The 57,671-nt window shown below is 60.1% G+C and carries 48 protein-coding genes and 2 pseudogenes (1 of these 50 running past the window's edge); 32 read left to right on the top strand and 18 right to left on the bottom strand.

Annotation, left to right across the window (positions count from 1 at the left end; genetic code table 11):
- Window positions 1-2 precede the first annotated feature (2 nt).
- From argE to PQR32_RS04725, 4 genes are read right to left on the bottom strand one after another with little or no spacing between them, the layout of a single operon-like run.
- Window positions 3-1,166 (bottom strand): acetylornithine deacetylase, encoded by a 1,164-nt coding sequence (gene argE / locus PQR32_RS04740; RefSeq protein ID WP_408222746.1) that lies wholly within the window; start codon window positions 1,164-1,166, stop codon window positions 3-5.
- On the bottom strand, window positions 1,159-1,836 hold the full coding sequence (locus PQR32_RS04735) for a DUF1028 domain-containing protein (RefSeq protein ID WP_408222744.1): 678 nt from the start codon (window positions 1,834-1,836) through the stop codon (window positions 1,159-1,161). The genes argE and PQR32_RS04735 overlap by 8 nt, the downstream gene beginning before the upstream one ends.
- 10 nt (window positions 1,837-1,846) lie before the next feature.
- Window positions 1,847-2,284 (bottom strand): RidA family protein, encoded by a 438-nt coding sequence (locus PQR32_RS04730; RefSeq protein WP_408222742.1) that lies wholly within the window; start codon window positions 2,282-2,284, stop codon window positions 1,847-1,849.
- A 54-nt stretch (window positions 2,285-2,338) separates the two neighbouring features.
- Window positions 2,339-3,706 (bottom strand): flavin-containing monooxygenase, encoded by a 1,368-nt coding sequence (locus PQR32_RS04725; protein ID WP_408222740.1) that lies wholly within the window; start codon window positions 3,704-3,706, stop codon window positions 2,339-2,341.
- Window positions 3,707-3,971: 265 nt separating this feature from the next.
- Between PQR32_RS04725 and PQR32_RS04720 the strand changes: the two genes are divergently transcribed.
- From PQR32_RS04720 to PQR32_RS04630, 19 genes and pseudogenes are all read left to right on the top strand, one after another.
- Complete coding sequence (locus PQR32_RS04720) at window positions 3,972-4,898, top strand: LysR family transcriptional regulator (protein ID WP_408222738.1); 927 nt, start codon at window positions 3,972-3,974, stop codon at window positions 4,896-4,898.
- A gap of 182 nt (window positions 4,899-5,080) precedes the next feature.
- Window positions 5,081-6,244, top strand: coding sequence for an SRPBCC family protein (locus PQR32_RS04715; protein WP_408222736.1), 1,164 nt, complete (start codon window positions 5,081-5,083; stop codon window positions 6,242-6,244).
- Between the two features lie 32 nt (window positions 6,245-6,276).
- Window positions 6,277-7,458 (top strand): ABC transporter ATP-binding protein, encoded by a 1,182-nt coding sequence (locus tag PQR32_RS04710; protein ID WP_408222734.1) that lies wholly within the window; start codon window positions 6,277-6,279, stop codon window positions 7,456-7,458.
- 1 nt (window position 7,459) lies between these two features.
- Window positions 7,460-8,515, top strand: a complete 1,056-nt coding sequence (locus PQR32_RS04705; RefSeq protein ID WP_408211390.1) for an ABC transporter substrate-binding protein — start codon at window positions 7,460-7,462, stop codon at window positions 8,513-8,515.
- Window positions 8,516-8,552: 37 nt separating this feature from the next.
- A complete protein-coding gene (locus tag PQR32_RS04700) occupies window positions 8,553-9,806 on the top strand; it encodes an ABC transporter permease (RefSeq protein ID WP_408223057.1) in 1,254 nt (417 codons plus the stop codon).
- A gap of 38 nt (window positions 9,807-9,844) precedes the next feature.
- A complete protein-coding gene (locus PQR32_RS04695; RefSeq protein WP_408222732.1) occupies window positions 9,845-10,672 on the top strand; it encodes an ABC transporter permease in 828 nt (275 codons plus the stop codon).
- An 80-nt stretch (window positions 10,673-10,752) separates the two neighbouring features.
- A pseudogene (locus PQR32_RS04690) lies at window positions 10,753-10,919 on the top strand (long-chain fatty acid--CoA ligase); the annotation flags it as partial.
- A gap of 535 nt (window positions 10,920-11,454) precedes the next feature.
- Entirely contained in the window at window positions 11,455-11,730 is a 276-nt protein-coding gene (locus PQR32_RS04685) for a GlsB/YeaQ/YmgE family stress response membrane protein (RefSeq protein WP_132382006.1), read from the top strand.
- A gap of 1,654 nt (window positions 11,731-13,384) precedes the next feature.
- On the top strand, window positions 13,385-15,757 hold the full coding sequence (locus PQR32_RS04680; protein ID WP_408222730.1) for a bifunctional salicylyl-CoA 5-hydroxylase/oxidoreductase: 2,373 nt from the start codon (window positions 13,385-13,387) through the stop codon (window positions 15,755-15,757).
- A complete protein-coding gene (locus PQR32_RS04675) occupies window positions 15,754-16,527 on the top strand; it encodes an SDR family NAD(P)-dependent oxidoreductase (RefSeq protein WP_408222728.1) in 774 nt (257 codons plus the stop codon). The genes PQR32_RS04680 and PQR32_RS04675 overlap by 4 nt, the downstream gene beginning before the upstream one ends.
- Window positions 16,524-17,084: a MarR family winged helix-turn-helix transcriptional regulator gene (locus PQR32_RS04670; protein WP_408222726.1), complete on the top strand. Its 561-nt coding sequence runs from the start codon at window positions 16,524-16,526 to the stop codon at window positions 17,082-17,084. Before PQR32_RS04675 ends, PQR32_RS04670 begins: the two co-directional genes overlap by 4 nt.
- A 27-nt stretch (window positions 17,085-17,111) precedes the next feature.
- Window positions 17,112-17,963: an enoyl-CoA hydratase family protein gene (locus tag PQR32_RS04665; protein WP_408222724.1), complete on the top strand. Its 852-nt coding sequence runs from the start codon at window positions 17,112-17,114 to the stop codon at window positions 17,961-17,963.
- Window position 17,964: 1 nt separating this feature from the next.
- Complete coding sequence (locus PQR32_RS04660) at window positions 17,965-19,170, top strand: acyl-CoA dehydrogenase family protein (protein WP_408222722.1); 1,206 nt, start codon at window positions 17,965-17,967, stop codon at window positions 19,168-19,170.
- Window positions 19,167-19,610 (top strand): acyl-CoA thioesterase, encoded by a 444-nt coding sequence (locus PQR32_RS04655; RefSeq protein ID WP_408222720.1) that lies wholly within the window; start codon window positions 19,167-19,169, stop codon window positions 19,608-19,610. Before PQR32_RS04660 ends, PQR32_RS04655 begins: the two co-directional genes overlap by 4 nt.
- Window positions 19,607-20,002, top strand: a complete 396-nt coding sequence (locus tag PQR32_RS04650; RefSeq protein ID WP_408222718.1) for a RidA family protein — start codon at window positions 19,607-19,609, stop codon at window positions 20,000-20,002. Before PQR32_RS04655 ends, PQR32_RS04650 begins: the two co-directional genes overlap by 4 nt.
- Before the next feature lie 79 nt (window positions 20,003-20,081).
- Window positions 20,082-21,722, top strand: coding sequence for an AMP-binding protein (locus tag PQR32_RS04645; protein ID WP_408222716.1), 1,641 nt, complete (start codon window positions 20,082-20,084; stop codon window positions 21,720-21,722).
- Window positions 21,723-21,764: 42 nt separating this feature from the next.
- Entirely contained in the window at window positions 21,765-22,988 is a 1,224-nt protein-coding gene (locus tag PQR32_RS04640; protein WP_408222714.1) for a dienelactone hydrolase family protein, read from the top strand.
- Between the two features lie 73 nt (window positions 22,989-23,061).
- Entirely contained in the window at window positions 23,062-23,739 is a 678-nt protein-coding gene (locus PQR32_RS04635) for a glutathione S-transferase (RefSeq protein WP_408222712.1), read from the top strand.
- A gap of 192 nt (window positions 23,740-23,931) precedes the next feature.
- Window positions 23,932-25,422, top strand: coding sequence for a DHA2 family efflux MFS transporter permease subunit (locus PQR32_RS04630; RefSeq protein ID WP_408222710.1), 1,491 nt, complete (start codon window positions 23,932-23,934; stop codon window positions 25,420-25,422).
- 69 nt (window positions 25,423-25,491) lie between these two features.
- Here the strand turns inward: PQR32_RS04630 and PQR32_RS04625 are convergent, their stop codons facing one another.
- The 3 genes from PQR32_RS04625 to PQR32_RS04615 form a co-directional block, all read right to left on the bottom strand.
- Window positions 25,492-25,767: a hypothetical protein gene (locus PQR32_RS04625; protein WP_408222708.1), complete on the bottom strand. Its 276-nt coding sequence runs from the start codon at window positions 25,765-25,767 to the stop codon at window positions 25,492-25,494.
- Window positions 25,767-26,135 (bottom strand): hypothetical protein, encoded by a 369-nt coding sequence (locus tag PQR32_RS04620; RefSeq protein ID WP_408222706.1) that lies wholly within the window; start codon window positions 26,133-26,135, stop codon window positions 25,767-25,769. Before PQR32_RS04620 ends, PQR32_RS04625 begins: the two co-directional genes overlap by 1 nt.
- Before the next feature lie 250 nt (window positions 26,136-26,385).
- Window positions 26,386-28,161 carry a DUF6531 domain-containing protein gene (locus PQR32_RS04615; RefSeq protein ID WP_408222704.1) on the bottom strand — a complete coding sequence of 592 codons (1,776 nt, stop codon included), beginning with the start codon at window positions 28,159-28,161 and terminating at the stop codon, window positions 26,386-26,388.
- A 401-nt stretch (window positions 28,162-28,562) separates the two neighbouring features.
- Between PQR32_RS04615 and PQR32_RS04610 the strand changes: the two genes are divergently transcribed.
- Both PQR32_RS04610 and PQR32_RS04605 read left to right on the top strand, forming a co-directional pair.
- Entirely contained in the window at window positions 28,563-29,396 is an 834-nt protein-coding gene (locus PQR32_RS04610; protein ID WP_408222702.1) for an AraC family transcriptional regulator, read from the top strand.
- 175 nt (window positions 29,397-29,571) lie between these two features.
- On the top strand, window positions 29,572-30,627 hold the full coding sequence (locus PQR32_RS04605) for a methyl-accepting chemotaxis protein (RefSeq protein ID WP_408223055.1): 1,056 nt from the start codon (window positions 29,572-29,574) through the stop codon (window positions 30,625-30,627).
- A gap of 917 nt (window positions 30,628-31,544) precedes the next feature.
- Here the strand turns inward: PQR32_RS04605 and PQR32_RS04600 are convergent.
- The 3 genes and pseudogenes from PQR32_RS04600 to PQR32_RS04590 form a co-directional block, all read right to left on the bottom strand.
- Window positions 31,545-32,729, bottom strand: coding sequence for a porin (locus PQR32_RS04600; protein ID WP_408222700.1), 1,185 nt, complete (start codon window positions 32,727-32,729; stop codon window positions 31,545-31,547).
- Window positions 32,730-32,834: 105 nt separating this feature from the next.
- Window positions 32,835-33,461, bottom strand: a pseudogene (locus tag PQR32_RS04595) (DDE-type integrase/transposase/recombinase).
- A 212-nt stretch (window positions 33,462-33,673) separates the two neighbouring features.
- Window positions 33,674-33,943: a hypothetical protein gene (locus PQR32_RS04590; RefSeq protein ID WP_408222698.1), complete on the bottom strand. Its 270-nt coding sequence runs from the start codon at window positions 33,941-33,943 to the stop codon at window positions 33,674-33,676.
- Between the two features lie 567 nt (window positions 33,944-34,510).
- Between PQR32_RS04590 and PQR32_RS04585 the strand changes: the two genes are divergently transcribed.
- Window positions 34,511-36,370, top strand: a complete 1,860-nt coding sequence (locus tag PQR32_RS04585) for a hybrid sensor histidine kinase/response regulator (RefSeq protein ID WP_408222696.1) — start codon at window positions 34,511-34,513, stop codon at window positions 36,368-36,370.
- Here PQR32_RS04585 and PQR32_RS04580 read toward each other — a convergent pair.
- Together PQR32_RS04580 and PQR32_RS04575 are read right to left on the bottom strand one after the other, a co-directional pair.
- Window positions 36,312-37,061 (bottom strand): response regulator, encoded by a 750-nt coding sequence (locus PQR32_RS04580; protein ID WP_408222694.1) that lies wholly within the window; start codon window positions 37,059-37,061, stop codon window positions 36,312-36,314. The two genes, PQR32_RS04585 and PQR32_RS04580, sit on opposite strands and share 59 nt — an antisense overlap.
- A gap of 2,352 nt (window positions 37,062-39,413) precedes the next feature.
- Window positions 39,414-40,541, bottom strand: coding sequence for an aminotransferase class V-fold PLP-dependent enzyme (locus tag PQR32_RS04575; protein WP_408222692.1), 1,128 nt, complete (start codon window positions 40,539-40,541; stop codon window positions 39,414-39,416).
- 232 nt (window positions 40,542-40,773) lie between these two features.
- Between PQR32_RS04575 and PQR32_RS04570 the strand changes: the two genes are divergently transcribed.
- Window positions 40,774-41,577 (top strand): hypothetical protein, encoded by an 804-nt coding sequence (locus PQR32_RS04570; RefSeq protein ID WP_408222690.1) that lies wholly within the window; start codon window positions 40,774-40,776, stop codon window positions 41,575-41,577.
- Between the two features lie 361 nt (window positions 41,578-41,938).
- Window positions 41,939-42,241, top strand: a complete 303-nt coding sequence (locus PQR32_RS04565) for a hypothetical protein (protein WP_408222688.1) — start codon at window positions 41,939-41,941, stop codon at window positions 42,239-42,241.
- A gap of 240 nt (window positions 42,242-42,481) precedes the next feature.
- On the opposite strand, the gene PQR32_RS04560 is transcribed toward PQR32_RS04565, so the two are convergent.
- The 5 genes from PQR32_RS04560 to PQR32_RS04540 form a co-directional block, all read right to left on the bottom strand.
- Window positions 42,482-43,198 (bottom strand): transposase, encoded by a 717-nt coding sequence (locus tag PQR32_RS04560; RefSeq protein WP_408222686.1) that lies wholly within the window; start codon window positions 43,196-43,198, stop codon window positions 42,482-42,484.
- 608 nt (window positions 43,199-43,806) lie between these two features.
- Window positions 43,807-45,120, bottom strand: coding sequence for a family 16 glycosylhydrolase (locus tag PQR32_RS04555; RefSeq protein WP_408222684.1), 1,314 nt, complete (start codon window positions 45,118-45,120; stop codon window positions 43,807-43,809).
- A 505-nt stretch (window positions 45,121-45,625) separates the two neighbouring features.
- Window positions 45,626-45,940: a helicase gene (locus PQR32_RS04550; protein WP_408222682.1), complete on the bottom strand. Its 315-nt coding sequence runs from the start codon at window positions 45,938-45,940 to the stop codon at window positions 45,626-45,628.
- Window positions 45,941-46,048: 108 nt separating this feature from the next.
- On the bottom strand, window positions 46,049-48,301 hold the full coding sequence (locus PQR32_RS04545) for a xanthine dehydrogenase family protein molybdopterin-binding subunit (protein WP_408222680.1): 2,253 nt from the start codon (window positions 48,299-48,301) through the stop codon (window positions 46,049-46,051).
- Window positions 48,302-48,829, bottom strand: coding sequence for a (2Fe-2S)-binding protein (locus PQR32_RS04540; RefSeq protein WP_408222678.1), 528 nt, complete (start codon window positions 48,827-48,829; stop codon window positions 48,302-48,304). It lies immediately after the preceding gene.
- Between the two features lie 148 nt (window positions 48,830-48,977).
- Here PQR32_RS04540 and PQR32_RS04535 point away from each other — a divergent pair, with 148 nt between their 5' ends.
- The gene (locus PQR32_RS04535) at window positions 48,978-49,874 is read left to right on the top strand and encodes a LysR substrate-binding domain-containing protein (RefSeq protein WP_408222676.1); all 897 of its coding nucleotides are present in this window, start codon (window positions 48,978-48,980) and stop codon (window positions 49,872-49,874) included.
- Here PQR32_RS04535 and PQR32_RS04530 read toward each other — a convergent pair.
- On the bottom strand, window positions 49,871-50,758 hold the full coding sequence (locus PQR32_RS04530; RefSeq protein ID WP_408222674.1) for a LysR substrate-binding domain-containing protein: 888 nt from the start codon (window positions 50,756-50,758) through the stop codon (window positions 49,871-49,873). The genes PQR32_RS04535 and PQR32_RS04530 overlap by 4 nt on opposite strands.
- Before the next feature lie 241 nt (window positions 50,759-50,999).
- Here PQR32_RS04530 and PQR32_RS04525 point away from each other — a divergent pair, with 241 nt between their 5' ends.
- The 7 genes from PQR32_RS04525 to PQR32_RS04495 form a co-directional block, all read left to right on the top strand.
- Complete coding sequence (locus tag PQR32_RS04525) at window positions 51,000-51,956, top strand: amidohydrolase family protein (protein WP_012428925.1); 957 nt, start codon at window positions 51,000-51,002, stop codon at window positions 51,954-51,956.
- On the top strand, window positions 51,956-52,882 hold the full coding sequence (locus tag PQR32_RS04520; RefSeq protein ID WP_012428924.1) for an amidohydrolase family protein: 927 nt from the start codon (window positions 51,956-51,958) through the stop codon (window positions 52,880-52,882). The genes PQR32_RS04525 and PQR32_RS04520 overlap by 1 nt, the downstream gene beginning before the upstream one ends.
- Before the next feature lie 104 nt (window positions 52,883-52,986).
- On the top strand, window positions 52,987-54,381 hold the full coding sequence (locus PQR32_RS04515; protein WP_408222672.1) for a UbiD family decarboxylase: 1,395 nt from the start codon (window positions 52,987-52,989) through the stop codon (window positions 54,379-54,381).
- Window positions 54,378-54,968, top strand: coding sequence for a UbiX family flavin prenyltransferase (locus PQR32_RS04510; RefSeq protein WP_408222670.1), 591 nt, complete (start codon window positions 54,378-54,380; stop codon window positions 54,966-54,968). The genes PQR32_RS04515 and PQR32_RS04510 overlap by 4 nt, the downstream gene beginning before the upstream one ends.
- 40 nt (window positions 54,969-55,008) lie before the next feature.
- A complete protein-coding gene (locus PQR32_RS04505) occupies window positions 55,009-56,103 on the top strand; it encodes a CobW family GTP-binding protein (protein ID WP_408222668.1) in 1,095 nt (364 codons plus the stop codon).
- Between the two features lie 89 nt (window positions 56,104-56,192).
- Window positions 56,193-57,533 (top strand): nucleobase:cation symporter-2 family protein, encoded by a 1,341-nt coding sequence (locus tag PQR32_RS04500; RefSeq protein ID WP_408222666.1) that lies wholly within the window; start codon window positions 56,193-56,195, stop codon window positions 57,531-57,533.
- Window positions 57,534-57,619: 86 nt separating this feature from the next.
- Window positions 57,620-57,671 carry the 5' end (the start) of an isoxanthopterin deaminase gene (locus PQR32_RS04495; protein ID WP_408223053.1) on the top strand. 1,328 nt of this gene lie beyond the right edge of the window, so only the first 52 of its 1,380 coding nucleotides appear in the window; it begins with the start codon at window positions 57,620-57,622; the stop codon falls past the right edge of the window.

The following is a 57,671-nucleotide window of genomic DNA, read 5'->3' as shown; positions in this document are numbered from 1 at the left end:
TCTCAGGACGTAGCCGAAACATAGTCCGCCAGGCGAGCCAGCATCGCATCGCAATTGCGCAATTGCTCGACGGTGACGAATTCGTCCGGCTTATGCCCTTGGTCCATGCTGCCGGGTCCGCAGACCACTGTTGGAATGCCTGCCTGATCGAAAAGGCCGCCCTCGGTGCCGAATGCGACCGTGCCGAACTCAACGGAGCCGCTGAGCAGCGCCAAAACACGCGCCGCTTCGCTGTCGGGAGATGTGGCCAATCCCGGATAGGTGGAGAGCGGCTGAAAGCGGATGTCGGTGTCGGACTTCACGGCGCGCATCTTCGGCAATAGCTCGGCCTCGGCGTAGGTCTGCAACTCGTCGGCTACCTGGTTTGCGTCGAAGCCAGGCAGCGCGCGCACTTCGAAGTCGAATTCGCATTCGGCCGGCACGATGTTTAGCGCACGGCCGCCTTTGATCACGCCCGTCTGCACGGTCGAGAACGGCGGATCGAATCGCTCGTCGTGATGCTCGGGCTGTGCCAGTTGCTCGCCGATCTCTTCCAGACGGCCGATCATCCGCGCCGCGTATTGAATGGCGTTGACTCCATATGGCGCATAAGCCGAATGGCAAGGCGCGCCTTTCACCTGACAGCGCATCGCCAGCTTGCCCTTGTGGCCCAGCACTGGCTTAAGCTCGGTCGGCTCGCCGATCAGGCACAGGGCCGGCTTGTGCGCACGCCGCTCCAATTCCGCCAGCATCGGCCGCACCCCGAGGCATCCGACTTCCTCGTCGTACGAAAAAGCGAGGTGCACCGGCAGCTTCAACTCTCGCTCGAGAAATCCGGGCACCGCCGCCAGCACCGAAGCAATGAAACCCTTCATATCGGCCGTGCCGCGGCCATACAGCCGGCCGTCGCGCTCGGTGAGACGGAATGGATCGACGGTCCACGCCTGGCCATCGACGGGCACCACGTCGGTATGGCCGGACAGCACGATGCCGCCGCGCTCGCGCGGACCGATGGTCGCGAACAGATTCGCCTTGGTGCGCTCGGCGTTGTAGAACAGCTCGCTCTCGACATCGAGTTCCTGCAGGTAAAGCCGAATGAACTCGATCATGGCCAGATTGGAGTCCCGGCTGACCGTGGCGAAGCCGATCAGCCGTTCGAGCAGCGCACGGCTGGATCTGTCATTCATTGCCGGGCACTCCGTAGCTGGGCGCGGCGGTCGGATTCAACGCCCGGGTCAAGTAGTCCTGCATCTGCGGCCGATACGCCTGCCACAGACCGTCGAGCTGGCCGATGGGGTCGTCATCCGCCCAATCGACCCGCAAATCGACGATCGGCCAACTCACGTCGCCCACGATCTTGAGCGCCGCCGAATGCACGGGCCCCGCTTCTCCGCCGGCAGCTATCGCAGCATGCATGGCCGCGAGCAGGCGATCGGCCAGCGTGCCGGATGCCTGCTCGAACGCCGGAAGCATGGCCTCGATCACTTCGACACCAGCGAGCATGTTGCCTGCGGCTACGCACTGCTTGCCGGCGACAGCGTGATACGTGCCGAGCGCTTCCTTGCCGCTGAAGAACGCCGTTCGACCCTGGCCATCGATCACCGTCACCTGGCGGTACTCGCTCCACTCGCTCGCGCCGAGCACGCGGTCCAATGCTGCGGCGGGATCGAGTTGCCTGTTCTCCAGAAGATCGAGAATCTGCGGCCCTAGCGCGGGCAGCGTGACGTTTTGCGACGCCACCGCGCCCACGCCTGCGCGCACCCATGGGCATCGAGCGCCCACTGCGATGCTGGACGAACTGATCGCGATTCCAAGCTGCCCGGATTCCGGACAACGTCCGACGATAGAGAATGTCATGTCCCGCTCCTTAGGCTTTCAGCGGCGTCCATCCATCTGGAATGACCGCGATAACGTCGATCTCCATCAACCACTGCGGCTGACCCAGCGCGACCACCACCAAGCCCGTCGAAATAGGAAACACGCCCTTCAACCACTTTCCGACTTCCTGATAGACCGGCTCGCGGTAGCGGATGTCGGTCAGGAACGTCGTCGTCTTGACGATGTGCGACAGGTCGCTGCCCGCTTCTTCCAGTAACTGCTTGACGTTCTTCATCGCTTGCTCGGCCTGGGCGCGCGGATCGCCGATGCCGACCATGCGGCCTGCGAAATCCGTGCCCACCTGACCGCGCACATAGACCGTGTTGCCGGCGCGCACGGCCTGACAAAGATCGTTGTCGAGCGTCTGGTTCGGATACGTATCCTTCGTATTGAACATACGGATACGGGTATGCGTGGGTTGGCTCATCAATGCACCTTAATGTTAGGAAGAAATGGATCGCGGATTAGAGAGGCGTACGCATCAATTCACGCCCATCTCGCTGACTTTGTGGACGCGTGAATGGGGGGATGTGTTTTCAACGCCCTGAACGCTTTCAACGCTTTCGTCGCCGTGGCTCTGTGCCTGGCGTTGCGCATCATCGTAATAAGCCAGGTATTTACGCTGCGTGACGATGTGATCGGCGATGTGCTTCGCGTCGTGCCACACGCCCCAGATGAATGCGGAGCCACGGCGCGATAGCCAGGGCAGACCGAGGAAATAGATGCCTGGCTCCTTCGATACGCCGCGCTGATGTTTCGGCTTACCCTTTTCATCGAAGGCGTTGACGTTCAACCAGCTGAAATCGACGGCATACCCGGTCGCCCAGACAATCGACGTCACGCCCGCCTTCGCCAGATCGAGATCGTGCAACGGGTGCGTCACGCATTCCGGATCCGCGGGAATGACGCGGGCTTCGGACTCTTCGGGAAGATCGAGACCATTGCGCTCGGCGTAGGCGTCGGCCGCGTCCAGCAGCGACAGATAGTTCTCGTCGCCGCGCGCGATGTTCGCCGCGAGATCCGCTTCGAAGGTCACCACGCCGTCATCGAACGATTTCGTCAGACCCACGAGCGTGATGCCCTGATTCGCGAGACGCCGGAAGTCCACCGTATGGCCGCCACGCGAACCGCTCACCGCAATCGTGACGTGCTCCCTGCCGGGCTTCATGACCTCGGCATCCCATTCGCCCAGCACGCCGAGCCACCAGCAGAAGTCGCGACCGCGATAGGCGCGCGGCGGACGATCGTGCGCTCCGACCGACAGGTAGACACGTTTGCCCGCACGTTGCAACTCGTCCGCGATTTGCACGCCCGACGATCCCGCGCCCACCACCAGCACGCCCCCTTCGGGCAATTGAGCGGGATTGCGATAGTCGGCGGAGTGAATCTGCGTAAGACCCGAATCTTGCGGCGCGATTGGCGGAATGACGGGGCGCTGGAACGGCCCGGTTGCGACCACCACGCGATTGGCCTCGATCGTGCCCTCCGATGTTTCGATGGTGAAGCCCTGCCGCCCCGCATTGCGCACGACCTTCTTCACTTCCACGCCGGTGCGGATCGGCGCTTCAAACTTATTCGCATACGCGACGAAATAGTCCGCGACTTGCTCCTTCGAAGCGAAAGCGTCGGGGTCGAAGTCCGCGAACTCGAGATTGGGGAAACGATCGTGCCACGCGGGGCCATTGGCAACCAGCGAATCCCAGCGTCCCGTGCGCCAGCGCTCGGCGATACGGGCGCGTTCCAGCACGAGATGCGGCACGCCAAGCTTGCTCAGATGTTCGCTCATGGCGACGCCGGCCTGACCGGCGCCGACTACGAGCGTGTCGATTGACGTTGTATCCACTGTCATGGCTGTGTCCTTCTGAAAAGGCGGAATGTTTCGATTCGATCGCGGCGTCGCGGCCTTTAAGCGCTCGCGATCGTTGCGGACCCGGTAGCGTTTTCCGACAGCGCGTCGCCGTCTGGTCCGTTTGTCTCTCGTGAAAATCTACGCCCCCCTTCAGAATTTGAAAAATATATTTAAAAAATGCATCGCATCGGATTTGCCTATGCAAGGCTTTTTGACCGCTTCACAATGCCGCGCATTACAGACCTGAAAACACGGAGCGTCGTCGATGGAGAGTCAACCGTTGCGCTACTCGCTGCGCCAGTTGCGCTATTTCGTGGTCACCGCGGAAGTACTGTCTTTCACCGCCGCCGCGAAACGCCTGCACATTTCACAGCCATCGATCTCGACAGCGCTCGCGGATCTCGAAGTGTCGTTTGGCGTGCAACTCTTCATCCGGCATCACGCGAGCGGTCTCTCACTCACGCAAGCCGGTCGCGATCTGCTCGGGCAAGCGCGCAATCTTCTGAAGTTCGCGGAGGAATTGCAGACCACCGCGAAGGAAATGGACGGCGGAATGACCGGCGCCATCACGCTCGGCTGCCTGGTCTCACTCGCGCCGCCGCTCATGCCGCGGCTGATTAGCCGATTCATCGACGAGCACGCGGGCATCTCGTTCCGCACGGTCGAGGCGCATCAGGATGGTCTCTTGCGCGGCCTGCATGACGGCTCGCTCGACATTGCCCTCACCTACAGCCTCGACTTGACTGAAGAAATCGCCTTCACGCCGCTGCTCTCGCTACCCCCTTATGCGATCCTGCCGAGGACGCATCGTCTGGCACGCGCGCGCAAGATATCGCTCGCCGACCTCCTGCCCGAGCCGTATGTGATGCTTGACCTGCCGCACAGCCGCGAGTATTTCGCCGCACTCTTCGATGCGGTGGGCAGTCGTCCCGTGCCCGCGTTCCGTTCGTCGCAGCCGGAGGTCGTGCGCGGCATGGTGGCCAACGGTCTCGGCTATAGCCTCCTGAACTTTCCGCTCAAATCGAATCGCACCGTGGATGGCGAAGAGTTCGTCATTAAGCGTTTCAAAGACAACGTCAACGCAACGATGCTCGGCATCGCGCAATCGCGCACAATGAAGCCGCGCCAGGTGGTGCATCGCTTCGCGTCGTTCTGCGAGACCTATATCCAGAGGCTGCATTTCGACGCATGATGGGGAATGCGTGATTGTCTGCTTCAAGCCCGCGCACGGTGCATAGGCAAAAGCTTTGCTTTGTATCTGAAAACAATATTTTGGCTTGCAATTTGGCTTGATAGATTGGTGTCCATGTTGAGCGCTACGCCGTAAAGCCTCGCGTTGACGCGCTCTCACCGTGACGAATCAAGGGGGACACCATGGCCAACCCGGCGAGGACGATCGCAGTGCAAGCACTTGTCGACGAACTGCAGACGGGTTGCGAACGGCCATTCGGCGATGCGCATGCGATGCCACCCGGTGTCTATACGTCGCCCGAATTCCTCACGCTGGAAGAGCGCGCTATCTTCGAGCGTGAATGGCAATGCGTCGGCCGCGCCAGTACGCTCAAAGTGTCCGGCGATTACATGACGGCGCGGATTGGAGCGCAACCGATCGTCGTATTGCGCGACGAACAGATGCAGCTCAGGGCGATGTCGAACGTGTGCCTGCATCGCATGTCGGTGCTGCTCGAAGGACGCGGCAACGTGCGTCGCATCGTCTGCCCCTATCACGCGTGGAACTATTCGCTGGATGGCGCGCTGCAAGGCGCGCCGCTCATGGATCGGCAAGAGGGCTTCTGCAAGGAAAGCTACAAGCTGCCCGCCGTGCGCTGCGAAGAATGGCAAGGCTGGATCTACGTGACACTCGACGAAAGCGCGCCGCCCGTTCACGCGCAGCTCGCCGAACTGAGCGAGCTCGTCGGCGCATACGGCATGTCGGACTACATCGAAACTTTCTATGAAGAGCACGTGTGGGACACGAACTGGAAGATCCTCGCGGAAAACTTCATGGAAAGCTACCACCTGCCCATGCTGCATCGCGCGACAGTAGGACCGCATTCACGGCTCGAGGAAATGGAATGCCCGCCCGGCTATCCAGCCTTCAACTATCACTGGATCACGAAGGAAGCGTCCTTGCCCATCGGCAACGCGCATCCGGACAACACGCGCCTCACGGGACATTGGCGCAAGACCACGGCGCTGCTCGCGATCTACCCGACGCATCTCGTCACGCTTACGCCGGGTTACTTCTGGTATCTCGTGCTGCAGCCTCAAGGCGTGGAGCGCGTGCATATCCGCTTCGGTGGCGGGCTTGCGCCGGAGTTCATCGCCGATCCCGAGGCCAACGCGCATATGACGACGTTGAAGAAGCTGCTCGACGAAGTCAACGCGGAAGACAAACGCGGCGTGGAAGCCGTCTTTCGCGGCGTGCACGCGCCGCTCGCGAAGCCCGGTCACTTGAGCCCTCTCGAACGCCCCAATTATGACTTCGCGCGCTATGTCGCTAGCAAGATCGCCGCGACGCAGCTCGGCGCGCATTGATTACGACGCACCATCGACAGGACGCGATCACGATGTCAAACCCTTCCTTCATTTCGTTCTCGGGCGTGAGCAAATCGTACGACGGCGCCCAATACGTCGTCGATGACTTGAACCTCGACGTGCGCAAGGGAGAATTCCTGTCGCTGCTGGGTCCGTCCGGTTCGGGCAAGACGACGACGCTCATGATGCTCGCGGGATTCGAATCGCCCACGCGCGGCGAGATACGTCTCGACGGACGGCGGCTCGACGACAAGCCGCCGCATCAGCGCGACATCGGCATGGTGTTTCAGAACTACGCGCTCTTTCCGCATCTGACGGTTGCGGAGAACGTCGCGTTTCCGCTCTCCGTGCGGCGCGTGAGCCGCGCTGAGCAGAAAACGCGCGTGAAGCGTGCGCTCGAGATGATCGAACTGCCGCATCTGGCGAACCGGCGTCCCGCGCAGCTCTCCGGCGGACAGCAGCAGCGCGTGGCGCTCGCGCGCGCGCTCGTGTTCGAGCCGAGCGTCGTGCTGATGGACGAGCCGCTCGGCGCGCTCGACAAGCGCCTGCGCGAAACCATGCAATACGAAATCATGCGCCTGCATCGCGAGTTGTCGCTCACGATCGTCTACGTGACGCACGATCAGGCCGAAGCGCTGACCATGTCGGACCGCGTCGCCGTGTTCTCCGACGGCCGGATTCAGCAAGCCGCCACGCCCAGCGAACTCTACGAGAACGCGCAGAACGCGTTCGTCGCGAACTTCGTCGGCGAGAACAACGGGCTGACCGGGCGCGTCGTCACTGCGGACGAGGACTGGGCGACGCTCGCGCTATCGGATGGCAGCGTCATTCGTGGCCGTTGCGAACCCGGCCTGCGCGTGGGCGACGAAGCAATGCTCGCGCTGCGCCCCGAACGCGCGCATATCCCGAGCGCCGAAGGCGCGCAGGTGGACGAACACAGTAACGTGGTGCGCGCACACGTCCAGGAACTGGTGTATTGCGGCGATCATCATCGCGTGCACCTTGCGCTCGGTTCGCGCGATTCCTTCGTCGTGAAAGTGCCCAATACGCAGCGCCATGCGCTGCCTTCGCCCGGCAGCGCGATCGAGATCGCATGGCGCCACGACGACTGCAAGATTCTCGCGATGAGCGCGCCGCGCAGCGCGCCCGTGATCCCCGCATCCACCCCGCTCTCACCCTCCATCATCACGACCGCACCTGCAGGAGCCAACTAAAATGCGCACTCTCATCAAAACACAAAACGTCGCACTCGCAGTACTCGCCGCAGCCGCTTTTACCACCGTGACCACCCAGGCAGCGGAGACGCTTTCCGTCGTGACCTTCGGCGGGGCATACGAAGCGGCGGCCAAGAAGGCCTATTTCGAACCGTTCACCCAGGCCACCGGCATCGGCTTCTCGACCGAATCGTATGACGGCGGCCTCGCGAAGCTCTCCGCGATGGAGCAGGCGAAGAACACCACGTGGGACCTGATCGACCTCGAAACGAACGATGCAATCACCGCCTGCGACGAAGGCCTGCTGCAGAAGTTCGACAAGAAGACGCTCGGCAAGACGAGCGACTTCATCCCCGGCACGATCAGCGATTGTGCGGTTGCGAGCATGGTCTGGTCCACGGTTTACGCGTACGACACGAGCAAGCTGAAGACCGCTCCGACCACCGTCAACGACTTCTTCGATCTGCAGAAATTCCCCGGTAAGCGCGGCCTGCGCAAGTCGCCGAAGGTCACGATGGAATGGGCGTTGATTGCGGACGGCGTCGATCCGAAAGATGTCTACAAGGTGCTCGCAACGCCCGCCGGCGTGGATCGCGCGTTCAAAAAGCTCGACACGATCAAGCAGAACATCGTGTGGTGGGAGTCAGGTGCCCAGGCGCCGCAGTTGCTCGCGGACGGCGCGGTCGTAATGACGCAGGCCTACAACGGCCGCATTTCCGACGCCGCCAAGAAGGACAACAAGCCATTCAAGACCGTCTGGGACGCGCAAGTTTACGACTTTGACTGGTGGGCCGTTCCGACGGGCGCGAAGCACGCCGACGCCGCCGCGAAATTCATCGTCTCCGCTTCGCAGCCGAAGGCGTATGCGGATTTGTCGAAGTACATCGCCTACGCGCCGCCGCGCAAGGACGCAATCGCGCTTATCGACAAGCAACGCCTCGCCGATCTGCCGACCGCACCCGAGAACTTCAAGCGCGCCTTGCAGATCAACGCGAACTTCTGGGCCGACAACGCGGACCAGATCAACAAGCGCTTCCAGGTGTGGCTGACGCAGTAACACAACCGTCCGACGAGAGCCCGACTTGACTACCCACATGCCCGCTTCGGCCCGCGCCACGGCCCCGGGCTCTCCGACGAGAGCCGACGGCCGCGCGTCGTTTCAAAAGGCGCGCCGCCGCGCATCGGTGCAGGCGCTTTTGCTCGCGCTGCCGCTGATCGTGTTTCTGCTTTCGACGTTCATCGCGCCGATCGCGCTCCTGCTCGCGCGCAGCGTGGAGAACCACGAAGTGCCGGACAGCATGCCCGCGCTCACGCGCGCGCTCGATGCATGGGACGGGCGCGGCGTGCCGGACGAGCGCATGTTCGCCCTGCTCGCCGCTGGGCTCAGGGAGGCGCAACAAAGCGGGCAGCTCGGCACCGTCGCGCGGCGGCTGAACTTCGACCAGGCCGAGTTCCGTAGCCTGTTGATGCGCACCGCGCGCCAGTTGCCCGCCGATGCGCCGCCCGCGTGGAAACCGGCGCTCGTTGAACTCGACGAACGCTGGAATTCGCCCGAGACCTGGCGCTTGCTCAAGCGCGCCGCCATGTCGCCGACGCCGGACTATCTGCTCGCGGCCGTCGATGCGCACGTGACACCGCAAGGCTCGGTCGCGTTCGTGCCGGACAACGCTTCGGTCTACCGGCAGGCGTTCGTGCGCACGATCTCGATCAGCGCCACGGTCACGCTGCTGTGCCTTGTGCTCGGCTATCCGGTCGCATGGCTGCTTGCGAACCTGCCCGCGAAAAGCAGCAACCGCCTGATGCTCTTTGTGATCGTACCGTTCTGGACCTCGGTGCTCGTGCGCACGACCGCGTGGTACGTTTTGCTGCAACCGGGCGGTGTCATCAACAGCCTGCTGATGGGGCTCGGTCTCACCGCCCATCCACTGCCGCTCATCTTCAACCGCGCGGGCGTGCTCATCGGCATGACGCATGTGCTCCTGCCCTACATGATTCTCGCGATCTACTCGGTGATGAAGAGCGTATCGCCCGTGTACGTGCGGGCCGCGCAATCGCTTGGGGCACACCCGTTCACCGCGTTCGTGCGGATCTACATGCCGCAGACGCTGCCGGGCGTGGGGGCGGGCTGCTTCCTCGTGTTCGTGCTCGCGCTCGGCTACTACATCACGCCCGCGTTGCTCGGCGGCGCAGGCGACGAGATGATCAGCCAGCTCATCGCGATACAGACCAACACGCAACTCAACTGGGGCCTCGCCGGTGCCCTCTCAGCCTATCTCGTGATCTTCACGGCGATCTTCTATTTCCTGTTCAACCGCATCGTCGGCATCGACCGCTTGCGCTTCGGTTGAAACTCGGTTGAAACACGCGGACACGACGAAGGAACGACATGCAAGATCAACGCAACAAGGTGCTGACGGAACGCATCGCCTCGCGATGGGTGCGGCTGCATACAGCGCTTGTGCTGTTCTTCCTGATTGCGCCGATTCTCGCGATCATCCCGCTCTCGTTCAATTCGGGCTCGTACTTCTCCTACCCGTTGCAGGGCTTTTCGCTACGCTGGTATGAGCAGGCGCTCACGAGCGCGAACTGGCAGCGCTCGCTCCTGAACAGCATCGGCATCGGCGCGGCGTCGACACTGATCGCCACGTGCCTCGGCACGCTCGCCGCGCTGGGCATTTCGCGCGCGCAGTTTCCGCTGCGCTCGCTGATCATGCCGATCATCATCTCGCCGATGATCGTGCCGATCGTCGTCGTCGCCGCGGGCTTCTATCTGATCTTCGCGCCGCTCGGCCTTGTGAATTCGTATCCCGGCGTGGTGCTGGCGCATGCGGCGCTCGGCACGCCATTCGTCGTGATCACCGTGACGGCATCACTGCTTTCGTTCGATCAGAGTCTGTTGCGTGCCGCTTCCGGGCTCGGCGCGACGCCTTGGGTCACATTCAGGCGCGTGACCTTGCCGCTCATCACGCCGGCGGTCGCGACCGGCAGCGTCTTCGCTTTCGCGACCTCGTTCGACGAGGTAATCGTCATTCTGTTCATCGGCGGCCCGGATCAAACTACCGTGCCCCGGCAGATGTGGAGCGGGATTCGCGACTCGATCGACCCGTCGATCCTTGCCGTGGCGACGATGCTGATCGTGTTCGCCGTGCTGCTCTTCGCGAGCATCAACTGGCTGCGTGGCCGCACGGCCGCCGCCAGCAAAGCTCTCGTCTGATGCATCGGGGCCGCCCGGGGGCCGAGCTGATCGCCGCAGGCCACCGCCGACGTGCTGGACCCGGACAGGCGGCTCGCGCCACCGGCGACATCGGCACGGTCGATGCTGACGGCGCGCTGTCTATCGTCGGACGCTCGAAGAATCTGATCATCCGTTCGGGTTCAACGTCTACCCGGCGGAAGTGGAAACGGTGACCAATCCCTACGACGGGGTCAAGCAATCCGCCGTGGTCGGCAGACGAATGGGCGCTTGTCTTCCGGCCGCGCCCGACCCGACTTCAAAGCTATCTGGGACCCGAAGAACCGGATGAATTCACGGAAAGCTCAGACCCAACTGGCCTTGTCGGCCAACACGTCCTCAGACAAGCGGCCTACTTCCTTGCTTTGGTATCAGCGTTCGCATGGGCCGCATACTCAATACTCGGGAAGCGTTACAGCACCGTCTCTAGCCTTTCGGTTGGTGCATTTTCACTACCCGCGGGATTGGCGTGTCTCGCATTGCATTTTGCGACGAGTGAAATGCCGAGCTTGACGGCAGGATTGGCTGGTTCTGGTCTACATGGGCGTAGGCCCCATGGGCCTTGCGTTTTACCTTTGGTGCTTTGGAATGAAGAAAGGAAACACGAGCACGACGACTGCGTCGAGCCGTCAGCCAACGGTCCCGGGCTCGGCTTGGATTGAGGGCGCACGAGCCATCGCAGGAACGTCGCTTGCTTGGGTGTCCGTCACAGCGCACTTGCTGGCAATAACCGCTAGAGCGGTTGAACCCAAGGAGTATTGAATATGGACCCGGTTTCGCACGGCATTATTTTTTGGCTGATTATTGGCGGTATCGCCGGTGCTCTGGCAGGCCGGATTGTCGACGGTGGCGGCTTCGGCATTCTTGTCGATATCATCGTGGGGATTGTCGGCGCATTTATCGGAGGATGGCTTGGTGGCGTTCTCGGGCTGCACTTGGGAAGCGGCATCATAGGCTCACTGATTACCGCCCTGATTGGAGCTGTCATCCTGCTTGCCATCCTGCGGCTGTTCAGCGGAGGTCGCGCGCGCTCACTTTGATTCGACAGTCGGTTGGTTCTGGCGGCTGGTCCGCCAAAACCAACTTCCAAAGCTAAGGTGGTGACAAGTCAGTTATCCTCGAAACGCGGTCGAACAGTGCTCATTCATCCCCCGACGGCGGAGGCGCTTTTCACTTTGGAATCACAGTCGGAGGCTGTAGAGCCGTACTAGTGTTCTCCGAACGCTCTCTCGCCAAGAACGATTTTATGCACATTCGAGGGATAGACCCACTGAAGCGCTTGGCATTCGATAAGCTTCATGAACGAAGGCGGTCCGCTGCAGATTACATGAGAGTTCGCGTGGGTGGGACTCACGGCGTGAGCCGCGGCGCTCGCAATCTGCTCCTCGCTTAGACCGATTCGGTGATTGACGTGAGCATGGTCGCGAAGTTCGTCCAAATCCGTCCGAAAGACAGCTCGCTCGGGTGTTCGAGCGAAATTGTGAATTTCCAGGCAGCATCCCGCCACCGATGCGATATGCCTTGCGACACCTGCGATAGCTTTGACTCCAACGCCAGCTGAGAACAGGACATAGCGCGCGCTTCGGTCTACGACAACAGCAGTGTCTCGCGGAACTCCTACGTAAATTTCGTCTCCCCTGTTCCACGCAAATCCTGAATCTGCTCGTGCTGTGTCCCTATCGTCCTCTTGCCGGATTCCCAGTAAAAACGCGTCACGTCGTGAAGGAGCGTGCCATAGCGGGTGCGACCGCACGGCGCGACTTCCATTGCCTCGAACCAGGTCTACTATCGCTCCATCTTCGAACGGCGGTAGTTCCAGCCGGTGCTTTGTCTGCAACTCGACTGCGTGATAACCCTGGGCGAGTGGCCATTTCCGCATCACGGTTGCTGCAATCATCTTCTCGTCCATGTTTTCTCCACTACGGGCCTGCAAAAAGGATGGGAAGTCGCTCGGCGTGACAACGCAGAATCGCGGCCGACACGAAGCGCTATGTTCGATAGCCGGATTCAGAGTAGGACGCGTCAATGTTGACCGCAAGATGCGATAGCCGAATGCCGTTCATATGGCATCCTCGATAATCATACGTGTGCTGGCTGCCGTGCAAGGAGAGGGTACGTAGTGTCCTTCGGATAAGTCGACTAGGCTTTTCAAGTCGCTTTTCTCTACGTCGCAGTTATCCGTATGCAGCAGCACTTGAGCATCAGGCTGGGCGCTCGATGCGTCCCGCGCGCTCAGTACGATGTTGAGCACTGCCATTTCCAATTGCCCAACGTCCACCAGGCAATCCCGCAGGTCGTTCGCGAACGCGGTTCGGACTGAAACTGTGGCTCCGAGCGTCTGCCGCGCAAGTTCGAGCAAGTCCTCGCAAACCCCGTTTAGGTTCACTGTGCGACCAACGAGCACCTGCTTGTGCGCGAAAAGCAGCAACTGTCACAGACTTCGACAGACTCCGCAGATTCTCACCATCCCGGCAATCTGGCCGAAACCGGGCTGATTTCTTATTGGAAACACCGCTGTGAAGGGATGGTTCCGATCTGCGTCGCGTAACGGACTTTATTCTCGCGTGACGGACGTTATTCTTCCCGATCATCAGCGCGCAGCCGCGGCCAGCCGCCCTCTCGAAGTTACTTGACATCTAAACTATCTACGCCTAAATTATCTCCATCAGCAGCGTTCACATATGGGGAACAAGCATGCGCATCGTTTGCATTGGTGGCGGCCCGGCCGGTCTGTACTTCGGCCTTTTGATGAAGAGCCGGAACCCGGCCTACGATGTCACGGTCGTCGAGCGCAACCGCCCGTACGACACCTTCGGCTGGGGCGTCGTCTTCTCCGACCAGACGCTCGGCAATCTGCGTGCCGCCGACGCCCCCAGCGCCGACGCGATTCTCGACGCCTTCAATCACTGGGACGACATCGAAATCAATTTCCGCGGCCGGCAAATCCGTTCGTCGGGTCACGGTTTCTGCGGCATAGGTCGCAAACGTCTCCTGAATATCCTGCAAGCGCGCTGCGAAGAACTCGGCGTCAAGCTGGTTTTCGAAACCCAGGTCACTGACGACAGCATCTACGAAGCCGATCTGATCATCGCCTGCGACGGCGCCAACAGCGCGGTCCGCCAAAAGTACGCGGCCACCTATCGGCCCACCGTCGACATGCGCGATTGCCGCTTCGTCTGGCTAGGCACCAAAAAACTCTTCGACGCCTTCACCTTCGCTTTCGAAGAAACCGAGTTCGGCTGGTTCCAGGCGCACGCCTATCGTTTCGACGACCAAACCTCCACGTTCATCGTCGAAACGCCGGAGCGCGTGTGGCGCGCCGCCGGCCTCGACGAAATGAGCAAGGAAGACAGCATCGCCTTCTGCGAAAAGCTGTTCGCGAAGTATCTGGACGGCAACACGTTGTTGTCGAACGCGGCGCATTTGCGCGGCTCGTCGCAATGGATTCGCTTCCCGCGTGTCGTCAACGATGAATGGGTGCATTGGCGCAGCAACGCGGACGGCACGCAAACGCCGGTCGTCCTCATGGGCGACGCCGCGCATACCGCTCACTTCTCGATCGGTTCCGGCACCAAGCTCGCGCTCGAAGATTCGATCGAACTCGCCAACAGCATGGGCGCGCATCCGGGCGATCTGGCGGCCGCGCTGAAGCATTACACCGACGTGCGCAGCATCGACGTACTGCGCATTCAAAACGCCGCACGCAATTCGACGGAATGGTTCGAGCATGTCGACCGCTACACGTCGTTCGAGCCGGAGCAGTTCGCTTATTCGTTGCTCACGCGCTCGCAGCGCATTTCTCATGAAAATTTGCGTGAACGTGACGCGCAGTATCTGTCCGGCTTCGAAGACTGGCTTGCCCAGCGCTCCGGTGTGAATCGCGCGGCGGAGAAGCACTCCGTCCCGCCGATGTTCACGCCCTTCACGTTGCGCGGCGTCACGCTGAAAAACCGCGTGGTGGTGTCGCCAATGGCGCAATACTCGGCCATCGACGGCATTGCGGGCGACTATCACCTGATGCATCTCGGCGCCCGCGCCATGGGCGGCGCAGGGCTGGTCATGACGGAAATGACCTGCGTCTCGCCCGAAGCGCGCATTACGCCTGCGTGTCCGGGCATGTATGCGCCCGAGCATGTCACGGCATGGAAACGCATCGTCGACCTCGTGCATCGTCAGTCGGACGCGAAGATTGGCATCCAGCTCGGCCATTCCGGCGCGAAAGGTTCGACACGTGTCTCGTGGGAAGGCATCGATCAGCCGCTCGCGGAAGGCAACTGGCCGCTCATCTCGGCATCGCCGCAACAATATCTGCGTGGCGTCAGCCAGCATTCGCGCGAAGCCACGCAAGACGAGTTGCGAGAAATCGAGGCGCAGTTCGTCCGCGCCGCGCAAATGTCGAACGAAGCGGGTTTCGACTGGCTCGAATTGCATTGCGCGCACGGCTATTTCCTGTCGAGTTTTCTGTCGCCGCTGACCAATCAGCGCACTGACGAATACGGCGGCTCGCTGGAAAATCGTCTGCGCTATCCGTTGCAGGTTTTCAAGGCGATCCGCGCGGTGTGGCCGCAAGACAAGCCTATTTCTGTGCGCATTTCCGCGAACGATTGGGTCGAAGGCGGCACGACACCTGATGACGCCGTCAAGATCGCCCAAGCGTTTAAAGCGGCCGGCGCCGACATGATCGACGTGTCATCGGGCCAGGTCAGCAAGGAAGAAAAACCTGTATTCGGCCGCATGTTCCAGACGCCGTTCGCCGACCGCGTGCGCAACGAAGCGGGCATCGCGACCATCGCAGTCGGTGCGATCTCCGAAGCGGACCACGTGAACAGCATCATCGCGGCGGGCCGTGCGGATCTGTGCGCGATTGCGCGGCCGCACCTGGCGAATCCTTCGTGGACGTTGAACGAAGCGGCCAAGATCGGCTATTTCGATGTGATGTGGCCGAAGCCCTACACGGCGGCGAAGTCTCAACTCGAACGCAACCTCGAACGCGAGCGCGCTCAAGCCGCCGCGAACGCCGGTCTGTCGCCGCAAGAACGCGCGCAACGCGCCGAAGGAACCGTGTGAACACGCTCAATTCCACACTCGCGGGACAACACGCAGTGGTCACCGGCGGCGGCAGCGGCATCGGCGCTGCGGTAGCAGAAAGCTTGCTACGCGCCGGCGCGCGCGTCACCATGATGGGCCGCAACGCGGAACGCCTCGACATGCAGCGCGAGAAATGCCGGACGCTGGGCGACGTGACGTGCATCAGTGTCGACGTCACGCAGGAAGACTCGGTCACGAACGCGTTTCATGAGGCCGGTGCAGTCGACATCCTCGTCAACAACGCGGGCCAGGCGCAAGCCGCGCCGTTCACGCACACCGATATGGCGCTCTGGCAGCGCATGCTGGACGTGAATCTCACCGGCGTCTTTCTCGGCACGCGCGCGGTATTGCCCGGCATGCTCGAGCGCGGTCATGGACGCATCGTCAATGTGGCCAGCACAGCAGGACAAATCGGCTACGCATACGTCGCCGCCTATTGCGCCGCGAAACATGGCGTGATCGGTCTCACGCGTTCGCTCGCGTTGGAAGTGGCGACGAAAGGCGTCACCGTCAATGCCGTTTGTCCCGGTTATACGGAAACGGAACTGCTGCACGCATCGCTTGAACAGATCACCAGCAAGACCTCGCGCACCGAACAACAGGCGCGCGAAACCTTGCTTCGCTCGAATCCACAACATCGCTTCGTGAGTCCGGAACAGGTTGCCAATGCCGTCCTCTGGCTCTGCCAACCCGGCTCGGACGCCGTCACGGGGCAATCCATTTCCATCTCCGGTGGAGAAGTGATGTGACCAAGTCACCGAACATCAAGAAGCCCGCGACGGCGGCTGATACGAAACCACCGCGCAAGGGCGTGCCCAAACCTGCGGAGAACGTCGTGGACCTCGAAATGAGCACCGGCGCGGATAGTCACATGGGCTTGCGTCTGTGGCTGCGCATGCTGACCACGACCAACCTCGTGCAAGCGGAATTGCGTAAGCGTCTGCGCAACGAATTCGACACCACGTTGCCGCGTTTCGATCTGATGGCGCAACTCGAGCGTCATCCCGAAGGCCTGAAGATGACCGAGCTGTCGCGTCGTTTGATGGTGACGGGTGGCAACATCACCGGCATTACGGATCAGCTTGAAAAAGAAGGGCTGGTCACGCGTGACAACGATCCGAACGATCGCCGCTCGATCAGCGTGTGCCTGACGCCGGCGGGTCGCAAGGCTTTTGACAAGATGGCAGTCGCGCACGAGCAATGGGTGGTCGAACTCTTCGGCGGTTTGAGCCTCGATGAAAAATCGCGCACCCATCAGCGCCTCGGCAAACTCAAGCAACATCTGCTCGACAGTCTGAAAGACTGATCGGCATCGAACCGCGGAGAGAGACTCATGACACGATCCAACGCCGACGCCCTGCTGGCCGGCAACCGCCTCACGCTAGCCGGCTACGAAGCGCGGCACTTCGGCTGGTCGGTCGCCGACAAGGTCGCGACGATCACGCTGAACCGCCCGGAGCGAAAGAATCCGCTGACCTTCGAGTCGTATGCGGAGTTGCGCGATCTGTTCCGGCAATTGACCTATGCAACCGACGTCAAGGCGGTGGTGATTCATGGCGCAGGTGAAAACTTCTGCTCCGGCGGCGACGTGCACGACATCATCGCGCCGCTGATCGATCTGCCGATGCCGGAACTGCTGCTCTTCACACGCATGACCGGCGATCTCGTCAAAGCCATGCGTCACTGCCCGCAACCGGTGATCGCGGCCGTCGACGGCGTCTGCGCCGGTGCCGGTGCGATTCTCGCAATGGCATCCGACATGCGGCTCGGCACCGCACGCAGCAAGCTCGCTTTTCTATTCTCGCGCGTCGGTCTCGCGGGCTGCGATATGGGCGCTTGCGCGATTCTGCCGCGCATCATCGGCCAGGGACGCGCCGCCGAACTGCTCTTCACCGGACGCTCCGCAAGCGGCGACGAAGGCCACGCATGGGGCTTCTACAACCGCCTGTGCGAACCGGCGACGCTACTTGAAGAAGCGCACAAGCTCGCCGCCGATCTCGTCGCCGGTCCGACTTTCGCGCACGGCATCACCAAGAAGATGCTGCATCAGGAATGGAGCATGAGCATCGACGAAGCGATCGAATCGGAAGCGCAAGCCCAGGCGATCTGCATGAGCACACGCGATTTCGAGCGCGCCTACAGCGCGTTTGCCGCGAAGTCGCGCCCGGTGTTCGAGGGAGATTGAGTTGAGCGCAAACACCGAACTGGATCTGCATAGCGCGCTGGCGTGGCCGTTCTTCGAACCACGTCATCGCGAACTGGCCGCGGGCATCGAAGCGTGGTGCCGCGAGAAGCTGAAGCACGAAGACCACAAAGACGTCGATGCAACCTGTCGTCATCTGGTGCGTGAACTCGGCGAGGCTGGTTGGTTGAAATATGGCGTGGGCGGCGTCGCCTACGGCGGCCACGGCGACACGATCGACACGCGCGCCGTCTGCCTGCTGCGCGAAACGCTGGCCAAACACTCGGGACTCGCGGACTTCGCATTGGCGATGCAGGGACTCGGTTCGGGCGCCATCTCGCTCGGCGGCACGCACGAACAGAAGACGCGTTATCTGCCGCGCGTTGCCAACGGCACGGCCATCGCGGCATTTGCGCTGTCCGAGCCTGAGGCCGGCTCAGACGTCGCTGCCATGGCGCTCTCCGCCCGCGAGGACGGCGACGCCTACGTGCTCGACGGCGACAAGACGTGGATCTCCAACGGCGGCATCGCCGATTTCTACGTGGTGTTCGCGAGAACCGGCGAAGCACCGGGAGCGCGCGGCATCAGCGCATTCATTGTCGATGCGGGTACGCCGGGCCTGGAGATCGCCGAACGCATTGACGTGATCGCGCCGCATCCGCTCGCGCGTCTGCACTTTGCTGGCGCGCGCGTGCCGCGCAGCCAGATGCTCGGCGCGCCCGGCGAAGGTTTCAAGCTCGCCATGCGCACGCTGGATATTTTCCGCACGTCGGTCGCGGCTGCGTCGCTCGGCTTCGCGCGTCACGCGATGGCCGAAGGGCTCACGCGTGCCGCGTCGCGCAAGATGTTCGGGCAGACGCTCGGCGATTTCCAACTGACGCAAGCCAAACTCGCGCAAATGGCCTTGACCATCGACAGCAGCGCGTTGCTGGTCTATCGCGCCGCGTGGCTGCGCGATCAAGGCGAAAGCGTCACGCGTGAAGCTGCAATGGCCAAGTGGCACGCGAGCGAAGGCGCGCAACAGGTGATCGACGCCGCGGTGCAACTCTACGGCGGCATGGGCGTGCAAAGCGGTACGGCCGTCGAGATGCTGTATCGCGAGATCCGCGCGCTGCGCATTTACGAAGGCGCGACCGAAGTGCAGCAACTGATTGTCGGACGCGATCTGTTGAAAGCGCATGCTGCCGCTGTCGGAGACAACGCGAAATGAGCGCGCCTTTCGAACGGCCCGTGCGCATCCGCTTCTCGCACTGCGATCCGGCGGGCATCGTGTTCTTCCCGCAATATCTGGTGATGACCAACGCGCTGGTCGAAGACTGGTTCAACGAAGGCCTGCATATCGACTACGCCCACATGATCGCGCAACGCCGCCTCGGCTTGCCGATCGTCAAACTCGACTGCGAGTTTTCGCGGCCGAGCCAGATGGGCGAAACGATCACGCTGACACTTAATGTTGTGGCGATCGGGCGGCGCTCGATCAGCATCGAAATCGTCGGCCATTGCAACGGCGAAACCCGTTTCTGCGCGAAACAGGTGCTCGTCACGACGTCGCTTGAACGCGGCACATCCATCGACATTCCCGCCGACATCGCGAGCGCGCTCGCGACGTTCGCCCCACAGTCCGACTCCACCGAGGCGCATCGCTCATGAAAAAAGCTCTTCTTCCTGCCGGCTGGGTCAAGCCGCGTGGCTACGCGAACGGTGTCGCGGCAACCGGCACGCAAGTGTTCATTGCCGGTCAGATCGGCTGGGACGAACAGGCGCGTTTCCAAACGACCGATTTCGCCGCGCAAGCCATTCAGGCGCTCAAGAATGTGCTCGCCGTTTTGCACGAAGCGGGCGGCAAGCCCGAGCACCTGGTGCGTTTGACATGGTACGTCACCGATAAACGCGAATACCTCGCTGCGTTGAAAGACATCGGCCGCGCGTTTCGCGAGCTGATCGGCGACTACGACATCGCGATGAGCGCGGTACAAGTGGTCGCGTTGATCGAAGACGAAGCAAAAGTCGAAATCGAGGCGACCGCCGTGGTCCCTCAGTAACAGAACAACGAAGCACACGAAAAGAACCCACCAAGCCAACCGAAGCGCATTTAGCCGGCTCAACGCCCGGGAGACCATGATGGAAACGTCAGCACACGTCGATACCTTCGCGCGCGACAATCTTCCGCCGCAAGATCAATGGCCCGTCTTTCTGCTCGACAACCCGGACGTCGCCTATCCGGCGCGCCTGAACTGCGCGACGGAGTTGCTCGACAGAACCATCGATGCGGGCCACCGCGATCATCCCGCGATCTGGTCCGATGTGGACGGCACGCCACTCGCCACCACTTACGGTGAACTGCTGGCGCTCGTGAATCGCAGCGCGCATGTGCTGGTCGACGAAATGGGACTGCAACCCGGCAACCGCGTTTTACTGCGCGGCCCGAACACGCTGCATATGGCCGTGACCGCACTCGCGGCGCTGAAGGTGGGGCTCGTCGTGGTGCCGACCATGCCGCTGCTGCGAGCCAAGGAACTGAAGCAGATCATCGAGAAAGCGCAGGTCGGCGCGGCATTGTGCGACGCTCGCTTGACTGCCGAGTTGGCGCGCTGTACCGATCCGGAAGACGAGTTCTACTGCGCGGGCTTGAAGCAAACGCGCCTCTTCCACGACGACGCCGCTGATTCCCTCGACACGCTCGCCATCAACAAGCCCGACCACTTCACCGCTTGCGACACCGCCGCCGACGACGTCTGCCTGATCGCCTTCACGAGCGGCACGACCGGCGCGCCGAAAGGCTGCATGCACTTTCATCGCGATGTCGTGGCCATGTGCGATCTGTTTCCGCGTCACGTGCTCAAGCCCACGTCGAACGACATTTTTTGCGGCACGCCGCCGCTCGCGTTCACGTTCGGACTCGGCGGCTTGTTGTGTTTTCCGTTGCGCGTGGGCGCGTCTACGGTGCTGATCGAGAAGCTCACGCCCGAGACTTTACTGCAGACGGTCGAGCGTTTTCATGCGACCGTCATGTTCACCGCGCCGACTTTCTATCGGCAGATGGCGCCGCTCGTTGCGCACCACGACATCTCTTCGTTGAAGAAAACCGTGTCGGCGGGTGAGGCGTTGCCGGATTCGACGCGGCGTCTGTGGCGCGAGGCGACCGGCATCGAGATGATCGACGGCATTGGCGGCACCGAGCTGATCCACATTTTCATTTCGGCGCAAGGCGACGAGATTCGTCCGAACGCGATCGGCCGCGCGGTGCCGGGTTACGTCGTGCAGGCCGTGGATGACGACATGCAACCGGTCGCGCCCGGCACCATCGGCAAACTCGCGGTGCGCGGCCCGACCGGCTGCCGCTATCTCGCCGACGAACGGCAGAAGAAGTTCGTGCGCGACGGCTGGAATCTGCCCGGCGATTCCGTCTATCTCGACGAAGATGGCTACGTGTTCTACCAGGCACGCGCCGACGACATGATCGTCTCCGCCGGCTACAACATCTCCGGCCCCGAAGTGGAGAGCGTCCTGCTGCAACACGACGCGGTATCCGAATGCGGCGTAATCGGCGTGCCGGACGAAACCCGCGGGCAGATCGTCAAGGCGTTCGTCGTGGTCAATCCCGGTTTCGAACAGGATGACAAACTGGTCGCGCAATTGCAGGATTTCGTGAAAAATAGCGTGGCGCCCTATAAATATCCACGTGTCATCGTGTTCGTCGATTCACTGCCGCGCACCGAAACCGGCAAGCTCAAACGCTTCGAGTTGCGTACGATGGCCTAGCCCACCTTCCCTGAGCAACCAGGTTGCATGGAGACACACCGCATGGCCGCCTCTTTCATCGAAGTCGTCGCCCACGATGGCGGCCGTTTCAATGCGTACGTCGCGCGTCCGGCGCAAGGGTCGGGTCCGGGACTCGTACTGCTGCAGGAGATTTTCGGCATCAACGACACCATGAAGGCGATGGCCGACCGCTTCGCTGAAGAAGGTTATGTGGTGCTGGTGCCCGATCTGTTCTGGCGCATCAAACCGGGCATCGTGCTCGGTTATGGCGAAACCGACATGAAACAGGCGCTCGACTATCTCGGCCAGTTCGACACGGACCTCGCAATCGACGATATCGCGGCCACAGTCGCCGCATTGCGCGCCCTGCCCGAACAGGCCGGCAAAGTCGGCACGGTGGGTTACTGCCTCGGCGGCAAGCTCGCGTTTCTGAGCGCCGCGCGAACCGATGTCGATTGCGCGGTCAGCTACTACGGCGTGGGCCTCGAAGCGTATCTGGATGAAGTGCCGGCGATCCGCTGCCCGATGGTGTTTCACTTCCCCGAAAATGACTCGCACTGTCCGCCGGAAACGCGCGAACGGATCAGCGCCGCGTTGCGCACGCGGCCGCAAATCGAGCAATACGTGTATCCGGGTTGCGATCACGCGTTTGCGGCGCCGTCGCGCCCGCAATACGACAAGCCCGCCGCGATGATGGCGTATTCGCGCACGCTCGCGCTGCTGCGCAAAGTGCTGGGTCCGGTCTACGATCTCAACGCACTGTGGGAAGCGCATTGCTATTACGAGTTCGCCACGCGTGACGTGGACGCCGTCATGCCGACCATGGTCGCTCAGCCTTACGTCAATCACGTTCCGACGATGACCGGCGGGGTCGGTCATGACAACCTAAAACGTTTCTATACGCATCACTTCGTCAACTCGAATCCGGTCGATACCAAGTTGATTCCGATTTCGCGTACTATCGGCGCGGATCGCATCGTCGATGAATTCATTTTTAGCTGTACGCATAGCTGCGAGATCGACTGGCTGCTGCCCGGCGTCGCGCCGACCGGTAAGTATTTCGAGGTGCCGATGCTGGCTGTCGTTTGTTTTCGGGGCGACAAGCTCTATAACGAGCACATCTATTGGGATCAGGCTTCCGTGCTGGTGCAGGTGGGCTTGCTGAACCCCGAGGGACTGCCGGTCGCAGGCATTGAAAGTGCGCGCAAACTGCTCGACGAAACGCTGCCGTCGAATCAGTTGATGGGCAGCAAATCGCGCGTGTGAGATGCGACTAGAGGCCTGCCTCTGCACAACATCCTTATGATGTGACACTCCACTGGCCACCGTCCCTCGACTCATGCTGATCGTCCATCATCTGAACAACTCCCGCTCGCAACGTGTGCTGTGGCTGCTCGAAGAACTCGGCGTTCCGTACGAGATCAAGCGTTACCAGCGCGACCCGAAAACGATGCTGGCGCCGCCCGAGCTGCGCGCGGTGCATCCGCTCGGCAAGTCGCCGGTGATTACCGACGATGGCCAGACCATCGCCGAGTCGGGCGCGATCATCGAGTATCTGATCGGCAAATACGGGCAAGGACGTTTTGCGCCCGCGACGGGCACGCCGGAGCGGCTGCGTTACACGTACTGGCTCCACTACGCGGAAGGTTCGGCGATGCCGCCGCTGCTACTCAAGCTCGTGGCGCTGCGCATTGCCAGTGCGCCAATGCCGTTCTTCGCGAAGCCGATCGCGCGCAAGATCGCCGCCACGCTGCAATCGAGTTTCATCGATCCGCAGTTGAAGCTGCACCTCGGTTATATCAATCAGGAGCTGAGCAAGACCGGTTGGTTCGTCGGTGACGATTTCACGGCAGCGGATGTGCAGATGAGTTTCCCGCTCGAAGCCGCCACGGCGCGCGGCGGCATGGAAGGCCAGATTCCGGCGGTGGTCGATTTCCTCAAGCGCATTCATGCGAGACCGGCGTATCAGCGGGCGCTGGAGCGTGGCGGCAAGTACGAATTGCTTGGCGGCGATTGAGGTCCGCGCCGACCTGGAACTCGTAGTTGTGGGTCGAAATTCGCGGGTGCTAGACTGACAAATTCCATTGTCGTCAACGAGTTGCCAACCGGTTGATCGGTATTGCGCCGGGTTGTGGTTCTTTCGGTGCGGTACCTGGTTCAGCGGCGGCGCGTCCGGCATTCAATCGACCATGCCTAAGGAGCCGCCAGCATGACCCATTCCATCCACGGCGACAAACGCTGGCTCGCGCTGATCGTGCTGTGCCTCGGCGTGCTCATGATCGTGCTCGATACGACGATCGTGAACGTTGCGCTGCCGTCCATTGCGGCGGATCTCGGCTTTACCGAGACGTCGCTCGTGTGGGTAGTCAATGCGTACATGCTGACGTTCGGCGGTTGTCTGCTGCTGGGTGGACGGCTCGGCGATCTGTATGGGCATCGCAAGCTGTTTCTTATCGGCATCACGTTGTTTACGCTGGCGTCGCTTGCTTGTGGGATTTCGAATTCGCAAGTGCTGCTGGTGTGTGCGCGCGCCGTTCAGGGCGTGGCGGGCGCCATCGTCTCCGCTGTCTCGCTGTCGCTCATCATGAATCTGTTCACCGAACCCGGCGAGCGTGCGAAAGCCATGGGCGTGTATGGTTTCGTGTGCGCGGGCGGTGGCAGCATCGGTGTGTTGCTTGGTGGGCTGCTGACCAATCTGCTGAGCTGGCATTGGATTTTTCTCGTCAATCTGCCGATCGGTATTGCTGTGTACGCGCTCTGTGTTGCGTTGTTGCCGTCCGCACGCGGTCATGCGCATGGAGAGCGCCTCGATGTGGCCGGCGCGGTGTCCGTCACCGTTTCGCTGATGCTGGCTGTCTATGCTGTTGTGAATGGCAATGAAGCTGGCTGGACTTCGGCGCAGACGCTCGGTTTGCTGTTTGCCTCGGTGGCTCTGCTCATTGTGTTTCTCGTGATTGAATCGCGTGTGCAGCATCCGTTGATGCCGCTCGGTCTGTTTCGCTTGCGCAATGTAGCGACGGCGAATGTAGTCGGCGTGTTGTGGGCTGCTGCGATGTTCGCGTGGTTCTTCATCTCCGCGCTGTATTTGCAGCGCGTGCTGGGGTATCGGCCGTTGCAGGTTGGGCTCGCGTTTCTGCCGGCTAATCTGATCATGGGATTCTTTTCGCTCGGGCTGTCGGCGAAGGTGGTGATGCGGTTTGGGCTGCGTTTGCCGCTCGCTGTGGGGCTGCTGGTCGCGGCGGCTGGGCTTGCGTTGTTTGCTCGTGCGCCGGTTGGTGGGAGCTTTGTGGTCGATGTCATGCCGGGAATGATTCTGCTCGGCTTCGGCGCGGGTATTGCATTTAATCCGATGCTGCTCGCCGCTATGAGCGATGTCGATCCGAGTGATTCGGGACTCGCGTCGGGTATCGTCAATACGTCGTTCATGATGGGTGGGGCGCTTGGGCTCGCGGTGTTGGCTAGTCTTGCTGCTGCGCGTAGTGAGGCGATGCAGGCGTCTGGCGATGCGGTCGCTGCGCTGAACAGTGGGTATCACGTGGCGTTTTTGTTTGGGGCGATTTTTGCGGCGGTGGCGGGGGTTTTGGGTGGGTTACTGTTGCGGCCGGGGCAAGCAGGCGGTGCCGGGGCGCAGGAAGGAGGTGACGATCAGCACGTACCGGCCGAGGATGAGCGGACAGGGGCCGCCGGGAATACGTTCTGATCGTACAGCGCTAAGTCCTCAGTGCCATGACCGGCGGCGGATCGGTCACGGCACCCAACATCAGGTTTGTTACTCTTCTGGGGGTTTGTCGATTGGATGCTGTGTAACGGATAGGTATTGCTTCAAACTAGGTCGTCCCGCTGCAATCACATTGAGCACCACGACTCCAAGCTGTCTCGCCAGTTCGTCGTCAAACCTGAATTCGTCGTTGTCTAAAAAAAATGGCACTTCCATTACATCGGCCACGAGTGGAGCCAGCTTCGCTGAGTCTACAGCCTGCATGATCAACTGCTGAGACTCTTCGCTGTAGGTCAAAACCACGGAATACGGCGGATGATTAGTCATCAATATCCCCTGCATTGTTGATATCTGTCAAACGCATTCGCGAGACAGATCTTGTAGTTTGCCATGCCCCTTGGTTTGGCCATTAGTCTGCATGCATCCATATCGTTTTCATACTTCGCGTAGCAATCGGCGTCGTGGTGATCTCCGCCGCCGCACTTAACCATTCCCCCGTCCCCGCTTCCGGCTCCAAAGAGCACGCCGTAAAGCGTCGACCTCTTCGCGGAGCTGGTCAGATCCGGCACGAGAGCGGGATAAGGAACCTGTGACTGATCAGTCAGCATCAGTTCCGTCGCCTCACGCCATTTCGGAAGCTCTTCACTCAGTTCACTACCAAATAACTTCCCCGTCAACTTGGCTTTCCACACCATGTAGCATTCGACGCAAAGTTTTGGAACGAATGTATCGGTGCCAGACTGGATGCCTGTGAGGTTAGCGGGTGGCGACACTGGGTCATTACCCAACACCCAGTTGGTGAGTCATACATCTAGTTCAGCGTCGCTGACCGGCTGCCACCATGCGCCGTTAGTTGAGACTTTCGCTGACCGTGACGCTACCGTTCCATTTGCGGCGTACCCGTAGTCGACTGCCAGTACCCGGGATAGTCCGCCGTTTGCCGAACTAGCCGGCTCCGCTGTATTGGAAGGACTTCACGCGCCCGCGCACGTCGTAGGTAATGCTCGCCTGACCGCTATTGCCCGCTATTTGTGTTGCACGATTGGCGGCGTTTCGAGCGAGCGTTCGCATCGACCAGCCCGAAACGGCATCCTGGGCCGTCTCGATGTTGCCTCTCATGCCGTACGTGTAAGTCCAGTCTTCAAACTTCGAGCCATTCCGCACAATGGTGGCAGACAGAAGGCGGTTGGCCGAATCGTAGCGTGCGCCGACCGTCCATTGGTTTCCCGTGCCGACCGCTTGCATCCCCTGCTCGCCTGTCAGGTCTGTCGTTTCCCGCTCCGCATAACCTGTGACATTGCCGGCCGCGTCGTAGACGAACGCGCGGATCTTGCCCGGTGTGGCGACCAGATGCGGACGCAACGAGCTGGCATCGTTGTACTCGATTGTCGTTACCGTCTTCTTCCCAGCGACAGTCGCAATTGCTTTTGTCGGCCGATTAGCGCTGTCCCACGTGTATTGCGTGTTTCCGTCGGGAGTCTGTTTCTGCTGCAGGTTCCCTGCTGCATCCCATGTGCGCGATACAGTGCCAGCAAGCGTGGTGATCGACCGTGGACGCAGCGTGTCCAGGACATCAAACGAGTACGCGCTCTTGCCAGACACGTCACTGAGCGTCGTCGTGCCGCGACCATAGCTCAATGATGTATTGCGACGTGTGTCGGGATGCGTAACCGAAACTGCGCGTCCACCGACATCGTAAGCCCACGTTGCAGTCCGGGACCCGGATTCGTCCTTTACCCCGGTCAATGCGTTTGGAAAGCGGAGGTCTTCGTACAGATACTGACGAACGTAACCATCCGGCTCGGTTAGCGAAACAAGATTGCCTTTCGAATCGTACGCATAGTGCACGGAATCGCCCGAAGGGGTTACCACGCTCAAAACGCGACCGTTGTTGTCGTATGTGAGGCTGATCGACATTCGTGACGCCGTCTGCCCTTTGCGGTCGATCGGCCACTGGCCGATCGCCACAACCCGATGCCCGTCGTACACCACCTCGCGATACATGCCCGTACGGGTTGTCTCGGAAGAGAACAGACCGGTGGTATCCGAATACGCTTCAGTCGTACCGAGCAGTTCGTCCTTCAGATAAAAGTATCCGTCGCCGGCTTTGGTTAGAGAGAGCCAGCGGTTTCCGGGAACGATCCACGCTGTACCGCTCAAGCTAAACATCAAAGGTTGCTGATCGCCCCGATAGGCAACAATGTGCGGCACGCTTGAGTTAGCGCCGGATAGATCAATCCTGCGCTGCCAGTTGTTGACCCAATTGCGGCCCATCACCGTTTGCGCGGTGTCATAGGGCTTCGAGAGATATGTGCGCTTAAAGACAAGCGGAGAAACGTCGCCGCTCGCAAAATCAGCCTCTGAAAGCATGACGATGCCCTTCGCCGGCAATATCGGGTCCGCTACCGGACAGGAGTCGTCAGGCTGAGGCGGAACCGGTACGCCGCCGCAATAGTCGCGTATCCAGTTCGACGCATGGGGACAGTTGTAGTAATTCACCGAGTTGTACGGATCGTCGTTACCCGTCGTCATGGGTGAAGTCCCTGCGACCTGGATAGCACAGGTGGGAGTGCCCGGAATCCCGAGGGACTTCTGATAGGTCTGCATGCATTGCATGTAGGTGGCAGCATCGGCGCAAACGCCAGACATCACCAAACCGGACGCGACGATGAGGCGGGCAAATCTGCTCGCCCACCTGCTGTTTGACTTCCACACTTTCATGCTTCTCCTTTAATTATTTGGTATTCGAAATAGGCTCGCGACCCATTCCATGGAAAAATGAAAGGCGTGAAAATCCGACAAATCCTAAAAAATTACGGAATCCTTTTGTTCTGACACGCGAGGCCAGTCAATACAGATGTGGACCGTAGGAAAACGACCATGCAGATGTAGGACAATGCCGCATTGCGACGATGAAAACTGGAATGACAAAACCGTGGATCGCCGAAAATGGCCGGGCGGAAAACGACCTCTTAGGTCATATATGATGTGTAGTTGCATGCGGTCTCGCCATGTCGCGCGGATATCGAGCTGTTGCAGCCGCCTCCGCAAAACCGCAATCCCGATCAAACACCCCGGATTGGCGCTCGCTATGCTGGTTCCATGCTGACATGAGAGCCCATATGAACCCGGTTGGAAAAGCGCTCTGGTTTATCGAAAGCCACTATGCCGGCGAGTTGGCGCTCGACGACATCGCCAGCTGCGGATGCGTGTCGCGCTTTCACCTGGCGCGCGCCTTCGAAGCGGCCACGGGGTTTTCGGTGATGCGCTATGTGCGCGGGCGTCGCTTGAGCGAAGCGGCGCGGCGGCTCGCTAGCGGCGCACCGGACATCCTCGCGGTCGCCATCGACGCCGGCTACGGTTCTCACGAGGCATTCACGCGCGCGTTTCGCGAGCAATTCGGGCTCACGCCCGACGCGCTTCGCACGCGTGGCCATCTCGACAACCTCGCCCTCGTGGAGCCGATCAAAATGGACGAAACCCTTCTGACCCATCTCGAACCGCCGCGCTTTGAAGACGGCAAAGCGTTCCTCGTCGCGGGCCTGAGCGAGCGCTACACCTGCGAAACCTCCGCTGCGATTCCTTCGCAGTGGCAGCGCTTTGGCGACTACTTCGGCAAAGTGCCTGGCCAGGTCGGCAACGTGGCGTATGGCGTTTGCTATAACGCTGACGACAGCGGCAACATCGACTATCTGTGCGCCGTCGAAGTCAGCGACTTCTCGGCTTTGCCTGCCGAACTGAGCCGCTTGCGCATTTCGCCGCAGCGGTATGCGGTGTTTAGTCATCGCGAGCATATTTCGACGATCCGGCGCACCTGGAACACGATCTGGAATCAGTGGCTGCCGGCATCGGGACACGTTCCCGCGGATGCGCCGAACTTCGAGCGGTACGACGAGAAGTTCGATCCCGTCAGTGGCATGGGCGGCCTTGAGATCTGGTTGCCGTTGAAGACCTGAAGAACCCGCACGCCGGTCGCGGCGATGCACGCGCCCGGTGCGTTGCCGGTGACATCGCGTAATCACTTGCACCAGCGCGTGAAGCGCCAAACGTTTGCTGCGTGCAGGCTGGCGCGAGAGTGCCCCGTAGATCAACCCGGCCCGATGTTTGCTCTTATGTAGTCACAACATTGCAATCAACCGGGACCAGGTCATGTCGAATCCGCTTGAAATTGTCGAGCTGACGCATCACGTCAAGAAGCTCGCGACGGGGAAAATTTCCGATATCAACGACATCAATCGCGAGACCACCTTTCTCGCGCTGAACGCCTTGATCGAAGCGGCGCGCGCCGGCAATGCGGGCCGCGGCTTCGCGGTGGTGGCGAATCAGGTCAAGCAGGTGTCGGCGCGCATCGGCGAAATCACGACCGTGCTCAATCGGGAGCTCGCGGGTTCGCTGAACAAACTGACCGATCTCGGCGACAACATGATCGAACGCTTGCGCTCGCACGAAGGCCAGCGCTGCGCCGACCTCGCGCTGAACATGATCGACGTGATCGACCGCAATCTGTACGAGCGCACGTGCGATGTACGCTGGTGGGCGACCGACTCCGCCGTGGTCGACTGTCTGGCCAACGCGAACGACGACACGCGGGCGCATGCGTCGCGCCGTCTTTCGGTGATTCTCGACAGCTATACGGTGTACCTCGATTTGTGGATCGTCGATGCGTCCGGCAAGGTGGTCGCGAATGGCCGGCCCGATCGCTATGCGGTGCAGGAGCGCAATGTCGGTGATGCGAGCTGGTTTCGCAACGCGATGAAGACGCCATCGGGCGCGGACTTCGTTGCAGGGGATATCGAGGCGCTGCCGCTTTTGAGGCACGCGCAGGTCGCGACTTATGCGACGGCGATCCGCGAGAACGGCGCGGTGGACGGCAAGCCGATTGGTGCGCTGGCGATCTTTTTCGATTGGGCGCCGCAGGCGTCGGCGGTTGTTAAAGGTGTGCGGCTTAGTGATGAGGAGTGGACTCGGACGCGGTGCTTGATTGTTAATGCGGCGCATCGGGTGATTGCGAGTTCGGATGATAAAGGCGTGCTTGAGGAACAGTTTCGGCTTAAGACCGATGGTGAGGCTGCTGGGTTTTATCGGTTGACGGATGGGCGCACGGTGTCGTTTGCTGCTACGCCGGGGTATGAGAGTTATCGGGGGTTGGGGTGGTATGGGGTGGTTGTGCAGGGGGTGGCGGGTTGAGCGTCTTTTGATGTGAAGGGTGGCGTACGGTTGCGCCACCTTCTTTTAATCGTTCAGTCTATCGCCCATGCCGATTGCTGAAGTTTTGCGATCGCTTAGTGTGGTGCGGTGGTTGGTTGCTGGGTCGCGTCGGGCCTTAACGTCGCTGCACTTTTGGATGATGCGCTTTTGTGCTGTGGCGCGTCGGCGGTGGCGTCGGATGCTTTCGCTCTCTGCGATGCCTCGGCCAGCTGCCTGCATGGCGTGCGGTGATGCGGCTATGCGGGAAGCCCTTTGCCTGCGGCTTCCTGCTGTGGATCCTGCTTGCTCGCTGTGATCGATAGCTGCTATGAAAGATCGAGCCCAGCATCATTTTTCACGTCGGTTATCTGCGACTCGCAGGTGCGAGTGTCCGCCAGAGGAGATACTCAGGACCTCGCTGGTAAATATTCCCTATCCGTTTGGCAGCGAGTCGGCGTGTCGTGCGATATGGCATTGGGCTTGCAAACGCGTGCTCGCCAGATCAATCGCGTTGGTGTTGCCGGAGGTAAGCGCGAAACAGACGCGTCGCGGCCTTTCTCCAAACTGAATCAGGTCGTCCGCTGCCGCCACCCCTTCCCTCTCGCAGTTGCGTGACCCGAATGACCAGAGAACCAATCGAATATCGATAGGCGGCGTCAATTGGGTGTCGCTGTCACTCCGACATCACACATTGGCCACTCAAACTGACGAAACACGACGGTGTCAGTTTCGTCCTGATCGACGGTGGTCCCGACGCCGATGATGACTTTCATCACTCACCTCGGCAGGAAGGAAACGCTTCAATACTAGACGCGCATCGGCTTTTTAACACTCATCCGCTCCGATCAGGAATCTGGATTCTCGAATGGTGTGAAACGCCAGCGCGAGCGCCCAAATTCACAACGTGCTGGAACTCGTCAGAACTTCACACGCAAGCCGCCTAGCACGGCGACCTGCCGATTGGTCGACGATGGGGTTCCCACATCGGCAATCGCGGCGATTTTCTGGTAGCCGGAACCGACACGCGTCGATGCATCGCCCGCGGCGAGTTGATAGACGCCGGAAAGATAAAGATCGGTGCGCGCGCTCAACGCATAGTCCAGCCCCAGCGTGAACTGATGCCAGCGCGGTTTCAGCTGTTTCCCGCTCAGTCCGGTCAAGCCATCCGCGCGGCCGTCGGTGAACGTATACACGCCGATCAGCGTCACTGCAGGTTTGAGCAGATACTGAAGATTCGCATCGTAGTTGTTAAATTTGCGCGACGAGCCATCGTTATAGTCAAGTCGTGTTTGGCTGAACGCAAAGCCTACCGTTGTGGGTCCGAATACGTAATTGCCGCCCGCCGCTGCAATCTGCTGACGCTCGACACCGCCGTCCAGGCCATAGAAGAGCACGCCACCGTAGTCGTCGCTGGCGATCGTGCCACCCACGGCGCCACTCGTGTTCGACTTCGCGTCCGGACGATCGAGCACGACATAGCCGCCGCCAATCGAGAATGGACCGTTTACGTAGTTCGCCGCCGTTCCCCATGCTCGATTGTTGCCGAACCCTTGACCGTTTCCACTATTTGCCTGGTTGCTGAATCCGTAGAGCGCGTCGACTGTAAAACCTCCAATCGCGTCACTGCGAAACTTGGCCGCGTTGTTGATCCGGAACGTTTGATTCAGGTTGTCGTTGTCGCCAATGTGCGTTGCCGGCGACCAGAGTCCCGGACCCGCAAAACGCGCCACAAGATCGGCAATCGGTTCATATTGATGCCCGAGCGTCAACCTGCCAATTCCGGTCTTTGCGATTCCAACAAACGCTTGCCGACCAAATTCGCGGGACGCCTGACCAAACGTGCCGTCGTTCGGACGGAATCCGTTTTCCAGCGTGAATACCGCCTTCAACCCGTCGCCCAGTTCTTCGATACCGCGCAGACCCCAGCGACTGCCGCCCACTCTGCTGCCCGTCTGTTGCACGTTACTCGAGCCCTTCTGATTGTTGGTGTATGTGATGCTTTCGTCGACGACTCCATACAACCTGACGGAACTCTGTGCTTGTGCAACTACAGTCGCGACGACAAGAACGCCAGCGGCACAGGCGAGAGTGGCTCGTTTCACGGCTTCCTCTTTTCGGTTGGTGAGCACAGCTCTGTCATATTGGATTGCTCGTGGTGCAAGAGCGCACACGAGGCGAGTTTGCCTACAAAGAGGGGGGTTTTAGGACTAGCCGGGTAAAGCAGGCCACGCAGCAAAGCGTTCGCCGGGTGGTCGCGATCGGGCGAAGCGCGCAGGAAATGTCGCGTAAGCGCGAAGTGCTGCCGGAAGAGGCCAAAGCTTGACAGAAAAGCCTGCGAGCGAGTGATGCGGCGCCTGCATTCACGAGTAGTTCGATGGCTGTTTTCGGCCCGCTTGTTCATCCGGGCACAGGTCTTGACGAAGACGTGTTCGACGGGGGCGACTTCCGGTATTTCGGCCTTCGCCGCCGGGTAGCTGAACAACTGGTTGGTCACGATCCTCATTAGCGCTTCGGAATACGACCCCAGTATGCATCTATGAAAACCCTTGGCCGCAGGCTTGTCGCGATGCTTCTGCAGCAGAACGTCGAGTTCGGCGCAGCGCTGATCGTTGGCGCCCAACAGTAGATACGGTTCGCCAACCTCGCACCAGCACCGTATCGTCTGCGACAGAGACTTCCATCGCAGTTGACAGTCATGCTGCGCTCAAACGGTATTCCTCCAATGTAGCCCAGACTTAACTGGAACCTGGAAAATACCAGCGCCCCGCACAACCAGTGACCGCGCCCGAAACCCGATGCCAGTGACAGAGCGCCGGCGATTTCCTTTTCGACACGCCCTACCAGCAAATCCGGTTACCGTAAGAATGCCTTAAACGGGCATCGTTCTGGTGATATTCGACAAACAAACAGTTTCCATTTCAGATCAGCTCATCATGATCTTTCTGATCATCAATGAAGCAACATTGGCGAGATTCGAAACTGACGAACCGGAATACGCCATGCTGTTTCGATTGTCCCAAACGCCGCTCTGGCCCGCGACGGCTCGTTAGCCGCCGCCCTGGTAAAGGTCACGCAACTTCGCTGCCTGACCACTGTTCTGAAAATCCTCCAGCTCGCGCATCACCTGCTCGCGTGTTTTGCCAGGGGAAACAGAAGGCGCAGGCGTGATAGTCGGAGCCCCGACCGCTGGATCCTGAGGGGCGTTCCGCTCCACTATGGAATCCTTCTGGTTGGTCGCTGATTGCGCGAAGCATCCGTCTGCTGAGATTCCAGTCATCAGGGCAGGACAGACGGTGACCGATTTGTAAAGTTTCATGAGAAATCTCCTGCGGAGTTTAAGAGATCGGCGTGTGCCTCTTTCGTCGCCCGACAGCAGTCCTCGCTTGAACCGGGCAAGTCAGGCTCATTGCAACGATCAACCAATCTGGAGGCATTCGACGAATGCCTTCTCAGCGTTGCTGTCGTCCTCATTCTTGGTCAGACGAAACGCCGTCACAACGCACATGAGTAGGCGGTGGACAAGCAACACCGTCGAAAGATGTATGCATTCCCGTTGTCCGATTCGGGTGAAGTATCGGACAGCCGGCCTCCATGACGGCGCTTCTTGCTGAACCCATGCAGGTGTGGAGAATGCGGCACGACGCCGTTGATACATTTGTGGCTGATGGTAGTGATGGCGACCTGTTATTCTGTTTTTATCGTATGGTGGCTACGCACGAAAGTGCTGTGCACCCGTGACCACCGTCGCCGCTTTCGCTGGAATGTGCCGTCTTACTCCGTTAGCCACGTTCGGTGGGGACCTGTCTAACCTGTGGTGCGCCGATAAAGCCTCGTTGATATTGCGCACTATCCGCTCACGGTGGCTTTTCCGATCAAGCAACCTATGAGATCGTCACGCTTCCTGGTGCGCAAGTTTGGCTCGGCGACTCTGGAGCGTGCGTTCCGTTTGGACTATGCGCGTCGCTACGCGGGGCAACGCAGACTGGCTAGCACCCTCTTCACGCTCACATGGATAGGGTTTTCCGTCCGTGATTATCTGTGGAGGATGGACGTTCTTGATCCGAGCCGCATCCATCACATCGGCTACGTGCGACTCGCGGGTGCCTTGGGTATGGGTGTGGCGGTATGTTTGATGTGGGGAGCGCGCGCCTTTGACGAACGCTGGGCCGTCGGATTACTAAGTTTATGGACGCTGAGCTGCTGGTTCGCCCTATTGAGGATGTTGGTCATTTATCCAAGGGCCTTGGCCGTCCCGGAAATTTTCCCCGTCCTATATCTCACCGTTTTCATGATATTCACGGCGTTCCGGCTTCGCGCAATTACGGCGGCGTGGTTAGTCGGAATATGCTTTGTTACGTTCCACCTGACGCTTTACCTCCAGCCACTGGATAACGCCGAACCGCAGTGGTTTTTCTGGCTTACGCGCGGGTCGATCGTGCTCATGATGTCTATCGTTGGCATCATCGTAAGCATTCAAATTGAACGCTCGGCCCGGCGCGAATTCGTATTCCGGCGCACGTTGCGTGCAGCCAAGGCGCGCGTTGAAACGACGTCCCGCGTGGTCAAGCAACAAAATGAACGTATGAAAGAACTCATCAAAGAGAAGGAGCGGTTCTTTTCATCTGCATACCACGACATCCAGCAGCCTCTCGCCGCGATCAACCTCTTTATCCGTAGCGCCCGGATAAAACTCGAAGATGAACACGCCGCAAGCCATGATCTCGACGTCATCGAGGAAACGGCACGCGACATCCTCGACATGTTCAAGGATATTCAGGACTATAGCGAATTAGGCTCATACATCCCGCATCTGGTGCCAGTCGATACGCAGGCCGTGCTGACGGAAGTCTTCGAGCAATACCTTGAACCGGCAAGATCGCGAGGCATCGAATTCAGAATCAGCGTGCGTCGGCGCCGCCCGCCGCCCATTGAAAGTGACCGCTCCCTGTTCAAGCGGGCATTGTCTAATCTTGTATCGAACGCGATCAAGAACACCTCCGTGGGTGGTGTCGTCGTCGGCTGCGTGGAGATCGGGGAACGGCTTCGCATCGACGTATGGGATACGGGCGTCGGTATCTCTGCCGTGCATCGGGACGCGATTTTTGCCGAGTACTATCAGGTCGACAACCCGGGCCGCGACCGCTCGAAAGGCCTGGGGCTTGGACTGTCTATCGTCCACCGGGTGATCGGGATTCTGCCGAAGCACAGCATGAGTTTCTGTTCCGTCGAAGGACGTGGGTCGCGCTTTTCCCTGTACGCTCCGATTTCTAAAATGGTACCCGTCATCGGCACGGACGATCAAAAAAGCGACGAATCCACCTCCGTCCTCAAGGGCAGATACGTCCTGCTGTGCGACGACGAGCCGATCGTTCTCGAAGGGCTGCGGCGTTTGTTCTCGAGTGCTGGCGCACTGGTGGATACCGCCGGGTCGATGGCGGGATTCGAAGCGATTCTGGCCGATGACGGCCGCGCACCCGACATCATTGTCACCGACATCCGGCTGCGCGACGGACCGACCGGCATCGAGGTTGCCGAACAGATCAGGCAGCATTTCGCCTGGGCGGGCGTGCTTCCCGTCGCGTTCATCACGGGTGAGCTGATCTCGCCTCGCGCGCTTCGCGATTTTGCCCAGCCGTTCGTGTTGCTGAGGAAGTCTTCCGCACCGGAAAGCACGCTAGCTGACGTCAGTCGGTTCGTTGCCACCCAACAGACGACAGGCGGCGGTCATGAGAGGGATCTGTGACTGGAGGGACGCCGAGTTTGATGCCTCGATCGGCCAGCATGACGATGAGTTCTGTGCGGCGCCGCAGGTTGAAATGCGCGAGCAGATGACTGATGTATTTCCTCACCGTAATGTCCTCGAGCCCCATTTTAAAGGCAATCGCCTTCGAGGGAAGTCCGCGAACCAGCCACGCCAGTGTTTCAAATTCTCTCGGAGTCAGTCCCAGGTCGGACGCGGCGCTCACTCCAGAAATCGCAGTGGACGGCGCGTCCCCGGGTCCATCTGATAGGGCCTCCGCCGTGCCCATGTCACGCCGGAGCATCGCGATGCTGGCGGCGGGCAGGAACACGCCCCCGGCCAGCACCGCACCTATAGCTGCGTTAAGCGCTGCAGGAGATGAAGATTTGGGCACGTATCCCATGGCTCGAAGTTCGATACATCGGCCGATGGTTTCCACGCGCTCGTCGGCCGATATCACAATCACGGGCAGGGACGGTCGCGATTCCTTCAATTCGGCGAGCGCGTTGCAGCCGTCACCATCGGGAAGGTCGAGATCGAGAAAAACGATGTTCAGGAGTTCGCACGACGCATGATTGACGCCTTGTGACAAGGTACTTGCGTGGAGCAAGTCGATACCCGGAAAGAGTTCTCTCAGCAGAAGCGCCAATCCGGCTCTGAAGAGCTCATGATCGTCGACGATCAGTGCGCGCATTCCGTCGTCTCCCAAAACAGCTCTCGGAGCGAACTGCAATGACTTTGCCGATGATGCTACGTCTGTAGCAATCACCTGCTTTTTTGTTGTTCCGATCAAATAATACGCGCAATGCACTTACGCCACGGACATTGGCGGCTGCTCCATATCGCTTTGTCTCAAGAGTGGCGGGATTCGCCTGTGGCTCGACAGTTCGAGCGCAGGGGAATGACCGCCGCGCCGGGAAAATGGCGATGACTGTGGCGACTTGATCTGGCGAGTGGATCACGGCCTGGTAAAGTGATCGGCACCAGCAATTTGCGGGCCATTTCTGACTGTTGGTGGAAGAATCTGGCGGACAAGATCCCGGAAAAATCAACACCTGTCTGTCAGGAATGCAAAAAATTCCAACCTTTACCACAGTTGAAGAGGCAATATCGGCGCGCGCCACAGATTCGACGGGCCCCGACAGGTCCCACCGAACGTGACTTGCGCTCGCCGCGCACCTGGACAGTTCAGGAAGGAGCGCGGTCGGGAGGCGAGTATCCGACATGTCACCGGAATCGGACGACGACAGTGCATACATCTTTCGCCCACGATTGCTGTCCGCCACCTACACATGTGCGTTGCGACGGCGTTTCGCCTGACCAAGAATGAATATGACAGCAACGCTGAGGGGCATTTGTCGAGTGTACCCGGAGCGGTCGGTCGTCGTGATGAGCTGAACCGGCATTGGCTCGTGCGAAGACTGCTGTAGGTCGGCATGAAGTGAACAGGCCCATTGCTTTAACTCCAAACGAGCTCTCTCACGAAACCTTATCAATCGATCACCATCTGTATTGCGGCTCGTGCGCGACACGCTCGATGCGCGTGGATTTCGAGCTCAGGGCTCGCGAATAACGAATCGCATGAATGGAAAACGCAACGTAGATAAAGGAACCAACATGAAATCACCATTGATAGTCGCATCCGCTGTCGTGCTGTTTGTCATGGCCGGTGTTGCGCATTCGCAAGGCACACCGCAAGCCTCTCAAGCCGCCCCGCAAGAAAACGCCGCAACACAAGCCTCTGACCCGAGTGCGGGGATGGAAGCATACGGCGGCACGCCCGACACACGGGTACAAAGCGGTGCAAAACATGCCAGACCGTGCCGGATAGATCCACAATGCAACGTTTTTTTTGGAGGGAGCTAACAAAGATCTGACGGCGCGCGAGCCATGACTGGAAAGTACCCGATGCCAGTATCGCGAAGGGGACGAAATCCTTGTCCGGCTTACCGAGTTCGCTGTCACTTTTTCAGGTGGCGCCTCCTGATAGGGGAGGTGCCTCGACACGCGAGAGGCGCGACGGCTTCGAGAGCAAGCGGAATGGGCGTCACAACGAGTATTTGGGCGGTCGCGAAGCTTGAGTTCGAAATGTTCGAAATAACTGCGCCAGTTGCAACTGGCAGGACGTCAACGTTGGTGCGGGCCAAGGCCAACTCTTCGTCGCGTCAATTACAGTAAGCCTTCGCGGGACCGCTCACTTAAAACGACGTCTCGGCCGCGCGTTGTGCGAATTCTTTCCCCGGCCGCAAGTTCGGCGTCGCTAACGCAACCCGTTGATGACGAAAAGGTGAAGAAATGAAAGTGCAGCCCTCAGCTGTAACCATCGTGCTATTCCTGCTCACCGCGGCCGGCGCTGCCGACTCTCAGGAAATGCAACCGTCAGACGTCGCTGGCCACTCATCCAGTCAGCAGCCGATAAATTCATCGCAGCGGATGATGCCGATGGACGGCGACAGTATGTGGGACTACGGAGCCCAACCGGGCGGACGAAATGGTTACGGCAAAACCCGAGACGGCCAACCGTGCGTGGTGGGCCTGTCGTGCGATATCTATCAGGGTAGTTAACCTGGGTGGCTGTGTCGCGATAAGCCAACTCGCTATCTGAAACGACCGATACGATCGATAAAACAGATGCTGAATGGGGTCGAGAGTGTGAGGGCACTGATCGAGGAAGCTGCCGTCCGACTGCTCGACACCGCCATTGGCAGCAATATCTTTCGCATAGCTGACGTAGAACCGAGCCCGCTCCAACGTCAGCTATGGCCGATCCAGCAACGTTCACCATCTTGAATTGAATGGCCGCTTCCTGGGTGGAAACGACGTCTGAATGTCCCAGTGACGGTGCGGGCGAATGACGCTTCATGGCCGACTGCTGTCCCCACGCGGAACAACCTGAAAACCGACGTTCTTCGCGATCACCGTTAAACGAGGAAAGACCGGTTTGGCCGGATAGTACGCATAGCCTCTCCGCTAGGTTTTGGGTTCCTCCCCGAGCCGTTCACGATGACGAGCAACACGTACATCTTCCGCAAAAATAAAACCCACCCTAAAGAATACTGTCGACCGCCTTCTCAAACCTCCCCACCGCCCCCTCAACATCATGCAGCTTGTCCAACCCAAACAACCCAATCCGAAAGGTCTTAAAATCCTCCGGCTCATCACACTGAAGCGGAACCCCAGCCGCAATCTGCAACCCCGCATCAGCGAACTTCTTGCCGGACCGAATCCCATCATCGTCCGTATAACTAACAACAACACCCGGCGCCTCAAACCCCTCAGCCGCCACGCTTCTAAACCCCTTATCCGCAAGAACTGACCGAACCCGCTTCCCAAGCTCAAGCTGCTCCGCTTTCACCTTATCGAAGCCGTAAGCCTCAGTCTCCTTCATAACGTCACGCAACGTCTTGAGACCATCGGTAGGCATCGTTGCGTGGTAGGCAAATCCACCGTTCTCGTAGGCTTCCATGATCTGCAGCCATTTCCGAAGATCACAAGCGAAGCTAGTGCTGGTCGTCCCTTCGATTCTTTCACGAGCAAGCTCGCTAAGCATAACCAGCCCGCAGCAAGGCGACGCGCTCCATCCCTTTTGCGGCGCGCTGAGCAGGACGTCAACGCCGCTCGCCTTCATATCGACCCACACCGTGCCGGAGGCAATGCAATCCAGTACAAACATGCCGTCGACGGCATGCACAGCGTCGGCCACCGCGCGCAAATAAGCGTCCGGCAGCATGATCCCGGATGCGGTTTCGACATGCGGCGCAAAGACCAGATCCGGCTTGTTTTCCCTGATCGCAGCGACCACCTCTTCGATCGGTGGCGGTGCATAGGCAGCCTGTCTCCCTTGTTCGACCGGGCGCGCCTTCAGCACGATCGATTTAGACGGAATGCCGCCCATGTCGAAAATCTGCGTCCAGCGATAACTGAACCAGCCATTGCGGATGACAAGACACTTCCTGTTCGTTGCGAACTGCCGGGCAACGGCTTCCATGCCGAAAGTCCCGCTGCCCGGGACGACAACGGCCGACTTCGCGTTGTAGACCTTCTTCAGAGAATCGGAAATATCGCGCATGACTCCTTGAAAGAGCTGCGACATATGATTGAGTGATCGGTCGGTGTAAACGACTGAATATTCGAGGAGCCCCTCGCGGTCGACATCGGGAAGTAAGCCTGGCACGTTTGTCTCCGGTTATGGACGAATATAAGTTTCAACAGCAGATTCTAACGAAAGCCGCCTGTGGCTGAGGCAAAAAGCGTGTGATGTCGGCCCTTCGCGCCGGTCGCCACTAAACCAGCGGAAAATCCGCCTGACGTGATGGAAAGAGCCAAGCCGTCGGTTTGAACCATCGCCATGCCCTCCGCAAACCAACCTCCAACTTGGAACTATACTGGGACACCTGGAGGATCCAATGGCCGATCACGAAAAACTGCATCCACTACGCCCGCTCCTGAAAAACTGGGTTTGGGAGCATGGACGAATCGGCACTCGTTATCTGGACTGCGTCGATGGCGAGATCAAGTTTGACGAAGGCAAGAAATCGTATTTCGCAGCCGAGAAATACACCTACGTGCCCCTTGGTAAGAACGCTCAAGACGATGCATCCAAGGATGGTCCTGCGATCCAGGAAGCGGGACTCGCCAGATTTCTGCGAGCCGCGCAGTTGGGAACGCCAGCGGAAGCCGGTTCCGTAGCGGAGGTTCAACGCGCCGTGCAGGACTGCATCGAACTCGGCCTGTTCAGCGCCTATCAACATGCGGCTCGGGAAGCATTGGCCCGCTACGCGGAAGAACCCATGTTCGAGGACGAGATCCGCGCGGCCGTTGTCGACGATATCCGGCGCATCTACGCCGGCATGCCGGAACAACTGGCGCTGTACGATTTCAGCGTGCTTTACGGCTTGCCCACACCGCTGCTAATAAGCGAGTCCCCCTTCATCGACTGGCGCGTGCGAATCAGTCCTGCACTCCCGTTTGTATCGCTTCCGCTGGGGCCTTACTGCCTGCTCGTAGGCGCGCCGTCGGGCAGGCAGAGCCGCGTCGGCTCGGTGGTCTGGAAGGCCGCCTCCGCGATGGGCCCGTTGAAGGACCACAACCGCCAGATCGCGGAGCACGCACGTCTGTGGCTGGTGGCGACTACTGATGATCAACTCGTCGCTGCACACAGCCGCATTGCTGCGGCCACGGGCTCCAAGCAAGAGGATGCGAAGCGCTAAGCGCCGCGCAAAAGAACGTCGGCGGCGAGTGACTACCGGTCATAAATATCGCGGGATCGCTGACGTCCGTGTTTGGCCGTAAATCGATACGGCAATGTCTCCGCAGCCACGTCCGGCCGTTCGGTGCGAGCAGCCAATTTGCTGACAAGCAACGCATTTTTGATTGGGATGCGCGCCGAGGTGATGGCGTGGCGAACGCAACCTGCTGCGCGCGCGACGGTCGCCTCTAAGGGTTTGTACTTATTTCCACAACATTGTTTTGTTTTGCAGATACTTAATTGCGAGCAGACCCCGGCCTAGACTGCAATCACTGAAACGCAAACGGGCGTTTGCGGACAAACGAAGTCTAGAGGTAAGCATCATGAAACTCGTTCAATCGCTCATCGTCGCAGCTGCTCTTGCAATTCCCGCTGTCTCAGCTTTTGCTCAATCGAACGAAGCGGTCGCTCCGACCAATGTTCAGGCCGCACAAACTAGCGTGAATCCAGGAAGTGGCGCTGCGACCGATCTTGGCGGCGTCGCTGACGGTACTTCAGCGTCAGGCAGCCATCATGAACTGCGTTCGTTCGGCACCGCTGTCTCCCACCTGGGACATAAAATTCAAGGCTCTATTCGCCCGGACCCGAATGATGGAATGAAGCCCGTATTTTTCGGCGGGGCGTAAATTGACCGGATTGATTGCACAGCCTTGCGTCGCCGATTGAGTGGTGTGCAGACGTCCTTGGTCTGTTGAGGGAATAACGTTATGACGCGCAGATTTATCTGCGCGTTTTCGCTTTCAGGAATCTGCCGCTGGAGTTGTTTGGCCGAGTGACGGGTTTCGAGCGGATCGATTGACAGCAACGGGTCGATCCACGCCCGGCGATTATCGGTGCGGATCGAGTTTCCTTCCTTGCCTTTTTGATTAGCCCACGTGTGCGACAACGCCTGTCGAGCGAACCTTGGGTGGCCGCTCACGCAGCAGCAGGGGCATCAAACGCCGGTTAGCCGTCTGCGCCGCCCACTCGCAATACTCGGCGCTGCCGAGCACCCAGCCCTCGAGCGTCGACTGCATCAGATCGTTGACCTCGCGTTCGTCAAGGGGCTGTGCGCTCAAATCGCGGTAAGCCTGGTGGCGCTCGTACGGTGTATTGCCGAGCGCCCGGTAGAGTGAATGGTCCTTGATGAAGCTATCGACACGCAGCCCGATATGGTGCGTGTAACTCGACCACCGGTAGTTTCCCGGCTCGGCTACAAGGCGGTTGCGCACCGGCGCATGATCGATGACCTGGCTCGCGAGCAGGAAATAGCGGTCGGGCTCGATGACTGTTGCCCGGTAGTCGCCACGCCACACCGTACCGCGGCGTCCATGACGCCGGTTGAAGGTCTCGACATAGCGACGGCCGATCGCCTGCATCGCCATGGCCACGCTCGACTCGTATGAAGGCGTCACGAGAAACTGCACCGCGTCCGGCATGAGTACCCACGCATGGACTGCCAGATCGGCGACGCGGGCTGCGTCTGCCAGACAGGCGAGGAAATACAGGTAGTCTCCTTCGTCCAGGAAAGCGGGCCCTGTGAGCCCCTGCAAGATAACGTGCTGCGGTTGGTCTGGGACGTAGTGCCGTGCAAGCCGTGTCATGCTGAATTAACCGGGAATCCGATGTGAGAAAACGATCCGACAGGTATCGCGCCATGACGGCGCGTAACCTGCGTATTGGACGAAATTCTATCGGTCATGCGTCGGAGTCTGAGTCACGAACAGGCCTTTTTTGTGGCCTCTTTTCGTTGATTTGCCAATCGCAACACATCTTTCTTATGCCGCCGCTGAATAGCAGCGCCGCGCTATACACCTCCAGACGCTGTGCCTGCGCGCCATCTGACACCAATACATCAGACAACACGACGGTACGGCGATCGAAGGGCCCAGGTCTCCCATTCGCATCCCACCTGCACGGGCAAAGCTCAGCATATGGAGTTGGTGAACTTGATCAGTAGGTATCCGAACAATAACGATAGCCTCCAATCCGAGGCCTTGGGCGGTGGCCAGCGTGACCGGTTCTCTCGGCATTGGCCGCCCGCAGATCCAGTCTTCGGGCGACTCTCAGACAGAGTCGATCCCTTGGAGAAACTGCCAACCAGTTGGTGGTGATTCGATGATCGCAGAGGCGTGAACGATCGCTGGTGGCGAAGTACGAGCCATTGCAACCGGTCTTTCGGGAGGCCGCTTCCGCGGCCTCCTGAAGATCGTTAGTTAACCCGAACGAACTTAACGTTTTCAGCGCGGGCGCAGCCCGATCCGCTCGAAGTCATGCTCACAGTCGTGCCGGTGCCGGCCGGTACGGCGATCGGCGCAGCGGTCACCTTGACCCAGCCCGTCGTGCCGGTGGTGCCATTGACCATGGTGGTCTGTCCCGCGACAGCGAGCGCCATGTTGGAATCGCTGTTGGCGTTCACGATGTTGTAGTAGTAGACGTCGTAGTTGCCGGCGTTCTGGATCTTCGGGGTCCAGGTGGCGACGTTGCCGCCTACGTTACAGGTTGCGTAGCGCGTCTTGTAGTCCTTCGTCCAGCCCGCGAGGCTGGAGGTGTACCACGTGCCAACGGGTTCCGCATAACCCGAGCCGGCGTCGTTGTAGTCGACGTAGTAGTCCTTCTGCCAGTAGCGAACATAGTCGAAGTAGATCTGGTCGGCCGACGCCGTGGGCAAGGTCGAGCCGGATGCAACGTCGGTCAGCCAGATCGAGACCGGATCATGCGTGTCGGCGCTTGGCGGATAAGCGATCGGGGCCGGAGACTTCGTCACTGCCACGCCGTCGATGTAGAAGGTAATCGAGTTTTCTTCCCAGTCGACGCCGTACGTATGGTAGGCAGTTGAGAAGTTTTGGCCGGTAGCGAAGCCTGAATAGACGTAGGGATTGGTGGTCAGTTCTCCGGCACCGCTCCCCGTAAACGGGGGATACCACTTGAAAAGGTTGTGCTGGATTTTTGTCAGGCTGGCGGAGTTGATCTCGAAGACGTCGATCTCGGTTCGCCTATCGGTCGTGAACGTATTCGACCCATCGCCCTCTTGCAGCCAGAAGGAACTGTGCCAGCCCGGAGTGGAATTGATCTTGATGGACGTCTCGTAGTAGCCATAGCGGAACCGCTGCTTGCTGATAAGCCCGCCACCGGTGTAATGCTGGGTGATGATCGTGCCATTGGGCCCCACGACGTTGGGCGTGTCCTGCTTCAGGAGGCTCACGATCATGTTGCCATTGGCCACGCTCACGTTCGCGGGCGTCTGCACACTGTTCAACTGCGACTTATATTGATCCGTGCGGTAGTTCCACTTCGTGGTGTCAACGCCCGTGCCGTCCGGTTGCGTACCGTTGAAGTCGTCGTTGAACGCGGGATTGGCGATCACGTCCGCAGTCCACCCATTGCCGCTGACTACGGGCGGGTTCGCATGAGCGGCCGGAGCAAGCAGGCTCAGAAGGCCAGCGGTCGCAACGAATGCGCCGGCGGCGTGAATAGACCGAATCGCGATCAATGGTGCGCGCGGGCGCGAGACCGATGGTTTCATAACTCCCCTCAATGTTGGAAATCAATGGTAAGTTCCAGTGAACGGAACAAACAGAGACTACTTGGCAATGAGCGGTGCGAAAATAAGGGTAAGCGCCAGGAATTTATCCCATACAACGGAACGTAAACCTGCTATGTTCCATTCATTGGGTTTATTGGGTGGGCTCACGAATCGCGTCCGTGCCGTCGCGGCGACCGGGCATGTATGGACGGTTGGAAAAGAGGTGAAGCGCGATGCCGCCCGTGAACTCGCTCACGCAATGCTCGGCGAACGAGATGTGCCAGAGTCGGCGAAGTGTGAAGTCGTGTTTGTTGTTGGCTCCGCAGACGGCAAATCGAGCCTGCGGGTTCCAACCGGGCGTAGGACAGCTCCTGCCGAGCACACGTGCAGTGTCGGCTGCCTTCTTAGCCGAAAGAGAATGGATGAAAAACGGCTTCGCAACATGGCGCGCCGCCGGCCGCGCAGTTTGCCCTCGGGTTAGGGCTGCTTCAATCGTCTCTTCTTTCTACGCGTCTTTCAGCCAAGGCATTTCCACAGGCGACACCACCAGTTGTCGACCCTCACGCTTGAGTTCAAAGATGAATCCGACCAGGATCATAGAGTCGGCATAGGGGATCGGAAACACGTGAGGATTTTCCGCCGCGCGCAGCGGGTGCGCGGGCGTGTCCGCCGTTGCCGCGGCGTTCGCGCGGACGCTTTCCAGTTCGTCAGCCATAGCCTGCCCACTGACTTTCACGACGCGGCTGCGCAGGTCGCTGAACGGTTCGATACGCGCCCCGTCTTCGTTGTATTCGGGCACTTCATAGATGAACCAAGACATTTGCAGCTCCCAGGAAAAGGGCAGCCATTCTAACAGTGGCGTAATCGGTCGCGGATTCAACCGGTCGATCCAATCGCTTGATGAAATCGCGCAACCGCAGGCTCAAGGCTATGCTTTCCTGCCTACTTTCTCCAACTCAAACGGCGTATCGCGCAACCTCTTCCCGGTCAGCTTAAACACCGCATTAGCCACCGCCGGCGCCACCGAGGGACTGGACAATTCGCCAACACCACCAGGCTTCGACGTATCCCCCTGCACAATCAAAACATCAACCTCCGGCATATCACTCATCCGCATAACCCGATAAGTATCGAAGTTCTTCTGCTCCACCTGCCCATGCCGAATATCAATGCGATCAGCGGTTGCATGCCCTAAGCCCCACATCAACCCACCATAAAGCTGTTCCTCGACCCCACCAGGCGAAACAGCCAACCCACAATCCGCGACACAAGTCAGCTTCTCAATCACAACCCGATCACCTTTGCGAGCCACCCGCGCAACCACAGCAACATAACTGCTATAAGCCTGATTAGTCGCCACGCCCAAAGCAGTCCCAGCAGGCAACGCCTTCCCCCACCCAGCCCGCTCCGCAGCCTCTCGCAAAACAGCCTGATGCCGCGGATCCTTCATATGCGCAAGCCGAAACTCAACCGGATCCCGATGCCCCGCATGCGCCGCCTCATCCATAAACGACTCAACCGCGAACACATTCGGTATATAACTCACCGCCCGATACCACCCAGTCGGCACCCCGGTCTCATGCCGCACCCAACCAATATCCACATGCGGCGCCCCGTAAGCGAACTCATACTTGCTGATCGCTTCAGTAGTGCTGTAATCCATCCGATCCGGCCGATCGAAGTACCCAGGCTCCCACTGTTCCGGCGAAGCAGGCATCACCGCCCGCAATTGCAGCGTCGCCAAATTCCCGCGCTTATCGAGCACAGCCTTCGCCCGGTGATAACTCGCCGAATGATAGTAAAGCGCACGCATTTCATCTTCCCGGCTATTCATCAACTTAACCGGCTTGCCAACCTTCAACGCAAGCCACGTCACTTCAAAAAGCCAGTACTTCGACTCACGCGATCCAAAGCTCCCACCTGACACAAGCTCATGCAGCACCACACGATTCGCCGGAACACCGCCGATCACGTCAGCCGCCTCCTGCACCGTCGAAGGCACTTGCAATCCACCCCAATACTCGATTCCACCGTCCTTCTTGGCCCAAGCAGTAACGTTAATCGGCTCAAGCGGGTTCGCTGCCTTATAAGGCATCGAATAAGAAGCCTCGATCACCCGAGCCCCACGCGGCCAGGCAGTCTTCACATCTCCACTCTGAACAGTCGGCACCACGCGCGCCGTCGGATCATCGAGCCACGCCGCCTGACGCGCAGCAAGCGTGCTGCTATCGAAAGTCTCAAGCGGACTATCTTCCCACTCCACATGCAACGCAGCCTGTCCCTTATGCGCCGACCAGTAGTCATCGGCCAACACAGCCACACCTGCCTGATTGCCACCGAGAATATCGGGCCGCCCAGGAATCTGCAAAACCTGCCGCACACCGGGCACGGCCAACGCGGCTTTGGCATCCACGCTGCGCACGCGTGCGTCGATTACCGGCGCGCGCGTGACGACCGCGACGAGCATGCCCGGCAACGACACGTCGATGCTGTACGGAAACGCGCCCCTCGCCTTCTCCGCAGCGCCGCGTTTCTTCTGCAATTTGCCGATGTATTTGAACTGCGACGGGTCTTTCAACGCGACGTCTTTCGGCGCGGGCAATCGCGCCGCGACCTGCGCAAGCGAGCCATAGTTCGCACGCTTGCCACTAGCCTTGTCGATCACGAAACCGTTCTCCGTCGAGCACGCCGACGGCGCCACATTCCATTGTTTCGCCGCAGCGGTGATCAACATCGCGCGCGCCGTCGCGCCTGCACGTCGCAAGCGATCGTATTCCAGCGACACGCTCGTACTGCCGCCCGTCGAAAACACCTTCCACAACGGATGAATGTAGTCGCCGTAAAACGGATTCTCCGGCGTGATCACATCGACGCGAAACAGATCGACGTCCAGTTCATCCGCGACCATCGCAGCGAGAGCGGTACGCGTGCCCGTGCCGGAGTCGTGTTTATGGACGACGAGCTTGATCGTATCGTCGGGTAGCACGCGCACCCACGCATTCGGTTCGAATTCACCGGCCTGCGGTTTGGGGTCGCCGCTTTTGTTGTCGCCCTTGGCGAACGCTTCGGGCAACTGGAAGCCGATCGCGAGACCCGAGGCCAACAGTGCCGAACTCTGTTTGATGAAGCGACGGCGCGCAGCGCCGCGAGCGCTGGTCAGCGCTTCTTTGTCGTTGCGCATTCAAGCCTCCTCGTTCGTGACGTGAGACGAGCAGGCGGACGCGCAAGCAGGCATCTCTACAGCCGCCAGCGCCGGATCACCCGACGCCGCCCGCTTGATCGCCTTACGAATCCGCGAGTACGTGCCGCATCGACAGATGTTGCCGGACATCGCCCTCGTGATCGTTTCATCGTTGACGGTCGGCTTGTCCTTGAGAAACGCGGCCGCCTGCATCAACTGACCGGACTGGCAGTAGCCGCATTGCGGCACATCCTCGGCGACCCACGCGAGTTGCAGCGGATGCCGGCCGTCCTTCGACAATCCTTCGATCGTCGTGATACGTTTGCCGGCCACGGCGACAGCGGGCAGCAAACAGGAGCGCACCGCCTCGCCTTCCAGATGCACAGTGCACGCGCCGCAAAACCCCCCGCCGCAGCCGAATTTCGTGCCGGTCAATTTGAGCCGGTCGCGCAACACCCACAACAGGGGCATGTCTTCCGGTACATTGTCGAGCGAGTGCCGCGTGTCGTTGACCACGATCTCGATCATGCGCTGTCTCCTGAATGTCGTTGTGCAGCGCGGCGCATTGCGTGAGTGGATGCGTGACAAGGGCCGCGTGCTTGCGGCCATTATTGAAAGCCGTTAAGCGCAACGCCAGCGACCATTTCTTCCATCACCCGTAAGTCCGGCTAACACCATGTTGAAGCGCTATCCGTCCATTCAATCGATGCAAGCCTTCCTGCAGGCCGCGCGCGTCGGCAGCTTTTCGAGCGCCGCGCGGCAGTTGTCGCTCACGCATAGCGCGATCAGCCAGCAGATCCGCACGCTCGAAGAGTTCGTCGGCCAGCCACTCTTCGTGCGCGAAAGCGGCCGCGTGGTGCTGACGGATGCCGGCGTGCTGTTCGCGAATCAGTTGGCGGATGGCTTCGAACAGATCGATCGCGCGTTGTCGTCGGTGAAAGAGCGCACGGTTAAGCAATCGATCACGCTCGACGTCGATCCCGAACTCGCGCAGAGCTGGCTGGTGGCGCGTCTGCCGGCGTTGCTCGGCGCGTTGAGCGGCACGTCGCTTACCGTGCTGTCCACGCCACGTCATGACCGCAGCGCGTTCGAGCGCGTGGATATTGCGTTGCGGTATGGGTATGGAGAATGGGACGGCTTCGAAAACGCGCTGATTTGTGGCGATCGTTTGACGGCGGTGGGTTCGCCTTCGTTATTGCAAGCGCGCGGACTCAGCGTGCCGCTCACACCTGAGCAGCTACTGGATTTGCCGTTGCTCGGTTATACAAAGCGTTCGTGGATTCCCTGGCTCGCCGCTGCGGGCCTGCCTGAGGTCGAGCCTGACGCGGTAGCGGTTTTCGACAACGCCGCGGGTTTGATCGCCGCGGCCAGCGCAGGCGTGGGCGCGGGCTTGGCGCGTGGCCTCCTCGCCGCCGACGCCCAACGCAACGGCACGCTAGTCGAACTCACGCAAGTGGAGATTCCCACGCACTACAACCTCTACGCCGTGTGGCCGCGCGAGAAAGCGGAGCGCGTGGCGCCATTAATCGCCGTGATCCGCGAGTTGGTCGCACGAACTAACAGCGCGGGTTAGGTCGCGCTGGCAGCCACTTCCCGCACGGTATCGAGAAACAGCGACAATACCGGCGAAGGCGCCTCAGCACGATAACGCGCGTGCAGCGACACTTCGGGACGCGGCGCAGCCACCGGCACAAACGCGACACCGCCCGTCGACAATTGCCGTGCAGAAGAAGGCAGCAACGCCACGCCCAACCCTTCGCGCACGAGACACAGCAGCGTATGCACCTCGACCACTTCCTGTTCGATCCGCGGTGTAAACCCTGCCTCTACGCAACAGTCCTGTAGAAAGCGCGCCAGTTGCGACTGCCGCAAACCGAACGACACGAAGCGCTCGGCCTCCAACTCACGCAACGCAATCTCATCACGCGACGCCAGCGCATGCCCCAACGGCAACGCGACCACCGCCGACTCACGCATCACCACTTCGCTGCGAATCTCCGGGTCTTCATGCGAGACCCGGAAAAAACACACATCGAGTCGCCGCTCTTTCAACGCGAGAATCTGCGCGGCCGGCGTCATCTCATGCAGCGTCCACCGCACTTGCGGATGCTTCTCCGCGAATACCCGTAGCGCGCGAGGAATCGGCTCGACCATCGCCGAACTGATGATGCCGATCTCAAGACTCCCCACTTCGCCACGTCCTGCGCAACGCGTCAGATCGATCGCGCGTTCGAACTGCGCGAAGATCAACGGCACCTGTTCTTTAAGTGTTTTCCCTGCATCGGTGAGTTCGACACGATGCTGCGAGCGCATGAACAACGCGGTGCCCATCTCCTCTTCGAGGATGCGAATCTGCTGACTCAGCGGCGGCTGGGAAATGTGCAGGCGCGCGGCTGCCCGGCCGAAATGCAGTTCGTCGGCAAGCACCGCGAAGTAACGCAACAGCCGGATGTCCATATCGCAAACGTATCAAGATCGTGGTTAAAAAATATTGTACAGAGCGTTTTTATCTTGTGAGACTGCATCGCAAGCAGCAGTGCACATCAGTGTGACACTCGATGCCGGCGAGGGGAAGGCGCACAAACACTGCGTCTTGCAAAGGGCCGCATGGGCAAGCCCAACGGGCTGAGTTCCATCGATGCGCCTGCCCGCGATCCGGCAACTGGATACACCAGTTCCTCTCAAGGAGATCGAGTACATGATCATCGACACTAGCTGTTATCCGACCAACCTGGTCGACCTCGCGTGGCGCCATGACGGCGAGCCATTTTCCGGCGAGCGTCTGATCGAGGTGATGGACGGCCCTTACATCATCAACGGCAAGCCTCGCCGTATCGACAAGGCCTTCATTCAGCCGCCGCAAGGCAACACCATCTATACGTGGACCGACGGCGAACGCTCGGGCCGCGAGTCGATCGACGACTACATGGCGTACACCGTGGAATGCGTTCAGAAGTACCCGGACCGTCTGCTCGGCTGTTTCGTCTACAACCCGCGTTGCGGTCCGGAGAACGGCGCTGAAGCGATCGAGTTCTATGCGAAGGAACACGGCTTCAAGATGGTTCAGTTGCAGGCCAACATGCATGCATACCGTCCCGACCGCGCACTCGACTGGCTGCGCCCCGCGTTGCGCAAATGCGCGGACCTCGGCCTGCTCGTGAAGTTGCATACCGGCGACGGTCCGTACAGCATTCCGAGCGAGTGGTATCCACTAATCCGCGAATTCCCGTCGGTGAATTTCATCATGGCGCACTTCGGTGTGCAGACGGGTGGCGTGTATTGCTTCGAGCCGTATCAAATGGCGCTCGATACACCGAACGTGTATTGCGAATCGAGCTGGTGCCTGCAATCGCGGATCGTGGAATTCGCGAAGGTGCTGCCCACGCACAAGATTCTCTACGGTTCCGATACGCCGCCGAACGAGCCGGGCATGTGGCTGCGTTTGCTCGAAGTGTTGTGTCACGAACCGCCGCAAGGCCTGAATCTCGACGAAGACACGCTCGAGGATTATCTCGGCAACAACCTCGCCCGCATGATCGGCATCGAGCCGAGCGCGCCGCCGAGGAGCGTGGAAGAAGCGCAAGCCTATCTGAAACACCATGCCGGCGCCGCGAAGAAACACGCGGGCCAGGCTGACTACGCAGGAGCCCGCTGATGATCATCGATACCCATCTGCACCCCACGAATCTCGTCGACGAAGCGTGGCGCCATACCGGCGAGCCGTTTACCGGCGAACGTCTGCTGAAGATGATGGACGGTCCGTACATCATCAACGGCAAGCCGCGCCGAATCGACATGGGCTTCATTCAGCCGCCGCCGGGCAACACGGGCTATCGCGACGGCAATCGACGCGGACGTGAAGGCATTCGCGATTACATGTCGTATATCGCCGAATTGACGCAGAAGTACCCGGATCGATTTATCGGCAACTTCACGTACAACCCGCGCTGGGGTCCGGAAAACGGCGCGGCCGAACTCGAATTCCACGTGAAGGAGTACGGCTTCAAGATGCTCAAGCTGCACGCGAATATGCACGGCTACCGGCCAGATCGCGCGCTCGACTGGTTGCGTCCCGCGATGAAGAAGTGCGCTGAGCTAGGTGTGGTCGTGCTGATTCACACCGGTGACGGACCGTACACGATTCCGACGCAGTTCTATCCGATCATCCGCGAATTCCCGATGGTGAATTTCATCATCGGTCACTTCGGAATTCAGACGGGCGGCAACTACTCGTTCGAAGCGTTCTGGATGGCGATGGACACGCCGAACGTGTACTGCGAGTCGGGCTGGTGCTATCAGTCGCGCATCGTCGAGTTCGCTCGCGAACTGCCGCGCAACAAAATCGTGTTCGGCACGGATTCGCCGCCGAACGAGCCGGGCATGTGGCTGCGCGAACTGGAAATGCTGTGCGGTCCCGCGCCACAAGGCATGAATCTCGATGAGGATGGTCTCGAAGACTATATGGGCAACAACATTGCCCGTCTCGTCGGGATCGAGCCGACCAAGCCGCCGAAGGATCTCGCTGAGGCGGAGAAACGGTTGAAGGCGACTTATGTGAATGACGTCACGCAGCCCGCTTAACGCTGACTGACTGATGTTTTAAAGCAGGCGCGGTCAGCGCCGCGCCTGCCTCGGTTGCTTCACCCAGCGGCCCACTTCAGTTGTCGCTTTCGACGGAGTTCACTATGGCGGATAACCTCTTCCGCGCCACACAGGATTTTCATCGCTTCGCGCAAGCATATCGCGAGCACTATCCCGACGATGTATTGACGCTTTCCCAACCACTGTCCGCCGATCAGGACGTCACGGCGGTCGTTGCAGAACTCGCCGCGCGCGGACAGCATCCCATGCTGATTTGCGAAAAGGTCGATGGGATCGCAACGCCTCTCGTCACCAATTTCTTCGCTTCACGTTCACGCATTGGGCGCTTATTCGACGTCGACGCGTCCGGCTTGTTCGAAGCGTATCAACAACGCGCCAATGCACCCATCGCGCCGGTGTTCGTGGCGAACGGTCCCGTGCTGGACCAGGTGATCGAAGGCGACGCCGTCGATCTCGCGCAACTGCCGATGATTCGCCACTTCGATACCGATCGCGGCCCGTACATCACCAATGCGGTGATCGTCGCCGAAGATCCGGTCACGGGCGTGGCAAACCTCAGCTATCACCGCTCCATGCGGCACGCGAAAAACGCTTTGGCCACCAGCCTGCATTCTCGCGGCCACCTCTGGCGCATGCTGCAAACCGCACAGGCACGCGGCGACACGTTGAAAGTCGCGATGGTGATCGGCGCGCATCCGCTATTCATGTTGGCAGCCGCCGCGCGCGTACCGTTCGGCACCGACGAACGCGCAATTGCGGGCGGCCTGTTCGGCGCGCCGCTGGAACTGGTGCGCACGCCGCGCTACGGCATCGGCGTGCCCGCTTCCGCCGAGTTCGTGCTGGAAGGCACGATCAATCCTTCAGCGCACGCCGAGGAAGGCCCGTTCGGCGAGTTCACCGGTTATTCATCGGACCGCTCGACTAACAACGTGCTGCGCGTCGACACGATGATGCGCCGTAACGATGCGTGGCTCGTCGATGTGGTCGGCGGTCCTTACGCAGAACATTTGACTTTAGCCCGCTTGCCGCGTGAAGCGGAGATGAGTGAGAAGCTGAAGGCGCGCTTCCCGTCCGTCACCGCGTTGCACTACCCCAACTCCGGCACGCATTTTCACTGCTACGTCGCGCTGAATCAAACGCGCGACGGTGAGGCCCGTCAGATCATGCTCGCGCTGCTCGGCTGGGATCCGTATCTGAAGAACGTTGTGGCGGTGGATAGCGACATCGACATCACCAACGACTCGCAAGTGCTGTGGGCCATCGCCACGCATTTTCAGCCGCACCGGGACGTGTTTATCGTCGATGGTTTGCCGGGCAGTCCGCTCGACCCTTCGTCGTCCGCGGCGGGCACCACGTCGCGTATGGGCATCGACGCAACACGCGGCTCGCATTTCGACGGCATCCGCGCTCGCATCAGCGAACGCGCCTCGCAACAGGCCATCGACATTCTGGCCCGTGCCGCCGGAGCACAGCGATGAGCGCGCGGCGACTCGTAGTCGGCATCAGCGGCGCGTCCGGTTTTACGTATGGCGTGCGCCTGCTGCAACTGCTGCGTCAGCTCGATATCGAAACGCATCTGACGGTTTCGCGCAGCGCGCTGCTCACGATGACGCACGAGACCGACTACAAGTTCGCCGACGTCAGCGCGCTCGCCAGCGCCACCTACCGTTGCGACGACATGGCCGCGGCAATTTCCAGCGGCTCGTTCCGCTCGCTGGGCATGATCGTCGCGCCCTGTTCGATGAAGACGCTTGCCGAAATTGCCAGCGGCATGTCGTCGGGCCTGATTTCGCGCGCCGCCGATGTGACGTTGAAAGAGCGCCGCCCGCTGGTGCTGCTGGCGCGCGAAACCCCGTACACGTTGGCGCATCTGCGCAACATGATTGCCGTGACCGAAATGGGCGCGATCGTCGCGCCACCGGTACCGGCGTTTTACGCGCGCCCGGCTTCACTCGACCAGATGATCGATCACACGCTAGGCCGCGTGCTCGATCTGTTCGGTCTCGAAGCGGGCACCGTCAAACGCTGGCGAGAAGTTGAAGCACCCGCACCGCATATCGCCTGATAGCCGAACCGCAGTACGAACGAAGAAACGGAGACGAGCCATGAATCACATTCACACCACCCACAACGAAATCGAGAAAATTCCCGTCACGGTGCTGACCGGATTTCTCGGCGCCGGCAAAACGACGCTGCTCAACTACATCCTGCGCGAGAAGCACGGGCGCAAGATCGCGGTGATCGAAAACGAGTTCGGCGAAATCGGCATCGACGGTGGCCTCGTGCTCGAATCGACCGAAGAGATTTACGAAATGACGAATGGATGCGTGTGCTGCGTCGGCGCGGTGCGCGAGGATCTGGTGCGGATCGTGCGCATGCTCGTCGAGCGGCCGGACCGGCTCGATCACATCATTGTCGAAACCAGCGGGCTTGCCGATCCGTATCCGGTCGCGCAGACTTTCTTTCTCGACGATCCGATCGCCAAACAGGTCACGCTCGACGCCGTCGTCACGATGGTCGACGCGAAGCACATCGCGGCGCATCTGGACGACCTGGTGCTCGACGGTAGCGACAACCAGGCCGTCGATCAGATCGTGTGTGCGGACCGTATCGTTATCAACAAGGTCGATCTGGTAGGACCGGACGATATCGCTTCGCTTACTCAGCGCATTCGCGGACTCAACGCGACAGCGGAAATCGTCGAGTCGAGCTATGCGCAGATCGACCTCGCCAAAATTCTCGGCGTAGGCGCCAACGAGTTCTCGCAAATTCTCGTCGAGACCGATGGCTTGCAGGAAAAAGGACACGCGCATGGCCACGAAGAACATGAGCATGAGCACGAACATGGGCATGCCCATCTCGACGAGGACCACATCGATCACCAGCACGACGAAAGCGTTTCCTCAGTCGGAATTGAAGTCGATGCCGACATCGACCTCGACGCGCTGCAAGCCTGGCTCGCCGAGTTGCGCAACTCGGACGCCGCCAACCTGTTCCGTATGAAAGGCATTCTCGCCGTGCAAGGCCAGTCGCATCGCTATGTGCTGCAAGGCGTGCACAACGTCATCGAACTGCGCGCGGCGCAAGTGTGGGGCAGTGAGCCGCGCTCGTGCCGCATCGTATTCATCGGACGTGATCTCGATCGCGCCGCACTGACCGACCGCTTCCATGCCTGTCTTGCCTTGCCGGTTACGGCCTGACGGGAGACCCGGTCGGCGCGCGAAGTGATGCCGCGCGGCTAGGTCCGCGCGGCGCGCTCCGATCGAAAACAATAGTCTGGAGACACGTCATGAACACCGCCATACACCCCGTTGATCGGATTCTGCCGAAGCGTCAGATGGTCACGCTCGGTTTGCAGCACATGCTAGTGGCTTACATCGGCGCGATTGCTGTTCCGCTGATCGTCGCGTCGGCGTTGAAGATGTCGCCGGCCGACACCACCGTGCTCATCAGCACGGCGCTGTTTTGCTCGGGCATCTCGACGATTCTGCAAACCGTCGGCATCTGGAAGTTCGGAGTGCGTCTGCCGATTCTGCAAGGCGTCGCATTCAGCAGCGTCGGGCCCGTCATCGCGATTGGCACGAGTCCCGGTGTCGGCTTTGCCGGCGTGTGTGGCGCGGTGATTGGCGCGGGTTTGTTCACGATGTTCGCGGCACCACTCGTCGGGCGCTTACGAAGGTTCTTTCCACCTGTGGTGACGGGTTGCATCGTCACCGTGATCGGCTTGCAGTTGTTTCCCGTCGCGTATCAATGGGCCGGTGGCGGCGAGGCCGCGCAACAGCAGTTCGGCGCGCTGCCGTTCCTGAGCGTCACGCTGTTCGTCGCGTTGGTGATTCTCGCGATCAACCGCTTTGCCAATGCGTTCCTGCGCAATCTGTCGGTGCTGATCGGTTTGATTGCGGGCGGCATTCTGGCCTGTTCGCTCGGCATGGGCAACTTCGCGAGCGTGGCGCAGGCGCCGTGGTTCACCGTGCCGTTGCCGTTTCATTTCGGCACGCCTGTGTTTTCGCTGGTGCCGGTGCTGACGATGATCGTCGTCATGGTGGTGCAGATGGTCGAATCCATGGGCCTGTTCGTCGCAATCGGCGACATCGTCGGTAAGGAAGTGAGCGAGGAAGACGTGGTGCGTGGCATGCGCGCCAACGGTCTGGCGAGTGCGATTGCCGGCATGTTCGCGGCCTTTCCGTTCATCGCCTTCATGGAGAACGTGGGGCTCGTCATTCTGACCGGAGTGCGCAGCCGCTGGGTGGTGGCAATCAGCGGCGTGCTGATGTGCGTCGTGGCGCTGGTGCCGAAGATCGGCGCGGTGGTCGCTTCGACGCCCGCTGCGGCACTCGGCGGCGCAGGTATCGCCATGTTCGGCGTGGTGGTTGCTGCCGGTGTGCAGACGCTAGCAAAGGTGGACTTCGAGCGCAATCGCTACAACGTGCTGATCGTCGGCTTTACGATCGCCACCGCGCTGATTCCGGTGATGGCGCCGCAGGTCTTCAAGCACATGCCCGACTGGACGCAACCATTCCTGCATAGCGGCGTGGTGCTGGCGTGCCTCGTTTCCGTCGTGCTGAACGCGGTGCTCAACGGCGCGCATGAAGAGGACGTGGTGCCCGCGCACAACATGGTCCGCGAATAACGGACGCAGCAAGACGAGCGCGGCCGTCGTGCCTCTTCGCACAGGCGGCCGCTCCGCAGTAACTGAAAGGACATCGAATCGTGAGCATGCAAACTGAAGCGTTGCTGATCAAGAACCCTATTGCGGTGATGAGCGGAA

Source organism: Paraburkholderia dipogonis (assembly GCF_046027395.1).
GTDB lineage: Bacteria > Pseudomonadota > Gammaproteobacteria > Burkholderiales > Burkholderiaceae > Paraburkholderia > Paraburkholderia dipogonis_A.
Note: the sequence above shows the minus strand (reverse complement) of the source record. Positions and strands in the feature narration are given on the sequence as shown.

What these genes read in the sequence shown, in the direction of transcription:
- argE (WP_408222746.1), bottom strand. Translation starts at nt 1,166, where the DNA reads ATGAATGACAGATCCAGCCGTGCGCTGCTCGAACGGCTGATCGGCTTC.
- PQR32_RS04735 (WP_408222744.1), bottom strand. Translation starts at nt 1,836, where the DNA reads ATGACATTCTCTATCGTCGGACGTTGTCCGGAATCCGGGCAGCTTGGA.
- PQR32_RS04730 (WP_408222742.1), bottom strand. Translation starts at nt 2,284, where the DNA reads ATGAGCCAACCCACGCATACCCGTATCCGTATGTTCAATACGAAGGAT.
- PQR32_RS04725 (WP_408222740.1), bottom strand. Translation starts at nt 3,706, where the DNA reads ATGACAGTGGATACAACGTCAATCGACACGCTCGTAGTCGGCGCCGGT.
- PQR32_RS04720 (WP_408222738.1), top strand. Translation starts at nt 3,972, where the DNA reads ATGGAGAGTCAACCGTTGCGCTACTCGCTGCGCCAGTTGCGCTATTTC.
- PQR32_RS04715 (WP_408222736.1), top strand. Translation starts at nt 5,081, where the DNA reads ATGGCCAACCCGGCGAGGACGATCGCAGTGCAAGCACTTGTCGACGAA.
- PQR32_RS04710 (WP_408222734.1), top strand. Translation starts at nt 6,277, where the DNA reads ATGTCAAACCCTTCCTTCATTTCGTTCTCGGGCGTGAGCAAATCGTAC.
- PQR32_RS04705 (WP_408211390.1), top strand. Translation starts at nt 7,460, where the DNA reads ATGCGCACTCTCATCAAAACACAAAACGTCGCACTCGCAGTACTCGCC.
- PQR32_RS04700 (WP_408223057.1), top strand. Translation starts at nt 8,553, where the DNA reads ATGCCCGCTTCGGCCCGCGCCACGGCCCCGGGCTCTCCGACGAGAGCC.
- PQR32_RS04695 (WP_408222732.1), top strand. Translation starts at nt 9,845, where the DNA reads ATGCAAGATCAACGCAACAAGGTGCTGACGGAACGCATCGCCTCGCGA.
- PQR32_RS04685 (WP_132382006.1), top strand. Translation starts at nt 11,455, where the DNA reads ATGGACCCGGTTTCGCACGGCATTATTTTTTGGCTGATTATTGGCGGT.
- PQR32_RS04680 (WP_408222730.1), top strand. Translation starts at nt 13,385, where the DNA reads ATGCGCATCGTTTGCATTGGTGGCGGCCCGGCCGGTCTGTACTTCGGC.
- PQR32_RS04665 (WP_408222724.1), top strand. Translation starts at nt 17,112, where the DNA reads ATGACACGATCCAACGCCGACGCCCTGCTGGCCGGCAACCGCCTCACG.
- PQR32_RS04655 (WP_408222720.1), top strand. Translation starts at nt 19,167, where the DNA reads ATGAGCGCGCCTTTCGAACGGCCCGTGCGCATCCGCTTCTCGCACTGC.
- PQR32_RS04650 (WP_408222718.1), top strand. Translation starts at nt 19,607, where the DNA reads ATGAAAAAAGCTCTTCTTCCTGCCGGCTGGGTCAAGCCGCGTGGCTAC.
- PQR32_RS04645 (WP_408222716.1), top strand. Translation starts at nt 20,082, where the DNA reads ATGGAAACGTCAGCACACGTCGATACCTTCGCGCGCGACAATCTTCCG.
- PQR32_RS04640 (WP_408222714.1), top strand. Translation starts at nt 21,765, where the DNA reads ATGGCCGCCTCTTTCATCGAAGTCGTCGCCCACGATGGCGGCCGTTTC.
- PQR32_RS04635 (WP_408222712.1), top strand. Translation starts at nt 23,062, where the DNA reads ATGCTGATCGTCCATCATCTGAACAACTCCCGCTCGCAACGTGTGCTG.
- PQR32_RS04630 (WP_408222710.1), top strand. Translation starts at nt 23,932, where the DNA reads ATGACCCATTCCATCCACGGCGACAAACGCTGGCTCGCGCTGATCGTG.
- PQR32_RS04625 (WP_408222708.1), bottom strand. Translation starts at nt 25,767, where the DNA reads ATGACTAATCATCCGCCGTATTCCGTGGTTTTGACCTACAGCGAAGAG.
- PQR32_RS04620 (WP_408222706.1), bottom strand. Translation starts at nt 26,135, where the DNA reads ATGGTGTGGAAAGCCAAGTTGACGGGGAAGTTATTTGGTAGTGAACTG.
- PQR32_RS04615 (WP_408222704.1), bottom strand. Translation starts at nt 28,161, where the DNA reads ATGAAAGTGTGGAAGTCAAACAGCAGGTGGGCGAGCAGATTTGCCCGC.
- PQR32_RS04610 (WP_408222702.1), top strand. Translation starts at nt 28,563, where the DNA reads ATGAACCCGGTTGGAAAAGCGCTCTGGTTTATCGAAAGCCACTATGCC.
- PQR32_RS04590 (WP_408222698.1), bottom strand. Translation starts at nt 33,943, where the DNA reads ATGAAACTTTACAAATCGGTCACCGTCTGTCCTGCCCTGATGACTGGA.
- PQR32_RS04585 (WP_408222696.1), top strand. Translation starts at nt 34,511, where the DNA reads ATGAGATCGTCACGCTTCCTGGTGCGCAAGTTTGGCTCGGCGACTCTG.
- PQR32_RS04580 (WP_408222694.1), bottom strand. Translation starts at nt 37,061, where the DNA reads ATGCGCGCACTGATCGTCGACGATCATGAGCTCTTCAGAGCCGGATTG.
- PQR32_RS04570 (WP_408222690.1), top strand. Translation starts at nt 40,774, where the DNA reads ATGGCCGATCACGAAAAACTGCATCCACTACGCCCGCTCCTGAAAAAC.
- PQR32_RS04565 (WP_408222688.1), top strand. Translation starts at nt 41,939, where the DNA reads ATGAAACTCGTTCAATCGCTCATCGTCGCAGCTGCTCTTGCAATTCCC.
- PQR32_RS04560 (WP_408222686.1), bottom strand. Translation starts at nt 43,198, where the DNA reads ATGACACGGCTTGCACGGCACTACGTCCCAGACCAACCGCAGCACGTT.
- PQR32_RS04555 (WP_408222684.1), bottom strand. Translation starts at nt 45,120, where the DNA reads ATGAAACCATCGGTCTCGCGCCCGCGCGCACCATTGATCGCGATTCGG.
- PQR32_RS04550 (WP_408222682.1), bottom strand. Translation starts at nt 45,940, where the DNA reads ATGTCTTGGTTCATCTATGAAGTGCCCGAATACAACGAAGACGGGGCG.
- PQR32_RS04545 (WP_408222680.1), bottom strand. Translation starts at nt 48,301, where the DNA reads ATGCGCAACGACAAAGAAGCGCTGACCAGCGCTCGCGGCGCTGCGCGC.
- PQR32_RS04540 (WP_408222678.1), bottom strand. Translation starts at nt 48,829, where the DNA reads ATGATCGAGATCGTGGTCAACGACACGCGGCACTCGCTCGACAATGTA.
- PQR32_RS04535 (WP_408222676.1), top strand. Translation starts at nt 48,978, where the DNA reads ATGTTGAAGCGCTATCCGTCCATTCAATCGATGCAAGCCTTCCTGCAG.
- PQR32_RS04530 (WP_408222674.1), bottom strand. Translation starts at nt 50,758, where the DNA reads ATGGACATCCGGCTGTTGCGTTACTTCGCGGTGCTTGCCGACGAACTG.
- PQR32_RS04525 (WP_012428925.1), top strand. Translation starts at nt 51,000, where the DNA reads ATGATCATCGACACTAGCTGTTATCCGACCAACCTGGTCGACCTCGCG.
- PQR32_RS04520 (WP_012428924.1), top strand. Translation starts at nt 51,956, where the DNA reads ATGATCATCGATACCCATCTGCACCCCACGAATCTCGTCGACGAAGCG.
- PQR32_RS04515 (WP_408222672.1), top strand. Translation starts at nt 52,987, where the DNA reads ATGGCGGATAACCTCTTCCGCGCCACACAGGATTTTCATCGCTTCGCG.
- PQR32_RS04510 (WP_408222670.1), top strand. Translation starts at nt 54,378, where the DNA reads ATGAGCGCGCGGCGACTCGTAGTCGGCATCAGCGGCGCGTCCGGTTTT.
- PQR32_RS04505 (WP_408222668.1), top strand. Translation starts at nt 55,009, where the DNA reads ATGAATCACATTCACACCACCCACAACGAAATCGAGAAAATTCCCGTC.
- PQR32_RS04500 (WP_408222666.1), top strand. Translation starts at nt 56,193, where the DNA reads ATGAACACCGCCATACACCCCGTTGATCGGATTCTGCCGAAGCGTCAG.